Genomic DNA, 57671 nt, shown 5'->3' with positions numbered 1-57671 from the left:
ATAGCTCAGACCGGCTTTCTGATCTACCCAGATATTCTTCTCGGTAAGCCGCGACGAGGATGTAGAGGCAATGAGCGATCGTGTTACGTCGCTGACATCAACGCCCAGCTGTGCTGCCCGCATACGGTCGATGTTAACATTAAGTGCAGGGTATTTGGTAGATTGCCCCAGCTGCACATCGCGCAGATAAGGTATCTGCTTCAGCTTCTCAACGATCATCATGGCGTATTTCTCATTCAGTTTTTTATCCCTTCCGGCAAAACGGACTTCTATCGGTGTAGGGGAGCCCTGGCTGAGGATTTTATCAGTAAGCTCGATGGGCTCAAAAGACAATTGCAAGCGACTGTCCAACTGCTTGGCCCTGGCCCTGATCTTATCTTTAAGCTCATCGAGATTCGTCTTATAGTCTTCTTTCAAAGCCACCTGCAGCACGGCCTCATGCGGTCCGGCCATCCAAAGGAAGATAGGGGCGGTAGAAAACAGCTGGGGATGCATCCCTACAAAAGCTGAAGTGATCGATACGTGTTCTTTACCAACAATATCATTGATCGCATTGGTCAGCTTTACTGTTTTCAGCTCCGTCTCTTCGATACGGGTACCCTCCGGCGCCCGCAGACGCACCTGGAACTGACCGCCGTTTACCTTAGGCAGTACATCACGGCCGATGCTATTGATCATGAATGCCACCAGGCCGCACACCACCAGGAGATAAGCGCTCACAATCACCTTCCGGTAAGGCATCATCCGGTCGATAAAACGGAGGTAACGGTTACGCAGCCGTTCAAACCGGCTGATCTTACCATCCCGGTTGCTATCGGCGCGTTCTACCAGCGCTGCTTTCTGTTCCCAGGTATCCTTTTCACTACCTGCCGAAAGTCCTGCTGCTGCAAATTCTTCAGCATCGCTCATCTCTGTACCGTCGGCCTTTTTATGGTGCTTGATCTTCATGATCCAGTTGGCCATTACCGGTACGAAAGTCTGTGCCAGGAAATAAGATACGACCATGCTGAAGCCGATTGCCAATGCCAGCGGCAGGAACAGAGAACCCGGAATACCGCCCATAGTAAAGGCAGGAGCAAACACCGCCAGGATACAGAACAGGATAAGCAGCTTTGGAAAGGCGATCTCCTTACAGGCATCCCATATGGCCAGGGCTTTGGGCTTACCCATATCCAGGTGCTGGTGAATATTCTCGATCGTGACCGTACTTTCATCAACCAGGATCCCGATCGCCAATGCCAGGCCGCTCAGGGTCATGATATTGATAGTCTGGCCAAAGAGATTCAGGAACAGCACCGCCGAGATAATGGAGGTGGGAATGGTAAGGATCACGATGAGCGCTCCCCTGGGATCGCCCAGGAACAGCAGCACCATAAGACCCGTCAATACCGCACCTATCGCGCCTTCACTCAACAGGCTTTTTACCGAATTGATCACATAGGTGGACTGGTCAAATTCATAGCTCAGCTTGACATCTTCGGGCAGCTGCGCCTGCATTTTGGGCATTGCTTTTTTCAGGTTCTGCACCACCTCCCAGGTAGAGGCATCGGCGCTTTTAGCAATGCTGATGTATACGGAACGCTTGCCATTAATAAGCGCATAGCTGGTCGTCACATCGGCGCCATCTTCAACCGTCGCCACATCGCGCAGGTAGAGGTTCTGCACACCATTCTTGAATAAAGGAATGTTCTCAAAATCCTTGATCTTGTCAATCGTCGTATTGGTAGGGGTAATGTAATTCTTATCGCCGATCCTCACATTGCCCGAAGGCGCTACCTGGTTGTTTAGCCGCATCGCCTCCACCAATTGATCCGGCGTCATGTTGTGTGCCCGCAATAGTTCGGGATCAGCTTTGATCACTACCGTACGGATGTTACCACCGAAAGGGGTTGAACCTACCAGGCCCGGCACCGAAGTAAAGGCCGAACGTACATAAACGTTCGCCATATCCAGCAGCTCATTGTTGCTGCGTGTCTTACTGCTGAGCACCAGCTGGCCAACAGGAAGTGTTGACGCATCGAAGCGGATAATAAAAGGCGGGTTTGATCCCGGTGGAAAAATAGCCTGCGCACGGTTGGAGAAGGCGCTTACCTCGGCCGCGGCCTGCGCCATATTGGTACCGGGATAGAAATTGATCTTGATCAGTGTAAGACCCGAGATATTCTTGGTCTCCACACTCTTTACACCATTGACAAAAAGAAGAATATTGATGTATTGTTTACCAAAGAAAGCCTCCATCTGTGAGGAAGTATATCCGCCAAATGGATGCGACAGGTAGATCACCGGCATATCCAGCTTGGGAAAGATATCGATCTTGATGCTGGTTACCGCCTTAACCCCAAAAAAGAACAGGCCGGCTACCAATACCAGTATTGTAATAGGCTTACGTAAGGCGAAGCGGATTAAATTCATAAAGGTTGGCTTAAGATACTTTGCTTAAAGAATTAGGAATGGCCATCGTTACAGCTGGCTTTCGAACAGATTAAAATCACCGGCCGCGGCAGCTTTGAGCAACAAGGCCTGCCATACGTTATTATTAGCGATATCCCGGTCGGTTTCGGCCCTGATGAGCACATAAAGCGCCTGCGTTACATCGATAAGGTTGGTGAGCCCATTCTTATACAGCACCGATTTCTGCAGATAGGCATTTGATGCTGCCCGCACCTGCACCGGTACTTCCCTGTAACTGGCGAGTGCATTGGCGATCTTGGTATCGGAGAGCTGCAGCTGGGCATTGACCTGCTGTACCGCCAGATCATATTCGTCTTCCAGGCCTTTGCTGATAAAGCGTTGCGCTTTGACCTGCTTGGCGATCCGTAAAGGTTGTGTGATGTTCCAGGTAACGCCAACACCCAAAAGATAATTGGTACGCGTGGGATGAATACCATCCCAATAGCCCTGACTATAATCATTCTGATTGGTGGTATAACCAGAATTGAATCCAGATCCGCGGGTTTGCAGCACGCCCACCAGGCTGAATGCCGGGTAATAAAGCGTCTTATAATACCGGACTTGTTCATCGCTGAGTGTCATACGGCTTTTATACCATTGCAGTACCGGGTGGTTCTCCGCCGCCTGGCTATCTGCCGGCATCATAGGTACACGGGAAACAAAAAAAGTATCCAGCAGGAACTCCCTGGGTGGCACACCCATCAGCTGCGCCAACTGGTTACTTTGCTCCTGCTCTACATCCCGTGCCTTGATCAGTGTAATGCGTGCATTGGAAAGCTCAGCATTGGCCTGGGCCGAGTCAACACCGGCGATAAGGCCGTTCAGCGCCCTTACGGTAACAATGCGCTTGAACGTATCGGCACGCTCCAGGTTCTTTTCATAAGAGCGGCGCAGTTGCTGTGCCGCCAGCAGGTTGAGATAAGTGCCGGCCACCTTTACCTGGTGCCTGAAGAGTTCTTGCTGCCAGTCCTTATTGTCCCTGGCTGCGGTGGCTTCTGCCGTACGTATCTTTTCTTTCGCACGGCCAAAAGCAAAGAAATCCCAGTTGACATTGGTAAGGTAGAGGGCGCCGAATGCCGCCGTCCAGTTCTGGTGATCGAGCGGAATGCCAGAGGAGGAGGCACTCAGGCCGCCAAAACCATATAAAGGGCCATTCTGACCATTGATGGTACCATAATCCTGCTGGGCAGACAAGTTGAGATTGGGAAGATATTCCCGTTTAGCCTGACTGATCTGTTCCCGGGAAGCCGCTGCATAATTGGCCTTGGCCTTCACTGTTCCATAATTTTCGATAGCGAGGCGTACAGCCTCCTTCAGCGACAGGGTATCCTGTGCCCGAAGGGGTGTCATCTCACTGGAAAAAAGGAGTAATGCAATAAGATAATTCCTGATCTGCATGAGGTGTGTCTGTTTTACAATGAAACCCGGAGCTGGTTTCGAATGCAAAGAGACTGCAGCATTTTGAAGCAATTTTGAAGATGGGCTTCAGGAAAACAAAGCAATTGTTAAGCAGGTACCGATATCTGCTGTAAACGGGCAAACCGCTGGGCGGCGCTCGCCATTTTGCTATTCCTGTCAAAGCATACGCCGATCATATGCCAGCCATCGTTGTACTCGTAATTAATGGCAAAACGGTTTACTTCACATATCTGCTTCACGATGGCCAGGCCCAGGCCTATGCTATCGGCACTTTGATTGCTTTTCTTAAACCGCTGGAACAGCTCCTCCGTGGGGATTTCGGGAGGAAGGCCGGTATTACTGATCACCAGTCCTTTGGCGCTCAGCTCTACTTCAATACGGCCTCCGGGGATATTATGCCTTATAGCATTGCTGAGCAAATTGGTCATCAGCATTTCGGCGAGCGCCGGGTGGATCGTCAGCGGCACATCTTTATCAAGACTACGCGTAAGCGTCAGCTGCTTCATCTGAATCCAGTCTTCCAGGGAGGCGATCACCTGTTTGGTTACCGTGCAGAACTTAATGTCGTGAGAGGCCTCAAATTCCTGGTTCTCTAGCTTGGTGAGCAGTGTAAGAGAGCGGTTGATGCTTGACAGCTTCTCGATCGCATTCTGCATATCTTCGATCAACGCCGCCTGGGTGGCATCAATATTGGTTTCGGCCATCAGCTCGATCTTGCTGCGGATAACAGCCAGCGGTGTTTGCAGCTCATGAGAAGCATTTTCACTGAACTCTTTTACCGAGGCATAATCTTCGATGGCCTTATCTGTCATCTTTTGCAGGAACTTGTTCAGCTCATTAAACTCTTTAGTACTGGTTTCCGGTAGTACTATTTTTTCCTTTTGCTTCACACGAAAACCATTGATTGTCGCCATAGTCTGACGGAACGGGGACAATACAAAGCGCGAGATCACACGGGCCGTGACAATGGTACCAGCCACCAGCAGGATGACCTTCCAGATCACCGCGGTCATCATTCCTCTGAATATCTGTTCCGACTTGGTGACAAAATTATAGGAGGAAACTTTATAGTTTTCGCCATTGATCTCATAGAAAGAATTTACTGTAAGTAGGCATTCTTTCCGGTTCAATGCATTGTTGAATTCCTGCGTTTCGATGATCTGCACCGTTTGCCCGGGCAGTGTAGGAACCTTGGTTATGGCAATCGGATGACTTTGTGTATACTCCTGGCTGGCATGACCGGCCCGTAGCTTGGCAGCAACGTTATTGTTCATCTCGGCCAGCCGTTCTCCTTCCGCCTTATCCAGCTGCTTCTTGATGCTGCGGTAGGAAATGGACATGGTGACCGGAGTAAGGATCAACACGATCGCGACAAAAGACCAGGTAAACTTGTTGACCAGCTTCATACTTTCGATGAATTAAACTTATACCCCAGCCCGTATACAGTTTCAATATAGTCGGCGCCGTTGGCGGCATTGATCTTTTTGCGGAGGTTCTTTACGTGCTGGTATACGAAATCAAAGTTAGCCAAATTGTCGGTATAATCGCCCCAGAGATGCGCTGCTATGGACTGGCGCGACAGCACGCGGTTTTTATTGACCAGGAAATACAACAGCAGGTCAAATTCCTTCCGGGTAATATCCAGCAATATATTGTTGATATGGGCTTCCAGCGTGTCGGTATTCAGGTTGATCTCGTTAAAGCTGACCAGGTTGCTCCCTTCCAGCTTTTTCCTGCGGTAAATAGCCCTCAATCGGGCATGCAATTCCGGCAGGTGAAAGGGCTTTGTAACATAATCGTCTGCCCCACCTTCGAGGCCGTTAACTTTATCGTCCAGGGCATTTTTTGCCGAAATAATAAGGATACCACTGCTGATGTGCTCTTGCTGTATCCAGCGCAGCAATTCGAGCCCGTTGCCATCGGGCAGCATGATATCGAGCAGGAGGCAGTCGTAGCTGAACAGGCTTAGCTTTTCTTTCGCATCTTCAAATCCATAGGCAACCTCACAAATATACCCCTCCCCGGCCAGGTAGTCGTGTATACTGCTGGCCAGCTCCTTATTGTCTTCTACGGCTAATACTTTCATACGGGTGCAAACTACCGGCGAATTCTGTATCAATTTTGAAGTTCTCTATCCTACTTTATACATACGGGAGGCCGAGTTAATATAATCCAGGGGATCAAACGCTTTATCAAAGGTCTCCTTTAAGGTATTCAAACGGCTCTCCAGGTTGGTGATCCTTGCACCAATCTGGTCGTCGTTCCGGTACTTATCGAAAAGATCGGCATAGCGTACAATATGCTCGCTGATACGGAAAGTGAGCTGACCAAACCGGACCTTCAGCGATTGCACATCCATCATGCGATAATAAATATCGGCTTTCCAGTCCTTGGGATTGGCTGCCTTTGCCGCGGCAACATATTCACCGGCGCGTCGCCGCAACTCGGTCAGGTACTGGTAACGCTTCTCTGCATCGCTTTCCCTGGCAAACTGCTGGTCAAAATCACCTGCGCCGACCTTGACCACGGAAAGATCTCCGTTCAAGGCCTTTTGGTAGACCTGCTGCAGGCTTTGCAGCTCGGCCGTGATCAGCTTCCATTCCTGTTCTACAGCACCCTTGTCGTAAGCAAACTGGCTTACTTTCATGGTAAGGGTCATCATTTTTTCGCTTTGTTCCCGAAGGGCCTTGTTCTTTTTGCCAATAGAAGTGACATAGGTAGACATGCCTGCAAACAGCACCGAAGAAATAGGACCTACTACAGGTACGTATTGTGTGGTCGCGCCGGAAAACAGCAACAGATTGCTACTCATAGCCAGCGTCGACTCCTGGTTCTTATTCTTTTTGACATAATCGTGAAACCCTGCAAACCAGTCACGGAAACCCGGGTAATTCATGGGGTTGGCCGCTTCGTTGAGCTGGTTGTAGAATTCGCGGGTGGTATTGAACAATACCAGGGGTTTGATCTCCCGTTCCATCGAAGCCAGGTTTACCAATGCCGACTGAAAATTGGCCTGGTAAATATTCAGCTCATTCTCTTCGATCGCCTTTTGTTTGTCTTCCAGTGCCTGCACCCGCAGGAACAACTTATCGGCCTTCTCTCTGGCATCTTTGGTCTCATTAATGGAAAGGTCCAGAGCGCTTACGCGGGCATCAAGCTTGTGAATATTGGCATCCAGCACCTGGCTTCTCTGATCCAGGTTGCTGCGTATCTCTTCCAGTACCCGTTCTTTTAATTCTTTGTCATTGCCTGCTTCCTGGCTTTGCGCCCTTGCGGCTGTAGCCCCGGAGACGGCCAGGAGACTTATCAGGATAATTTTTTTCATAAACATATCATTCAAGGAACGGGCACTGTATAATAGCTGTCTGCAAGTTCCGGTCAAGATACGAAGGTAAAATCTGCATTTTTAACCAAGTAGGAATGAGTGTATAAATAGATTGAATTTAATGTTAATGATCCTGTAAAGCGACATCGTATTGCCCACCGCTAATGGGACGGCCTTTCCAAGGTCTATACGAAAAAGAGCTGCCGGAAATCCGGACAGCCCCTGCAAAAAACAACAACGATGTTCAGAATTATTTCAAACAGTTCTTATTTCTCCCTGCACCTTTTCCTGGCTGATCTCGATCATTCGTTGGCTTCGCCGCATTGATCAAAATCTGTAAGGTATATTATTACAGTACAAAAGTAAAGACATTATTATCATCAGAACCAATTTCAGACAGGCATTTAAATGCAATAGGTGCATCAGCCAAACTGATATACCGCAAAAACACTAACGCTTCAGCTTGTTCAGTCGCCGGGCCAGGAGCGTTGTGCCCAGGCCCAGCAAGGCAATAAATGCAAAAGCGACGCGAAGATCAGTAGCCTGTGACAAGAATCCAATTAGCGGCGGCCCCAGCAAAAAACCCAGGAAACCGATGGAAGAAACAAGCGCCAGTGCCAGTCCTGCCGGTATATTTTTAGACCGGCCAGCCACGCTATAGACGAGAGGTACTACGGAAGAAGTGCCGATACCAACCAGCAAAAACCCAATGGTAGCAGGTACCAGCTGCGGCCAGAGAACGGCCAGCAACATTCCTGCTACAATGGTGATCCCGCTGGCCTGCAGAATACGCTTAACACCATAGCGGGCAACCAGCGCGTCGGAGATAAACCTTCCGCCCGCCATCGTGAAGGTAAAAGCGATATAGCCTACCCTGCTCAGCGCTTTCGGCGTACGTACTATTTTTTCAAAATAAATACCGGTCCAGTCAAACATAGTGCCCTCACAGATCATGCAGGCAAAGGCGATAAGTCCCAGGGTAAGGATAAAAGCATCGGGGCGTACCAACCGCTTCTTAGCCGCTATAGCGCCTTCGGGGCCTGCATCGCGCGGCACCAGGTAGCGGCGGAATACCAGGGCCAACAGCCAGGCCAGCAGGCAGATCATGCTAAAATGCGGCCAGGGCTTTATATTAGCCGCGACCATTGCGGTGGCGGTAAGCCCACCCACAAAGCCCGCGAGACTCCACAAGCCATGAAACGAAGCCATAATGCTGCGCCGGTACAGGCGTTCGACCTGGACGCCTTGCGTATTAACCGAAATATTGCAAAGGTTACCGGTAATACCAAACAGGAACAGCGCTCCCGATAGCTGCCATACCTGGGCTGCCCAACCCAGCAGCACAAGCGCCAGGGGATACAGCAGCACACCAATGGTGAGCATGGCTTTGCTGCCGTTGCGGCTGACCAGGTAACCCGAGAGCATCATGGCCAACAGCTGCCCTGCCGGCATGGCAAACAGCACGCCACCCAGCGCAGCGTCGTTCAGCTGCAGGCGGGCCTGTATATCCGGTATCCGGCTGGCCCACGACGCGAACACAATACCTTGTATGAAATAAAAAACGCTGACAGCAATACGGTAATAGCGTTGGGTAGGTAAGGAGGCAGACTGGTTCATTTCGGCGACAAAATTACGGTTTGGAATGGTTCGCGGAACTGCGGCAACACCATACCCGTCATACCTGTAGAGACGTTGCATGCACCATACCCGTAGAGACGTTGCATGCAACGTCTCTACAAATACCGGGGGATTCACAAACGGCAACGGCCCGCCGGGGTGGCGGGCCGTTGCAAATGTTCAAAATATCATTATCGTTTCAGCAAGGCCTTTTCCAGCACCTCGCCCATTTCACTGACATAGGCAAATTTCATGCCTTTGATAAACTCCGGATTGATCTCTTCAACATCTCTGCGGTTTTGCTCGCACATCAATATCTCCTTAAGCCCGGCGCGTTTGGCCGCCAGCACTTTTTCCTTGATGCCGCCTACGGGCAACACCTGTCCCCTGAGCGTGATCTCGCCCGTCATAGCCAGGAAAGGCTTGACCTTACGGCCGGTGAAAGCCGAGGTCAGGGCGCTCAGCATCGTAACACCCGCGCTGGGCCCGTCTTTAGGTACGGCGCCTTCCGGTACGTGAATATGAATATTGGTCTCGTCAAAGCGGGCCATATCGATCTTCAGCGGTTCTGCATGCGCTTTAAGATAGGAGAGCGCTGTAGATGCAGATTCCTTCATCACATTGCCGAGGTTGCCGGTGAGGGTCAACCCGCCTTTGCCTTTGCTGAGACTCACCTCAATAAAGAGTATCTCTCCGCCCACATAGGTCCAGGCCAGGCCCACAGCTACCCCCGGAGGGTTGGCTTTCTGGTAAAGCTCATTGCTGTACTTCGGCTTACCCAGCGCTTTTTCTATAAGGGCCGCGTCGATATTGACCGCTTTTCTATCTTCCATGGCCACCTGCCTGGCGATTGAGCGCATAATCGCGGCCAGCTGGCGATCCAGCTCACGTACACCCGACTCCCGGCTATAATTCTTGATCACCTGCTGTATGATCGTAGGGGTATACTTAACATTGATCTGGTCCAGGCCATGTGCTTTCTTTTGCTTGGGCAGCAAGTGACGTTTGGCGATCTCCACTTTTTCTTCCACGCTATAACCGGAGAGCTGGATGATCTCCAGGCGGTCGCGCAGGGCCGGCTGAATATCGTTGAGGCTGTTGGCTGTGGCAATGAAGAGTACCTTGGACAGGTCATACTCCATTTCGAGGTAATTGTCGTAGAAGGTATGGTTCTGCTCCGGATCCAGTATCTCCAGCAAGGCCGAGCTCGGGTCTCCCCTGAAATCCTTTCCGATCTTATCGATCTCGTCGAGAATAAACACCGGGTTGGACGTCTTCACTTTGCGCAGCGACTGGATAATACGGCCGGGCATAGCGCCGATATAAGTTTTGCGATGTCCGCGCAGCTCGCTTTCATCATGCAGGCCGCCCAGGCTTAACCGCACATATTTCCGGTTCACAGCATTGGCTATGCTTTGTCCCAGCGAAGTTTTACCAATACCGGGAGGACCGACAAAACAGAGGATCGGCGATTTCATATCACCTTTCAGCTTCAGCACGGCCAGGTATTCCAGGATACGATCCTTGATCTTCTCCATGCTATAATGATCGGCATCCAGCACCTTCAGCGCTTTTTTCAGATCGTACTTATCTTCGGTATATTCGCCCCAGGGCAGGTCCAGCATCAGGTCGAGGTGATTGTACACCACCGAATAATCCGGGGAATTGGGATGCATGCGCTCCAGCTTACCCAGACCCTTTTTGAAGGTTTCTTTAGCCGCCTCGTTCCATTTCTTGCTTTCGGCGCGCTTTTGGAGGTCTTTGATCTCTCTTTCGTTGCCTTCACCACCCAGCTCTTCGTTAATGCTCTTCAGCTGCTGCTGCAGGAAGTATTCGCGCTGTTGCTTATCGATCTCGCCACGTGTTTTGGTCGTGATCTCGTTCTTCAGTTCCGCCATTTGAAGGTCGGCCTGCAGCAGCTCGATCAACCGGTGCGTACGCGCCTTGATGTCGTTTTGCTCCAATAATGCCTGTTTTTCGATCAATTTGGTTTCCAGGTTGGAAGCAATGAAATGCACGAGGAAAGAATAATTTTCGATATTCCGCAGCATCATCCCCGTTTCTACGGGGATATTGGGTGAAAGCGCAATGATCCTTTCAGCCATATCTTTTACCGAGGAGATCATGGCATCGAATTCCTTATCATCCTTTGGAAATTTATCGTCGAGGTAATTGACCTTCGCCCGCAGAAAAGGCGCTTCCTGGGTATATTCTTCGATCTCGAAACGCATGCGCCCCATGATGAATATCGTGGTATTGCCATCGGGCATTTTGATCTGCTTTACGATCTTGGCTATGGTGCCTACCCGGTGGATATCCTGGGTTTCCGGATCTTCATTGCCCTGGTCCTTTTGTGCCAAAACGCCGATCATACCGCCATTTTTGCTACCTTCTGCTATTGCTTTTACCGATTTATCGCGGGAAACCGTGATCGGGAGCACTACATTGGGGAAAAGAACCGTATTGCGCAGGGCAATAACCGGAATATCTGCTGGCAACTCACTTTTTTCCTGCTCCTCCATTTCCACCTCCCCTAATGGAACGATAGGCATAAATTCCATATCGTTCTCATTCATATTATTAAAAACAATTTCTCTAAAATTCATGTTGGTATAAGACATTTTGGCAACCGTTTTCCCTAAGGGGATCGGTTGATTGTGCATTATCATTATTCAATTAACATGCCAAAGATGTATTTCGGAAATATTAGCAGTCCTTCCAGCGGCCGTTCAAGACCTCCGGCATACAGGATTGATTTCCGGAAATCGCGGCCGTACCTTACTTTTGACGGTAAAACCAACCCTATGATTTGGAAATCTACCTATAAAATAACTTTATTATTCCTCCTCGCGCTTCCGCTGACCATGAGCGCGCAATCCAAAATGGGACGCCCTTCAAAAAAATATTATCTGAGCACCGGTATGGAGGGTTATATCCTGAGCACAACACTGACGCAACGGCAAAATGACGCTATCGGCCTGTCTACACCGCGTTTTACCGGCTTTGTCAACATCGGGGTCAATATCAATTACGATTTCAGCCCGCGTATGGGTTTATATACGGGCCTGAGCTTAAAAAATATCGGCTTTATTGAAAAATTCAACAATCCCGATTCAACGGTAAAGCGTCGTGTATATACCCTGGGCGTGCCATTGGGACTAAAGCTGGGCGATGTGAAATATGGCAGCTACCTGCTCCTGGGCGGAGGCGTAGATTTCCCATTCAATTACCGGGAAAAAGGGTTTGTGCGTCGTGGCGACAAAACCAAGTTCAACGAGTGGTTTAGCGACCGTACGCCTAAAGTCATGCCTTATATTTTTGTGGGAATGCACCTGAGGCCCCTGTTCAGCCTCAAACTGCAATACTACCCGCTCAACTTTATGAACAACAGCTATACGACATCCGTACAGGGACACGCCAGCCAGCCATACGAAATGTACGATGTAAAGCTGATCATGCTTACTGCCGGCATCGATATCCCTTTCCGGCCGAAAAGCTGAAGGGGATAAAACAGGATTAAGCGGAATTCCTGGAGAATTGATAAAAAAGTTAGTGACTGTCTGGACAAAGGAAAGAAAGTTTTGTAGGTCTATAAGTACTGATTAGCACGCTTTACTTTACCCATCTTTTTATTGGGTGTCGTTATCCTCCTCTTTTTTGCTCCGCCAAAAAAGAGGCAAAAAAGGCGGCAAAAAAACAATGCTCCGCTGTTTTTTTGTGGCCGGCGCACCCGGGCTTAAAAACAGGTATCAACTTTAATGCAGCATTGCCGGGCATAGGATCATAGATCAACGTTTAATCATTAACCAAATGGATTTTTTTCATCGCTCCTATTTTTGGTTGGTTTCCTGTATAGGGCTATCATAATTGAAGCGCTTGTCGAAGCATCGTTTTATAGTTGTCCTTTAAAGTAATGGAAAGCGCCGTCCCGGAATACCGGGACGGCGCTTTCCATTACCATTCATTATTGCGGCACTGCGCGGTTCAGGAAGTCGATAAAAGGCTGCATCGTTTTGAAGGCCTGCACGGTTTGCTTCACCAGGTTCTTATCCGATAGCTCTTTATCGCTTACGGGACGGCCTACGGTAAAGCTTTTGTGGCGCAGGTACTCAATAGCCGGGTTTGCCGGATCGTAACCCTGCGGGGCTTTTTTTAACTGCTCGCCATCTATTTTTGGATATAGCTTTTTGAAATCCTTCTGGTGAATGATCTGTTCAAAGGCAGCCAGGTCATAGTCAATCTCCTGCCGTATATTTTTCAGCATATCGGCGGGCGGCATCCAGGCGCCGCCGCCAATGAAGGCTGCACCGGGCTCCAGGTGAAAATAAAAGCCCGCATGCGGCGATTTTTTCCCGCCGACGGTGAAGTGTGCGCCAAAATTGGTCTTGTAAGGTGATTTATCTTCCGAAAACCGGATATCACGGTTAATGCGGAACATGCATTGCTTGGCCGGGATATCCCGGAAAAGCGGCTCAAAGGCACTGATCCCTTCCAGTATTGCCGTAACAAAAAGCTCAAAATCGCCTTTGGCGGTCTCATATTCCTTACGATGGCCATCCATCCATTCTTTATTGTTATGCTGTTTCAGCTGCTTCAGAAATTGAAACGTGGGTTGTGTGATCATGTCCGGTTTTGTACAAATGATTGTGCCCAAAAGTAATATTTTTGTTCCGGCGCAAAAAGCCGGGCGTGATATTTACTATATCTTTCCTTTCCAAAACGACAGACATTTGAAAAAACTATTTTACCACAGCTATTCACCATCGGCCTTCAATTTGGGCACGCTGGTGTTGCGCCTTGTTGCCGGCAGCCTCATGATCACACACGGCTGGGACAAACTTTCTCATTTTGCCAGCTATAAGCAGCAATTCATTTCTTTTATGGGATTGAGCCCTTCCGTTTCGCTGGGCTTAGCTACCTTTGCAGAGTTCTTTTGCTCTGCTTTGCTTATCCTGGGCCTTTTTACCCGGCTGGCAACCATTCCCCTGCTGGTAACCATTTTTATGATCCTCAAGGTCAACAGCTGGGATGTAATGAAGCATGAGGTGGTACCTGCGCTAGGCGCCATTTACTTGGCGCTGCTGCTCTTTGGCCCGGGAAAATACAGCCTGGATGCACGCATCAGCAAGAAATAAACATAAACTCGTATCACAAACAGATGATTATATATAATGTGACCGCAAAGGTCGACCCGGGTATTGCCGACAAATGGATGCACTGGCTCAAGGAAGAGCACTTGGGCGAAATGATGCGTACCGGGCTATTCAGCGATTACCGCCTGTGCCGCCTGATGGAGCAGGACGAAAGCGAAGGCGTTACCTTTGTGATCCAGTACCACTGCGACAGTATAGAGCATTACCAGACTTATGTGCACGAGCATGCGCCTCATATGCGCAAAAAGACCCAGGAAAAATTCGGCAATCATTTTGCTGCTTTCCGCACAGTAATGGAAGTGATCAATTAGATTTCAGGGAAGATATGCCTCAATACAAACATTTATTTTTTGACCTCGACCATACCCTTTGGGATTTTGAACGCAATTCGGGGGCCACATTGGCACAACTGTACACAGAGTTCAAGCTGGAACAACGCGGGATCACTGCATTCGAGGATTTCAGGGTCACTTATGAACGGCACAATGAAAAATTCTGGGAACGGTTCCGTAAAGGACATATTCATCGCGACGAGCTACGCTGGAAAAGGATGTGGCATACCCTGCTCGATTTTAAGATCGCCGACAACAACCTCGCCCATCGTCTGAGCGCGGTGTACCTGGAACGGCTGCCCTCCCAGGGCAAGCTCATGCCTTTTGCCCTTGAAATACTCGATTATTGCGTGGCCGGGAATTATCAGCTGCACATGATCACAAACGGGTTTGAAGTGACCCAATGGGAGAAGATGCGTACCTCCGGCATTGATCATTATTTCAACAAGGTGATCACCTCCGAAAGCAGCAACAGCATGAAACCCATGCCCACCATATTTGCCTATGCGGTTGAAGCCGCCGGCGCCTCTGTTGCCGAAAGCCTGATGATCGGCGACGCCCTTGAGGCCGATATCCTGGGAGCGCAGGGATATGGCATGGACCAGGTTTACTACAACCCCGGCAAGCACGCACATGAGGAAAAGCCGACTTACGAGATCGATTGCCTGAGCCGGCTGAAAGATATCCTATAACGTATTCGACCTACACGATGGTTCATAGGGGGGCTGATACATAACTGATAGCCTCCCCGAATACAGTATCAATCTGTTCAAACAGATCGCCCTCGCTTCTGTAGGCTTCAATATGCCGGGCAAAAGGAATGCCGTCTTTTTGATCAAGGTATTGCTGAATGCTGTCTTCGATACTGCCTACATCGGCTGCAGTGGCTACAAAGCCGGTCTTCCCGGGATTGACCAGGGCGCCCAGTTCTCCTACCGGCGTTACGACCACCGGCTTGCCAAAACCATAAGCCATACTGAGGATACCGCTTTGTGTTGCCGAGCGATAAGGCAGCACCACGCAATCTGAAGCAGTAAAATACCGGTCCACTTCTTCATTGGGTACGTAGCGGTTTTCCATATGTACCTGCGCCCCGATACCCAACTGCTGCACCTGGTCGAAGTAAGGCTTATCGTCCTCATAGAATTCTCCCACGACAAGCAGCTTCAGGTTGGGATTACGCTTCAGCAGGCTGGCAAAGGCTTCCAGCAGCAGGTCTAATCCTTTATATTTTCGTACCAATCCGAAGAAAAGCAACACTGTATCGTTGTCGCTAAAGCCGAATTGCGCCCGGAGCGAGGGATCCGGCAGGGTTTCCTCTGCCTTGTAGAAATCGTAAATGGGCAGCGCCGACCGGAAGACCTTTTTGCCAAACATCTCCGTCAGGAACGTTTCGACGGACCGGGAGAGCGCCAGAAAACAACGGGCATACTTAAGGCCATAACGCGTCAACATTTTATCGACTTTGTTTGCTTCATGGGAGATTACATTCTCGGTAATGAACATTACCCGCTGCCGTAAGCGCCGATCCAGGCCTGCAGTAATACCACGCATACAGGGCCCGAAAAAAGGATGCCACCAGTCGATCGCGATCAGGTCGGGCTGCTGGCGGTTGAGATAACGGGCCACTTTTACCCAGTTGAACGGGTTGAGGCTGTGTACCATTCTTTTATTGGGAAAAGAAAGTTTTTTGTCGCTGCTGGTATCGTATTGCGTCTTGCCGGGAAAGAGAAAGCCCGGGTAAAGCATCTTAAAATTGACCAGCTCCACTTCAAAGTTCTGCGTCAGCTTGTTACATAAATGCGCCAGGAAAATGGATTGCCCGTTCCGATAGGGGTTTCCTGGCCCTATTATGATTATTTTTGCTTTCTTTGCCATCTATTTTAAGAAACTGCAAAACTATGAATAATCTGGAAGACGCTCCTATACTAATTACCGGGGGCTGTGGCATGGTAGGTTCGCATCTCGCAGATTATTATGCGGGCCGTGGACAACGTGCGGTTGCTACCTATTATACACATCCTACCATACGGTTAGAAGAGGTGCTGGACAAGGCCAATTACATTCCCTGCGATATACGCGACAGTAAGAAAGTTGCGGAGATCATCGCGCAGTATAAACCCCGGATCATTTATCACCTGGCGGCGCAAAGCTACCCTACTGTATCGTGGGAAAAGCCGGCTGAAACAATGGATATCAATGCCAATGGGACGATTAACGTGTTTGAGGCGGTCAAAACGCTCAGAAAAGAAGATCCCGGTTATGATCCCGTGGTGCTGATCGCCTGCTCCAGCGCCGAATACGGCGCCAGCCTGAAACCCGGAAATGTTCCGGTAACGGAAGATACAGCGCTGCTACCCCTGCACCCTTATGGCGTGAGCAAGGTGACCCAGGACCTGCTGGGCTTCCAGTATTTTGCCAATAACAATATACGGAGCATCAGGGTAAGAATCTTCAACACCACCGGGCCGCGCAAGACCAACGACGTCGCCTCGGATTTTACAAAAAGGGCCGTATTGTTTGAAAAAGGAGAGATAGACGTTCTAACTACCGGCACACTGACTACAGAACGGGCCATTACCGATGTGCGGGACCTCGTGGAAGCCCTGGTATTATTGTCAGAAAAAGGGCGGGCGGGTGAAGTGTATAATGTGTGTGGCAACAAAAGCTACCGGATATCGGAACTGCTATCTATGGTCGAAACCATTATCGGTCGCAGCCTGCCCCACAGGGAAGACCCTTCCCTGGTGCGTAGCAGCGACGAACCGGTGATCTACGGTTCTTCACACAGGCTGATACAGGCAACGGGATGGCAGCAGCGCATTCCGCTGGAGCAGACCCTGTCGGACATGATCGCTTACTGGCGCGGCATTTTGTAAGGTTCCGGCGGTTGGAACAGCCCCTTGCGGTGCCGAAACATCCGTTTACCGAAATTTTGCCCCCGTTTATCGAAACAGTGTTTCATACACGTAGAAGTGCATATACTTTTGTGGTATATTAATTGATTTAAAAATGGAAAACGAAGCGACAAAGCCTTACACCCGTAAGCGCCCTGAGCCTAATCATAAACTGGGGGGATTGGTCTTGATTGTGATTGGTGTACTATTTCTGCTTAACCGCATCCCGCAAACAGCAGGCCTCTTTCCTCACTGGTTCTTTACCTGGCCTATGATCCTGATTGCTATAGGCATCTTTACAGGTGTCAAAAACGGCTTCCGCCACATGTCATGGCTTATTCTCGTGCTTATAGGTTGCTATTTCATGCTTTACGAAAATAATTTAATTGCGCTCAACCTGCGTCCTTATGTTTTGCCGGCCGGCCTCATCTTATTGGGTATACTGGTGCTGATAAAGCGGAACCGCTTTCACAAGCATTACGATCGCTGTCACGGCCGCCGTCACCCGCGCGGACGCTTCGGCGGCAGGCATTGGGAACCGGTAGCCGGCGATGACGACCAGACCAACGATATTTCAGACGATGTTATCAGTGTCAGCTCAACTTTTGGCAATATGGAGCGTAATGTTTTTTCCAAGAATTTCAGGGGTGGTAACATCTCCAGTGTATTTGGCGGCTGTCAGGTCAATTTTACCCAGGCCGATTTCCAGGGTACCGCAGTAGTAGATGTATCGGTGATGTTCGGTGGTGTGGATATCGTTATTCCCGCCAATTGGAACCTGAAAAATGAATTATCAGTAGTGTTTGGTGGGATCGAAGACCGCCGGATGATGTCGAGCACCGCTCATGAATCGGGCAAGACCCTGATCCTGAAAGGCAATGTCATGTTTGGCGGCGTGGAGATCAAGAGCTTTTAAGCTTCAGTAACCTACCCCGTACTGACCATATTTTCAAAATAAACAGGAATGCCTTCATACTTCAACACCTTAAACGTAAAGCTGAGCGCGGCCATTATTTTGCTCACCATCAGCACGGCCCAGTTCTATTGGCTTTGCGCTTTCAAGGGATTTCCTGTCGACATCGCCCTCGCCGATGCTTTGGGTAGCAACCTGCTGTTGTATGGCATCTTTCTCTTTCTTGAATACGGTTTCAGTCATTATGTGCCGCCCATCGCCCGCTATGGGATCATCGCGGCCCAAAGCTTTGGTTTCTGTATTGCCTGGCTTCTTCTTTGCCAATGGACGCTCAAAAACTCTTTTGACAATAAAGCCTATACGGTGTTCTGGAACGACACCTTCTATATCCGCGGTCTCATTGGCTGGATACTGCTATGCGATTATAACCTGATCAACTACTTTGTCCGGCATTTGTCCAACCAGGATTCGCTTAGCGAGCAGGAACAGCACAGCCTGCAGTTGCGCAAGGAAGCAGAGCTGTTCAAGCTGCGTCAGCAATTGCATCCGCATTTTCTCTTCAACAGCCTCAATTCTATTAATGCCCTGATAGGGAAAGAGCCCAAACATGCGCGGACCATGGTACAGCAGCTATCGGAATTCCTGAGGCATACCCTTAAAAAAGAAGACAATGATCTTATTACCATCCAGGAAGAGCTGGAGGACCTCAGGATCTACTTAAGTATAGAGCAGGTACGTTTTGGCCACCGGCTTACCATTGAGGAACATATACACACCGATTGCATGGAAGCCCGCATACCCCCTTTCCTGCTACAACCTCTTGTCGAAAATGCGATCAAATATGGTTTGTATGGGACTACGGGCCCCGTGACTATATATATAAAGGGTACGCTGACCCAGGACCAGTTCCTGTTCAGCATTGTCAACCCCTACGATCCCGATGCAGTGACGACCAAAGGGACGGGCTTCGGCCTGGAATCGGTGCGGCGCAGGCTGTACCTGCTCTTCGCCCGCAACGATCTGCTTGTGGTTCAGAGTCAGCCTCCGGAGCCGGACAGCGATCCGGAGCATGCGCATCATCACTTTACGGCAACCATCAGCATACCGGTGACCCTACCCGGGAACGAGCAACAACCTGTAACACCTACCAATAACTGAAACGCTTGATATGAAAACGATACTGATCGACGACGAGCCCCTGGCAAGGTCCCTGCTGGCCGAGCTCCTGGAAGACGAGAAAGATGTTGAGATCGTGGCCTCGTGCAACGATGGCTTCGAAGGTATGAAGGCAATCCAGGAATATCAGCCCGACCTCATTTTTCTGGATATCCAAATGCCGAAAATAACCGGCTTCGAGCTCCTGGAACTGCTCGAAAATCCGCCAAAGGTGATCTTTACCACCGCCTACGACGAGTATGCGCTGAAGGCTTTCGAGGTGAACGCGCTCGACTACCTGCTGAAGCCGGTAAGTATCGAACGGCTGCAGAAAGCGCTTGAAAAAGTGAGAACGCAGATCAGGACGCCGGAAGCAGAGCAGCCTAAAGACATGAGTGGTTTACAGCTGCCTGAGCAATCACAGCGTATCGTGGTAAAAGATGGCGGCCATATTAAGATCATTCCCTTACCCGAGGTGCTGTATATCGAAGCGGCCGACGATTACGTAAAGGTAACCACGGCCGATAAATACTACCTGAAACATCAGCGCATGGCGCATTTCGAGGCACAGTTGCCGGTACACCAGTTTGTGCGGGTGCACCGGTCTTATATCGTGAATGTGCAGCACATCCACAAAGTAGAGCTTTATGAAAAGGAAAATTATTGTGTGATCCTGCGCAACAATGCCAAGATACCGGTGAGCCGCAGCGGCTACGCCAAGCTAAAAACCGTGCTCGGCATCTGATCTGATTATTTCTACAAGAGAAGTCAAGTTTTTGAAACTTGACTTCTCTTGTGTTACAATAAGAGTTTGCGCGTGTAGGGGAACCAGTCGTTATCTTCCAGGTCAACGACCAGCATGCCCGCCTTATTGGCTTCGACCCTGCTGTAGATGAGTTGTGCCGCCTTCTTCGTATTGTCGTCGTCCAGGTGGCTGAAAGGTTCGTCCAGCAACAGCCAACGGAAAGGCTGCAACAAGCTTCTCACGATCGCCACGCGCTGGCGCTCCCCATACGAAAGCGTCTCGGCCTTTTGTTCCCATTTTCCCTCAAGCCCCAGCTGCTGCAACCATTGCCGCGCTTCTTCTTCATCAATAGTGTTGGTCAGGGCGCGCTTGATATTGATATTCTCGGCCAGGGTAAGGTCGCCAAAGAGCCGCAGGTCCTGGAACACGATGCTGATATCTTTGCTACGCAGTGCTGCCCATTGATCGTCATTGTGTCCACGCACGTCTTTCCCGTCCCAGGCAGCAGTTCCGGTATAATCATTCCTCAGCCCGTACAGAATATGCATGAAGGTAGATTTACCCTTGCCCGAAGGAGCGCGAAAAAACACTTTTTCACCGGGCTGTATGGCCTGAACCTGTCCCCAGATATCGGAATGCTGCTGTCCTAAACGGCTTTTCAAGGGTTCCGGTACCAGGTTACTGAGCTGTAGCTGCATGGATCATTATTGAAGATGAGTTAATACCGGCAACCATTCCCCCCATACCTTTTCCGTATCCATCCAGCCACCCAGCTGAACAGTCGTCACTTTATGATCACTACTGACATAATATTTCGTAGGGAAGCCCAGAAAAAGCTGGCGATCATAAAAATAGTCGTAGGGTCTGGAGATGATGTACAGATTGGGCCGGTCGATATGGTCGCCGAATTTATGTTTTACCGCGGTAGTATCGGGATCGGTAGTAAAATAAACGAAATCGAAATCTTTGTAACGGTCACAAGCCTCAAGATATAAGGGCAGTTCGAACTTGCAAGGCAGGCAGGACTCGGAGCTGATATAGACGAACGCCGGACGCTTATTCTCTTTGAAGTCGTAAACTTTCCTGTTGAGGGTAGCAAAGGACTCCTGCACGGGGAAAGGTTTGCCCGATTTATCGATGATAAACTGATCGTTCCACGATAGTTTCTTCTGCTGTGCATAAGCGCCATGTGTCGTCAGCAGGAGCAACGCTACAAGCGACTGTAGAAAAAAGGAAAATCTGTTCATAGGTCCTGTTAGTTCTTGCCCTTTCCACCCAGCATGGGTACAAAGCTGAAATGATCAAGCATCTCCTCTTTATAGCCCGATGCGGTTTTGGTAATGCGCTTCATTTGCTGCGAGCTGCCTTCGTCATCTACATCCACCGGGATGATCATGATGCCGCCCGTTTTCATCTGTTCGACCAGCTTCGGCGGTACAAAAGGTGCTGCAGCGGTAATGATCACCTTATCGAAAGGTGCAAAAGAGGGCAAGCCTTCGAAGCCATCACCGTAAAAGCGTTTCAGATGCGGGTAGTGCTTCAGGTAAAAGAAATCGTTATTGTGCTCAAACAATTGCCTTTGGCGCTCGATCGTATATACCCAGGCGCCCATTTCGGCCAGCACACAGGCCTGATAAGCGCTACCGGTACCAATCTCCAGTATTTTATCAAAACGTTTCACCTCGAGGAACTGGCTTTGATAAGCTACAGTATAGGGTTGGGAAATGGTCTGGCCTGCGAGGATGGGAAAAGCGCGGTCTTCGTAGGCGATCCGCTCGAAAGCCGGATCCAGGAAATAATGCCGGGGAATACGGCCCATAGCCTCCAGCACACGCTCGTCCTTGATACCCTTTTCACATAGCTCCTCTATCAACTGCTTACGCAGCCCTTTATGCATAAAGCTCTCCTCTTTCTCCAATCGGTGTAACATACCGCAAAGATACTTAAGGCAAACGACCGGAGCGGTGATGTGTAAAAGTTTTGTCAATGTCCCGATGCTCCGGGATGATACCGGAGTTATAAGTCCGGATATTATCTTATATTCATACGAGAACAGCCAAAAGCCTATGCGACCATTATTTACCCTCTTCTTTCTGATAGCCGTCATCACTGCTTCGGCCCAGGAGCAAACGTTACCGCTTTCATTGAGCCTCTTCAATAACGGCACCTCATTGCCGGGAAAGGGCTATGCCGGTGTCTTCAGTAAGTCCATTCACCCGGGTATCTGCCTGGGCACAGCGCATCGTTACCGCCAAGGGCAACGCTCCGAACTGTTCCAGACGCTGAAGCTCGGCTATTTTTATCACCGGTACAACCAGCACGGCCTGCAGCTTTACTCCGAGTTTGGCTACCGTTACCGTATTACCGGCGGCTTCTATGCCGAGGGCTTGCTGGGAGCAGGCTACCTGCATTCTTTCGCCGATGTGCAGCAATTCCGCCTGGAAGACGGGCGGTATGTGAAGAAAAAGAACTGGGGCCGGCCCCAATTGATGGCTACCGCCTCATTGGCATTGGGCTACGACCTTCAATCCTGTTCAACGCTCCCGTTAAAGCTGTTCCTGCAATACCAGTTCTGGCTGCAGACACCTTTCGTCAATAAGTATGTGCCGCTGCTTCCCAACACGGCTTTACATCTTGGTGCGATCTACTCTTTAAAACGGCCCCGGCACAACAACCATCCCGGATCATGAAACTTTTGACACGCTTATGCTTTCTGCTACTGGTCTCTGCCGGCGCCTCCTGCAGCAAAAAGACCATCGAAGCCACACAAGTCTGCACAACGCCTTCTTACCCTACCCATCCTAAAGCGGCAAGCTTCCAGGGCGTGCTGGATGCCTATACGCAAAAAGGGCTTCCCGGTATAGCGCTCCTCGTAAGGGACAGCCTGGGCACATGGGTGGGAGCATCGGGTATGGCCGATATCGAAAAAGGGATCATCATGCAGCCCTGCCATATCTCTAAAGTAGCCAGCATCACTAAGATATTCATGGCTACCCTGGCTTTTCGCCTCGCCGAACAGGGGAAGCTGGACATCGACGCCCCGGTAACAAGCTACCTGGACGAAGACCAGTTGAAAAACATTGCCAATGCCGGACAGGTTACGGTACGCCAGCTGCTGAATCACACGACCGGCATCTACGATGTGATCAAGGATAATGGCTTTTACCTGGATGTCTTGAACGATCCGCCGCGCCACCGCAACCAGGAAGACATCCTGCAATTTGTGAGAGGCAAAAAACCAGCCTTCCCCGCAGGCGAAGGTCCCGGGTATTCCAATACCAATACCCTGCTCCTGAGCATGATTATCGATAAGATCGGCGGCAAGCCGCACCAGCAGCTACTGCACGACGAGATCATTGACCGGCTGCAGCTCAAAAATACGTATTACTACTATCACGATCCTTTACCCGAGGGCAAAGTCGCACAGGGATACTACGACCTCTACAACAATGGCAATATCGAGAATCTTTCGAGCTACAATACCGGGAGTGGCAACGGGTATACGGGGCTTTATTCAAATGTATTCGACCTGCTTACCTTTATCGATGCTTTGCTCATCAGCAAAACGCTCGTCAGTCCGGGCTCTCTGGCCCAAATGCTGACCTTTAACCCCAAAGAGGAGGAAGACAGTGATCGCCTGCTGGGGCCGGGCGTGATGAAGGACTTTATTCACCGCAGCAATAATGAATATGCCTACGGGCACCGGGGACGGGACCTTGCCTACAGCGCCGACCTGTTCTATTTCCCGGAGAAAGGCCAGGTAATGGTATTGATCGTAAACTATGGCACCGATGGCGACAGCCGCCTGCGGCCTACGTTCTACGACTTGCGAACGGCCGTTATTGATGCCATGATGCAATAGCGAACCGACCGGATCGCGTAGCGGCCTGATGAGCTGACCTGACTTAAGACAGAAGCCGGCCAGGGCAGCTGCAATACCCCGGCCGGCTTCTGTTTTGATATCTATGTACCGCAGCGATCTCTCCTGCTATTCCTCAGCAGTTCCAAAGAAAGCAATCGCGCGGAAGACCCTGAAGAAAGCTTTCGTCCTATAGCCCGCCGGTACGGCCGCTTTTACTTTCCCAATGAACCCTGGCAGGAACTGGCTTACGGTTGCCGCTTCAGAGGCGTTCAATTCCTGCTTTGCGTATTTCAATTTCAAATAAGGCAAAATGAATGCTGTATAATTGGTGTGCAATTGCTCATCCACCCATTGCGCCTGCTGTAGTGCAGTTCGGCTGCCTTTGAAATAGCCCAGCTGGTGCAAATAGAAGCCAGTGGTACGATAAGCCCAATAAGCTTTCCGGCCCATACTTCCCGCAGAGCGGTAACGCATGCGGAAATAACCATAGATCAGTCGTGGCAGGAATAACAAAACTAACAGGATGAAACCCACGCTGATGCCTGCGCCTATCAGGATCGCCTTCCAGCTGGTTGGCTTTTCCCGTTCTTCCTTCAGCGCCTGCTGCTGCTGTTTGGCTTTGGTTGTCAGCTTCAGGTGCAGCTCATCGATCGGCTCGGGACTGGGGAAACGCTTCACCAGCGCCTCACCCGTTTCATTATCCTGCGGTTTCAGATTTTTGAAAGCCTCGGCATAAGAGACTGCAGTAGCACTGTCGCCCGGACGCACTTCACTAAGGGGCACATCGATACTGTCCCTGGTAACGACGGCAATCCCCATATCGAGAGCAACCTTTACCGGTACCGGCAACTTGTATTCCTTATCGTGGTACACCATGCGCACGAGATTCATGCGTATCAGTTTATTTGCCGTATCCACCTCTTCGACAATACCATCGCCCGCCAGGTAGGCCTTCGGTGGCTGCATGGGCGGCGTGCCGTCCGGCGCCGGACTTTGCTGGGCATCTTCGTTTCCTACAGTGGTATCGAAATCGAGCCAGCCGTACCCCGGGAAGTATAGCTGTACCCAGGCATGCGCCTGGTCGGCATAGTACCAGTACCAGCCTTTATTCTTGTTGCTGCGATCCACCGTCATAAAACCGACCGTTATGCGCGAGGGAATACCCAGCGCCCGCAACATGAATAAGGTAGCGCCGGCATAGTAGGCGCAATAGCCTTTCCGGTTCTCAAAAAGAAAATACTGCAGTTTGGATGCATCCGGGATATCGGGCACACCGGGATTGTCGGTATAGGAAAATAAAGGCTCGCCGTTCTCATCCTTGGACAGGAAATAATCCCTTATCGCCAGCATTTTGTCTACAGGCGTAGTCTTTCCTTTAGTCACCTCGGTGGCAAGCTGCCGTATACGGTCAAACTTCGCATCCGAAGGCATAAAGGTGTAGTACTTCATCAACTTGGGATCCACGCCCTCGTAGCCCTGTACCTTGCGCAGCACCTCGAAGCGCTGCTCCTGGAACCGCTGGATCTGTGGGTCGGGGGCATTGTAAACGAAATAAGCGCTGTTCAGCTCCGAAATATAGCTCTTGGCCCGGTAAGCCGATTTAAACTCGCTCTGAAAGTCCTTTTCAATCGTAATCGGCTGTACAAAGAAAGATGTGCTGGGGGCAATAAAAGTAGTAGGCGACAACTGCTTTTTATACACTTCGATATCCACCGTACGGCGCAGCTTTTCGGTGAGCGCATAGGCCAGTACCGAAGAATCATATTTGGGAAAGAACAGGGGCAGCTTTGAGGGGTCGGGCTCAAACAGGTCGCTGGCAGGCAGCAATGAGTCCTGCTCAAACGTTTCGGTAAGCGTATCGAAACGGGAATAATAAAATGCGGTCAGATAAAGCGGATTGGGAATTTCGGAATCGGGGAAAAAGTTGTCGATATGCGCTGCAAACAGCAGCTCGTTGCTTCTTCCAAGACTTCCCCTCAGCTGGGTATAGCGTTGGAGGTCAAAAGTATTGTCTTTATTCTTTTTGAGCATGCTGCTCTTTCCTTCTTCGCCACCGCCGCCGAATTCGGCTATGGTCTCCTTGATCTCTCCCCGGTTAAAATAGATGACACCCGACAACAGCAGTACGGCAAGCAGGGCAAACAAGACCAATCTCCGGCTAATGAACCACCAGAACTTCTGACCCTTATCCTTGTAATTACGGATCAGCTCGGCGGTAAAAATAATGTACAGCGAATAGATGATCACCGGTCCGATGATGAGGCCATACTGCAGTAAGACATCATATCCCCGGTCGTTAAAGAACAGCTCGCTCCGTTTGGCGATCAGCAGGATACAGGAGCTGAGAAACAATGCCGATATAAAAATCGAAAAAAACCGCAACCGGATAAAGCCCCAACCGACAAGCCAGCCGGCAAGAAAGGTGAAGGCAAAGACCAGGAAACGGATGGATAGGAAAAAGGTATCGAACTCGCCGACGGCGGTCGCATCGATCCCCTTATAGGCGGCATACAACAAAGCAGCCAGGATAAGAAAAGGCGGCAGGAAGCGGAAACGGAACGAATACAATAGCGCGGCACAACCCATACCGGCGGCAACATACAAAGTCTGTTGCCAGGTCTGGTTGTTCAGCACAACATAGTACTGGTTAGCATTCCATAGCAGGAAATAGCAGACCAGCAAAGTGGGCAACAGCAAAAAAATGGCCTTCGCCAGCAATTCATTGACCGGGGTCGCTCTCTGGATACGCATAATAGTCAAATGTAAGAAGTTCCCACCTTGCAAAAAAGTGAAACCTCATTCGACTACAGCCTCAGGTCAGCAACTCGTATACCGTGATCAGTCCGGCTGCCTGGTCGAGCAGATCGGTAAGCGCCTGCAATTCGGCCAGTGTGAGACAGAGGGTCAGAGTATGGTTCACGGGCAGGGAAACACATTTCTGATCGGGACCGGCAAACACTGCTGTACGGTATTCCTGTTCCATATCGGCGTACTCTTTCAGACGCTGGAACTGGTGTGGTTTGAGCGTTACGGCTGCGATGCCGAAAGCCAGCTGGATGCGGTTACACTCGGTGCAGCGGATGATGTAGCCATCGGCGGAGCGGGCAAGCGTTTGGGTATTACACATAGGGCAAAAATATTTAAAGCGGACCGCCACGCCTTTCAAAATCGGGAAAACCTTTGCCATCTGTTTATAAAATGACGGCCGGCTGACAATCGGCTTTATCGATACGCCTATTGCAAAGGCATTGCTAACGACAACCTTTATACTGGACAGCTGTTGTATCTTTACCGTACCAATTTAAAATTCAAGTTACTGATGAGCAACACCCTGGTTTCCATCAATCCTTTCACAGGAAAAGAGATTACCCATTACAATACGGATACGCCTACGATCATTAAGCACAAGCTGGAACAATCGCATAAAGCCTTTGAAAAATGGCGTAAGGTATCGATCAGGCAACGTGCCGCCTACCTTAAATCGCTGGCCGACTATCTGCAAAAGAACAAAAAGAGCATGGCCGAACTGGCTACCCTGGAAATGGGCAAGCCTTATGTGCAGAGCGTTACCGAAATTGAAAAAAGCGCTACGGCGCTCACTTATTATTCCGACAATGGACCTCGTTTCCTCGAACCCGAACCCGTAGAGACCGATGCGCAGCTGAGCTATGTGAGTTTTCAGCCCCTGGGCACCGTGCTGGCCATTATGCCATGGAACTTCCCTTATTGGCAGGTATTCCGCGCGATGGGCCCTATACTGATGGGCGGTAATGCTATGGTGCTGAAGCACGCTTCTAACGTAACCGGCTGTGCCTTGGCCATCGAAAAGGCCTTGCAGGAGGCCGGCCTGCCGGAGTACCTTTTCCAAACCCTCATTCTTTCTTCATCGGAAATGGAGCCGGTGATCGCCCATAAATACATCAACGCGGTAACCTTCACCGGCAGCAACGGTGGCGGCAGCAAGGTGGCCGAGATAGCCGGCCGGCATCTGAAGAAGCAGGTGCTGGAGCTGGGTGGCAGCGATGCCTATCTGATACTTGAAGATGCCGATCTGAAACGTGCTGTAGAGGTATGCGTTACATCACGGCTGAATAATACGGGTCAAAGCTGCATTTCGGCGAAGCGTTTCGTGGTGCACGAGAAAGTGCTAGCCACATTCCAGAGCCAGATGACGGCGCTGATGCAGGAAAAGAAATATGGCGATCCTATGAATACCTCCATGCAGCTGGGACCGCTGGCCCGTCACGACCTGCGCGATCAGTTGCATAAGCAGGTACTGGCAAGTGTGGAAAAAGGTGCGCAGGTCCTTTGCGGCGGCTTTATTCCCGATGAACCCGGCGCTTTTTATCCGCCAACCGTGCTTACCGGTGTAAAAAAAGGCATGCCGGCCTATGACGAAGAAATGTTTGGACCCGTAGCGGCCATCATAGCTGCCAAAGACGAGGAAGATGCGATCCGTATCGGCAATGATTCCATTTTCGGATTGGGCGGCGCTGTTTTTTCAAGGGATATTAAAAGAGCGGAAAAAATAGCGGAAGAAGAACTGCAGGCAGGTAGCGTATTTGTCAATGATTTTGTACGTTCCGATGCCCGCTTGCCTTTCGGAGGCGTCAAGCAAAGCGGCTATGGCCGCGAGCTCAGTTATTACGGCCTTCGCGAATTTGTTAATATTAAAACGATTTTTGTACGCTAACCCCGGTTTATAATGTAATTAGGCTGTAACTTAGCCCTTCGTCAAACAACATAAGCCATGTTTACCTACCTCGCGCTCGGAGATTCTTATACTATTGGTGAACAAGTGCCTGCTGTCGAAAATTTTCCGCACCAGACAGTTATGCTGCTCCGCAGGGAATATGTGACACAGGTGGCCGATCCCCACATCGTAGCGGTAACCGGATGGACCACCGACGAGCTGGCAGCGGCCATAAAAGAAGCGGGCATCCGGGATACATTCGACGTGGTAACTTTACTGATCGGCGTCAACAACCAATACCGGGGACGTGATCTTGAAAACTATAAACGGGAATTTGCCCAGTTATTGAACAAGGCTATTCTGTTTGCCAATGGCCGTACTGCCAGGGTATTTGTGCTGTCTATCCCGGATTGGGGTGCGACGCCATTTGCCGAAGGGCGCGACCGTACAACCATTGCAGCTGAGATCAATGCTTTCAATATGGCCAACCGTGCTATAGCCCTGGCTTATAAATGCCACTATGTCGACATTACGGCTTCTACCCGCCAGCACGGAACCGACGAACAATACCTTACACCAGACAAATTGCACTATTCCGGTAAAGAATACCATGAATGGGCATTGAAGCTGGCGCCGGGTATGGCGGCTGCACTCAAGAGCTAAGTAGTATATGTAATAAAAAGGGACATTCAAACCAAAGCCTGGATGTCCCTTTTTTTATTTCCTTGTTATCCCAACAATAACCGGAGCAGGATATTGAGGCTCCACAAAATAACCAGCGTGCCTACGGCAATAAACATAGTCTTTACCGGCAGCCGCCCGCTTAACTTTGCCGCAAGCGGCGCTGCCGCCACGCCACCGATGATGAGCCCGATGATCACCTGCAGGTGGCTGATCCCGATCATTGCAAAGAAAGTAAGCGCACTGGAAAAGGTAACAAAAAACTCGGTTATGCTTACCGTACCGATCACATAACGCGGTGTCTTCCCTTTGGCGATCAGTGTGCTGGTTACTAAAGGCCCCCACCCGCCGCCGCCAAAAGAATCGAGGAAACCACCGGCTGCTGCCAGCCAGCCCACACGTTTTAGCTTCTTTCTGTTCCGGGCCTTCCGGAAAGCGTTGACCAGGATCCGGACACCTAGCAACAATGTATAGCCCGCCAGCACTGGCTTGATGTAGGCAGCATAGCTATCACCCAGCCAGGATAGAAGCAGCGCGCCCGCAATAGCACCGGCTACCCCAGGCAGCAACAGCAGCAGGAAAAGCTTCTTATTGACATTCCCAAACTTATAGTGACTCAAGCCAGAGGCGCCGCTGGAGAACATTTCGGCGGCATGGATACTACCGCTGATTGCAGGCAGCGGCGTGCCTATGCTCAGCAGCACCGCAGTACAAGTAACGCCATAACCCATGCCCAGCGCCCCGTCCACGAGCTGTGCCAGGAAACCCGCCAGGATCATCAGGTAAAACGTAGTGTTCCAACCCTGGACCGTTTGCAGACCATAATGCCACATTTCCTTTATGGGAAAGAAAGGGATTACAACATAGCCGGCGACCATAAAGAAGAACGCAAAAATACACCGGTACGCAATCCACTTCCACTGCTGCTCTGCGGTAACCATCCTGATCCGGGAGGGCTCGCGTGCGAGTATGCTTGTAATGGCATTCAGCTTCTTCACCTTACCACTGAAATCGCCCGATAAATATTGCCGTATCGCCTGCATCTGCAGCAATACCTGGTCCAGCTCCTCGGGCAATGTCTCCTGTAAAGTGTTCTTCAGTCTTTTGGCGATCGTAGGCGATAAGCCGTTGGTGGAAATACCGATCTTTAGGTTTCCTTTCCGCACCACAGCCCCAAGATAGAAATCGCACAGTTCAGGCACATCTGCAACGTTCAGCAACAAGTTCCGTTCCCGGGCCGCTTCCCTGATCTGCCGGTCGGCCTCGGGATCACCCGTCGCGGCAATTACCCACCTGGCACCATCAAGAACTCCAGGCACAAACAGGCTTTCCTCCAGCTGTACATTGGGATGCAGGGCAGCCATTTGCTGTACCGCGGCTCCTATACTTCCGGCAACGACCCTGATGGCGGCATCCGGGGCGTTGGCCAGCACAGCGCACAGCTTTTCATAACCTATATTTCCCGCGCCGATGATCAGCAAAGGTAAAGCTTCGGCTTTGAGGAATATGGGAAACAACCGGTTTTCCGGCGGCGCAGCGTCTGCGCTGTCGCTAACCCCGGGCTTATGCGCTATCAAGCTTTGTTCTTTCATGACTTAGACAGATCAAAAATCACTGTGAAATAATACAAACCGCCTATAACAGGGCCTCCTTCGTACTGGTAATAACGTTTGTTGAACAGGTTGCTGGCGCCTAGCTTGAGCGTGGTAAACAGCCTGGGTAGCCGGTAAGTGATCTGCGCATCCACAACGCCGTAGGCGGGTATACGGCCATTGGCCAGCGGGCTTTCCCAGTCAAAGGTGCTCTGGTAGCGATAATTGATACTAAATCCCGTATTCCGCCATACTTCCCGGTTGCCAATGGCAATGTTCACCATCCATTCGGGCGTATTAAACGCGGGAATAAGACCATCGGTCGCCGACACCTTTAGCAAGCGCGCATAAGAGACATTGGCATTCAGGCTGAATTTCCTGTAGAAGTTATAGCTACCGCCCAGACCAGCGCCATGATTGCTCACCGTACCCGTGGAGTTGGTCCACATACGGTATATTTTCGACTGGGTTTTATCGTAGGCTGCATTGACCGTTCCGGCGTCCTGGCCGATGATGCCTTCGTTGGGCCTTGTCAGCTCTACTTGTCCTATAAAGTCGCGGTATACGTTGAAATAATAATCGATGTCGATAAAAATTTTCCCGTCGGCAAAAACACCCTTGTAGCCGGCCTCCAGCGAATTGATATATTCCGGCTTGATATAACCGTACTGGCTTTTTACCAATATACCACTATTCTTATCCTGTGCTTCGGTCAGACTCATTCCGCCGCTGTTCACATCCTTATTGACGGCAGCTATGAACTTATCCTGGGAAGAACGCAGGTAAGCGTTTTCAAAAACGCCGAAATGTTCCGACATTACCTGAAGCCCGCCAAGCCGTTTAACACCACCATTATCTACGTAAGAAAAACCTTCAAATAAAGTGGGGAAGCGATAGCCGTTCTGGTAGGATATCCGGAAATTATGATCCTTCGCCGGACTCAAAACAAGCGCGATACGCGGGTTCAGCTTAGGGCCAAAATACTGGACTTTATCGGCACGCAGCGAGGCCACGATCTTCAGCTTTTCCTCCAATATTTTCTTCGTGACCTGGACAAAGCCGCCTGCGCTGTAATAGTTGAATACCGCATTACTGAATGCCTCATCGGTAAAGGACTTCGGGTTCACGAAGCTATTGCCATCGGGCTTGATAAAGTAGTTCCGGTAATTAAAGCCCGCCAGCACCTGGAAGCCCGGCGTATAGTCTGAGAAATCATATTGTCCTTCGACGTGAGCCAATGAGGTCGTCATTTTAAGCGCCGCGCCGATATCCCAATTGTTGATCGCGATCAGCTTTGCTTTTTCCTGCTCAAAGGCTTCCGTACCCGGCTCAAAACGGCCGGCATCGGCTGTTGCCCTGGCCTGACGATGCGCACCGGCGTCGCCAAGGCCCTGGCTTATCGCAGCATTGTAGGCATTGGTATAATCGCCAAACCATGCCTTGTTGTCTTTGAAAGCCTGGTCCAGATTCTCCCCCAGTGGACGCAGATTATAAGAGCTACCGGTATTTTCCATGGTATAGTAAGCCTTCACGAAATAGCGGGGCGTCTTGTACTCCAGCACATGCTGCTGGATCTGAAGGCCATCCAGTTCGATACGGTTACCGCGCTGATAGAGATTCCGTACATTGCCGATACGGTAAACATAGGACAGCTCTTTACCGGGCTGAAAACGATAGTGCAGACTTACGTCGACTTTATAATTATTAAGATTGTAATCGGCCAGGTCGCTTTCCCTGTAACCCGTTCGGCTGACGACATACTTTTTACCATTCAAGGTGAGGGTTTGCCTGTCGCTACTTTCATCGCCGTAGACATTGACCAGATCCTTTCCGGGATTGTCTGCACCGGTCAACCCGGTAGAGCTGTTGGCGTCGGGATTCTGGTCGCGCAGATTATCGGCGATCCAGTCATTGCCGCGGGTGTATGCAGCATTTACTTTAAAAGCAAAGTGAGCTCCCAAGGCACATGCGTAGCGCAGGGCTGTTTCCGATAAAGGGCTCACTTTATGCTGTGCATCGTCCACATGGTTAATCCCTACTCGTTGGTAGACGCTTAGCCCCTGGTAGTCATAGGGAGACTTCGTCTTCAGGTTGGCGATACCGCTCACCGCGTTCAGTCCGTAAAGGGCCGAGGAAGCTCCCGGGATGATCTCCATACTCTCGATGTCCAGTTCGGTAGGTCCCACAGCATTGCCTACCGGAGCGCCAATGCCGGGCGAAGTATTGTCTACGCCATCGACCATCTGCAGGAAACGGGAATTGGTAGTCCCGCTGAATCCACGGGCATTGGGTACTTTATAGCCCAGGCTCAGGGTAGTCATCTGTATCCCCTTCACATTTTCAAGCATATCATAAAACGTGGGCGCGGCACCGGACCGGATAGCCCTTACATCAAGCTTTTCGATACTGACAGGCGCGCTCAATATGCGTTCGGGTATACGGGAGGCGCTTACCACAACCTGGTCCATAGCAACCTGGCTGGGATGCAGGGCCAACGACAAGGAAGTATTGATGTTCTCGCTGGTGATCAGGAAATGTTGTTGTTCGTAGCCCAGCGCCGATATCTCGAGGGTAAACGGAAGCTTGCTGTCGATCTGAAGCGTAAAAGCGCCAAGAGAATCGGTAAGGGTACCAAAACTCGACCCCAAAACGGCTACAGTAGCGGCATCTATGGGCTGGTGCGACCGTTCGTCCGTGATCATGCCGCTGGCGACAAACATTTGTTGGGCAGAGACGCCCGTAGATAAAAGTAAAATTGAGAAAAGCGAGACAACAGTTTTGAAGTTCATGGATAAAAAATATGATTGTGATCGTTTGGAATTTATACCGGGTACGGCTGCAGCGCATGCCGCATAAGTTGATATAGTCCCCGGCAGGGACAACGATCTACGATATCATGATAACGCCTACGGCTAACGGGAATGTGGAAATACCGAAACATAAGAATGGACATTATACCCAGGCCGCTCTCAGGCTGAAGTCGCCGAAAGCCTCACCCGGAAGGCGTTGTTCGCTGTATTGTTTAAAAAGATTATCGAGCAGGGCCAATATCGCCGCTTCATCCTGGCTTTCCCGGTACAGCTTATTTAGCCGTGTACCGGCTCTATCGGCGCCCAGGTAAACATTGTAACGCCCATAAGCTGTTCCTACGAAGCCGATCTCGGCAGCATAAGGACGTGCACAGCCGTTGGGACAGCCCGTCATACGCATGATGATCTCCTCATCATCCAGCGCATACTGATGCAACAATTGCTCTATCGATGAGATCAGCGCCGGCATATAGCGCTGTGCCTCTGCAAGTGCCAGGGGGCAGGTATTGAAAGCGACACAGGCCATAGCTTGCTTTCGTACAACCGAAGCCTGCTCCGTATGCGCGATCGCACCGTATTGTTTGAGCAAAGCCTCTATGACCGGCTTATCGGGAAGTGCAATATCGCAAAGGCTCAGGTTCTGGTGGCAGGTAAAGCGAATATTGGCCTTACCGGTCTGCGCCACTTCGTAGATGGCTGTTTTTAGCTGCACATCACCTTCATCCAGCAGCCTTCCGTTCTCGGTAAACAAGGTGTAGGTCCAGGTACCGTTTTCTGTTTGCTGCCAGCCATATTCATCTGCCCTTGTGGTAAAGATCACTTCTTTTGTGGTTTCCAGGGCAAAGCCCATACGGCGTTCCAGCTCATCACAAAAAAAATCGAGACCATACTGATCAACGGTATATTTCAGGCGGGACAGCTTCCGATCGCTCCGGTTGCCGTAGTCGCGCTGAATAGTAGCGATTTCGTATACAGCTTTCAGGGCTTTTTCCTCGTTATCGACAAATCCGATAGGGGTGGCCAGCCGCGGGTAGGTGGCGCTATTGCCATGTGTACTGCCCATGCCGCCGCCGATGGCGATATTATAGCCTTTTATTTCTCCCGCTTCAACAATAGCGATCAGCCCGACATCATTGGTATACACATCGACATCGTTATTGGGCGGCACCGCTATGGCTACCTTGAACTTTCGGGGCAGGTAACGGTCTTCGTACAGCTCATCTGTTTCTTCCTTCTCTATGATCTTTTCTTCATCAAGCCATATTTCATAATAAGCGCTTGTCTTTGGCTTCAGGTAAGCGCTGATCTTATCGGCCAATTGATGCACGGTGCGATGTACCGCCGATTGCGAAGGATAAGCGGCCGCGACCACATTCCTGTTGACGTCGCCGCAGGCTGCAATGGAATCCAGTATAGCTTCATTGAAAGCCTTTATCGTCGGCTTAATCTTCGCTTTCAGGATACCATGCAACTGAATGGTCTGCCGGGTGGTGATCTTGATCACACCGGTGGTATGCTGCCCGGCAATCTCGTGCACCGCAATCCATTGCTCCGGTGTAAGAAAACCTCCAGGCAGCCTTAGCCGGATCATATAGGAATACAAGCGGTCGAGCTTTTTGGCCGCCCGCTCCTCTCTCCGGTCACGATTGTCCTGCTGGTACATGCCGTGGAACTTGATCAGTACCTGGTCGTCTTCCCGCAGAGCGCCGGTATGCTCATCCAGCAGACTTTCTTTCAGTGTCCCCCGGAGACCCTTACTATCTGTTTTTATCCTTTCTGTCGAAGATAATTTTGTGCTCATATGCTATTGGCTTAATAAACATCTTTTAAATAACGGCCTTCTGTTTCCAGCTGTTCCAGAAACTGCTGTGCGGCTTCGGTGCTCTCCCCGCTTTCGCGGGCGATGATGCGGAGCAAGGTCGCCTCTACATCGGCTGCCATAGGAACCCGTGCGCCGCAGATATAGAGGTAAGCGCCCTCCCCGAGCCATTTGTATAGTTCAGCGCCATGTTCTTCCATACGATGCTGCACATAGATCTTTTCTTCCTGGTCGCGGGAAAAGGCGGCGTTGAAGCGGCTCAGCAGGCCTGTTTCCAACCAGCTCTGTATTTCTGTCTGGTACAGGAAGTCCGTAGTAAAGTTCCGGTCGCCGAAGAAGAGCCAGTTCCTTCCGATAGCACCGTCAGCGTCTCTTTCATTAAGGAAAGCCCTGAAGGGCGCGATACCGGTACCCGGACCTATCATGATCATGTCCTTATTCTCCGGCGGCAACCGGAACCTGTTGTTCGTGTGAATGCGAAAAGACAAGACGCTATCCTCCTGTAGTGACAGGTAATGTGAGCACAAGCCATGCCGTACTTCGCCCGCTACACTAAAGGTGTCCAATGCTACCGTAAGGTGTATCTCGCCTGGATGGGCCGCAGGAGAGGAGGCAATAGAATATTGGCGCGGGGCCATAGGTTCCAGCACTTGCAGCACTTCTTCAAATTGTGCCGGCGCCTTAAGCGGATAGATCTTCAGCAGATCCTTCAACCCGATCTTTGTTTCCGGTATTTCCTGCTGTACAATGGCTGCATAGGCTGCCACCACCCGCTCCGGCAGCCAGCTGATATTGAGCTCCTTTTGCAGGAGCGTATAGACGGGCCGCTGCTGCCCCCGGTAGCTTACTTCCTGAGTGGCATAGGTCCCAGTCAGCGCCAACAGATCCTCGACCAATGTTGCCGGGTTTTCGGGTACCAGGGCCAGGGCATCCCCAGGCTGGTAAGCAATCCCCGGTGCAGCGATCTCAATATGATAGGTAGCCTTATCCGATCCCCGGTCGTTGAGATTGATATGCCTTGTGATCCCTCCTGCGTACACCTTTTTCGCGGGTCCGGCGGGTGCATTAGCCAGCATCGGTGGTACGCTTTGCCCATCCGGATCACCCAAGCCCGTCAACAGCTGATCAAACCAGGCAATAGCAGCGCTTTCATAATCAGTATCGCATAACAGTGGCTTTTGCACACGGGTCGCTTTATTTTGCCTCAACAGTTGGTCCAGGTCAATACCGGCCTGGCAAAAGCGAGGGTAGCTGCTATCGCCCAGGGCTAACACTGCAAATTGCAGCCCTGCCAGGTCGGGTTGCTCCTGAATCAGATAGTCAAAAAAACGTTGCGCTGCTATCGGCGGATCGCCATCGCCCTGGGTGCTGACCACCGCAATGAATAATGCTTCCCCGGCCAGTTGCGTGGGTTTGTATTGGTCGAGCGCCACTACTTTCATTTTATGCTTCTGTCGCTTGCCCAGCGCTGCCAGCTTATGCGCTAAGGCTTTGCTGTTGCCTGTCTCTGTTCCATAAGCCAGTGTTATATTCAGCGAAGCACTATGCGGCAGCACAGCACGGTTTGGTTGCTGGCCCAGCAAGCCGGAAAGGTATCCGCTGATCCAGACCAGCTCATCGTGTGAAGCACCGGATACCAGTTGTTGCAATACAGTATTGCGTTCTGTTGTGATCATAATGCCTGTTTTATTTCGGTACGAAGACAGGTGACAATGATGCCGCTTGTGCGTTGCGTATCTCCCTGAAATAGACCTCAGACTGCTCAGCTGCTTCAGGCTTGAACCAGCCGAATTGTTCGTGAAGGGCCACTACCTTGCCAATGATGATCAGTGAAGGGGAAATGAAAGAAGAATGCTCCTGCTCTGCCAGTTTATCGATATCCCATAGCTGTATACTTTGTTGCGGTGTGGTCGCCTGGCTGATCAGCGCGAGCATTTTACCGGCTGCAATACCCCGGGCCGAAAGCTTCCGGGCAATTGTGCCCAACTGACCGCCACTCATATACAGCACAAGTGTATCGGCGGTGTGCGCCAGCTCCTGCCAGAACACATCGGTATATTGATCCGCATTGTACAGGGTAAGAAAGCGTACGCTTTGCGCATAATTCCTGGCTGTAAGCGGGATGCCGCTATAAGCCGATGCGCCCGATGCCGCGCTGATACCAGGCACGATCTCGTAGGAAATGCTATACCGGTTCAGGGCCAGCAGCTCGTCCAGCACATTAGCATAGAAGGCGACATCTCCCCCTTTCAAACGAACGACCAGTTTGCCTTCCAGGGCATATTGCACCAGCAACGCATTGATATCTTCCTGGCTTGTTGATTGGTCATTACCGCCTTCTTTACCTACAAAAATGATCTCCGCACGCGGTTGTACCCATTGGTACAAAATACCTTCGCTCACCAGGCGATCGGCCAGCACCACATCTGCCTGCTGCAGGTAGCGGGCCGCTTTCAACGTTAGCAGCTCGGGATCGCCGGGACCTGCACCGGCCAGTATCACTTTTCCTGTTTCCACGGTTTATCTTTTTTATCGTGATTAAAGAAGCAGCTTAGCCTGCAATCTTATCTGTAAATGCAGCGAAATCGGCCTCTGCGCCCTCTTCGGAGAAGAGATCGGGCACCGACCAGTATCGCTCTCCCGTATCATAATTGAAAGTGAGGATGCGCGCTCCCGGGGGAATACCGGCCAGCCGTGAAGCCACAGCAGCAAGGGAAGCACCTGTCGAAATGCCGGCCAGTATGCCTTCCTCCCTGGCCAGCCTCCGGGTATAGTCAAAGGCTTCTTCTTTGCCCACCCGGATAATGCCGTCCAGTATTTCGGTATTCAATATGGATGGCCTGAAACCCGCTCCGATACCTTGCAGCGGATGTGGACCGGGCGCCCCACCGCTTAATACCGGCGACTGCTCCGGTTCTACGGCAAATACCTTAAGCGCTGGGAAATGCTCTTTTAAGACTTCAGCTACTGCTGTGATGTGCCCACCTGTGCCTACTCCGGTGATCAGGTAATCGATCCCTTCAGGAAAGTCGTTCAGTATCTCCCCGGCAGTTGTACGCCGATGGATGTCCAGGTTGGCGGTATTGTCAAACTGCTGCGGCACCCAGGCGCCAGGGATAGCCGCGGCCAGCTCATTGGCTTTAGCCACTGCGCCTGCGGTCCCTTTTTCTCTTGGTGTCAGCACAAACCTGGCGCCATAAGCAGCCATTAGCTTACGCCGTTCTATGCTCATTGACTCTGGCATCACCAGCACCAGCCGATAGCCTTTGATAGCAGCGACCAGCGCCAGCCCCACACCAGTATTGCCCGAGGTGGGCTCTATGATCAGGGTATCTTTGGTCAGCCTGCCCTTTTGCTCTGCGTCTTCGATCATAGCCAGGGCAATACGGTCTTTGATACTGCCTCCCGGGTTGCTACGCTCGGTCTTGATCCAGACTTCATGTCCCGTGTCGAAAAGCCTATTGAGGCGTACATGCGGCGTATTGCCGATTGCGCCTAAGATGTTCTCTATTTTCATTGTTTATTTTTTGGTTCCTAAAAAAATCAGATGACGAAATTGACCGGCTCCGGCAATGGCTGCTTGCCCCTTACGATTACCTCGCTTTTATGATAGACCACAGATTGCGGCGGCACACTTTGGGTTAGCCATACATTCCCACCAATCACACTATCATGTCCTACCACCGTTTCTCCGCCGAGAATGGTTGCCCCGGAATAAATGATCACGCGGTCGCCGATAGTGGGATGCCTTTTGACACGGGCCTGCTCTTTGCTCACATGCAATGCACCGATGGTCACACCCTGGTATATTTTAACCTCGTCGCCGATGATCGTGGTTTCACCGATAACAATGCCGGTGCCGTGATCGATGAAAAAGGAAGTGCCGATACGCGCTCCCGGATGAATATCGATGCCGGTCTTGCTATGAGCATACTCGGCAAGAAAGCGGGGCAGCAGCGGTACTCCGTATACATGTAATTGATGCGCAAAACGATAAATACCGATCGCAAAAAAACCGGGGTAAGCCGTCAGCACTTCTTCGAGAGAGGCAGCAGCCGGATCGTTTTGCAGTATGGCCCGGGCATCGTCGAGCAGCAGGGCATATAAACCTGGCAAAGCATTAAAGAATGCCGTCTCTATACGCTCCACTGCCTCCTTCCCGGGAATAATATCGAAGAGTATGGAAGAAAAGCTGCCACGCAATCCTTCGTACTGGTGTACCAATTCCGCTTTGGAAGCATACTTCCGGCTTTCTCTCCGGAACAGCAATCGGAACAGGTTTTCAACAAATGCCTCTGCCGACCTTTTATCCACGATCAGGCCGAGGGTCGCCTGCCCTTGCTCATACAACAGCTCTATAAATGTTCTATCCATAAGGTATTGCTTTAAACCGCTTCTGTTTCCAGCATCAATGCGCCCACCGTAGCATTGCTGCTTTCATCGATCAGTATTGCTGCGCCATGGGCATGGTTACCGGTATAGCGATCAAAAGCAAGCGGCATAGCGGTTTTGATCCTTGCCCGAACCACTTCATTCAATTCTATACGGTCCGGTGTTGTTTCACGGTCCAGGCTATTGACATCGAGCCGGTATTCCAGCGCCTTAATCACCACAGGTGTACGAAAGGTATTGTACTGCAGCAGGTACCGGTTGCCTTTTAACAGCGGCTTAACATCCATCCAACAGATGAGCGACGATAGCTCCTGCTGCAGAGTGGGCAGAGCACCGGATGGAACAATGAGGTCGCCCCTGCTGATATCAAATTCTCCTTCGACATGGAGCACCACACTTTGCGGTGCGCAGGCAGTCTGCAGCTGTTGCGCTCCCGACTCGATACGCGCAATACGCGTGGTGGCGCCGGAAGGCAGTATCGTCACGTGATCCCCCACGGAGAAAGTACCACTGCTGATCTGGCCGGCATAACCTCTGTAATCATGCAGCGTCTCCGTTTGCGGCCGTATTACATACTGAACTGGAAAGCGCGCCGGCAGGGCTTCGCTTATGCCGGCAAGTGATACCTCTTCCAGCAACTCCAGCAGGGACGGTCCCTCGTACCAGGACATATGCGCCGAGCGTTTGACTATATTATCGCCCTGAAGCGCACTGATGGGCAGATAGGTAACCGGCGGCAGCTGCAATTCGCGGGCCAGGCCGCTATATGCTGTTACGATACCGTCAAATACATCCTGCGCATAGCCAACCAGGTCCATCTTATTGACGGCAACGATCACATGAGGCAATTTCAGCAAGGACGCGATGATGGAATGGCGGCGGGTTTGTTCCGCCACACCATGACGGGCATCGATCAGGATCACGATCAGATCGGCGTTGGAGGCCCCCGTAACCATGTTGCGGGTATATTGGATATGCCCGGGTGCGTCTGCAATAATAAATTTCCGGCGTACCGTATTAAAATAACGGTAAGCAACATCAATGGTAATGCCCTGCTCCCTTTCGGCTCTTAGGCCATCGGTCAGCAAAGCCAGGTCGGGAACACCATTGTCTCTGCGCTTGCTCTGCCGTTCTATAGCTTCAAGCTGATCTTCCCATATGCTTTTGCTATCGTAAAGCAAACGCCCTATCAGCGTGCTTTTGCCGTCGTCGACGCTACCGGCGGTAATGAAACGTAGTAGATCCATGAATATTTTTTTGAGAAATGAGGTTAGAAATAGCCATTCTTTTTACGGTCTTCCATAGCCGCCTCCGATACCCTGTCATCAATACGGGTCTCGCCACGTTCGCTGATACGGGTACAGGCAATCTCTCCGATGATGTCGGCAATAGTAGCGGCCTCAGAGGCTACGGCTGCGGTACAGGTCATATCACCTACCGTCCTGTATCGCACACGGCGCCTGGTGATCTGGTCCGACGGATCCAGACGGATAAAGGGCGATACGGCGATCAGCTGGCTTTCGTATTCGATCACATCCCGTTCATGAGCGAAGTAAATGGATGGCAACGCGATCTGTTCCCGCTCGAGGTAGCGCCATACATCAAGCTCGGTCCAATTGCTGATGGGGAACACCCGTACATTTTCACCTTTATGGATCCTGCCGTTGTAGAGCTGCCATAGTTCGGGCCGCTGCAACTTCGGATTCCATTGCCCGAATTCATCGCGTACAGAAAATATACGCTCCTTGGCTCTTGCTTTTTCTTCATCACGCCGGGCTCCGCCGATGCAGGCATCAAACGCAAACTCACTTACGGTATCCAGCAAGGTATGCGTCTGCAGGGCATTGCGGCTAGCAAATTTTCCAGTGCCATCCTGCAGGTTCTTCGACTGTATGGTGTCTTCAACGTAACGTACGATCAGCTGCTCACCCAATGCCACAGCAAGCCGGTCACGGAAAGCCAGGGCCTCCGGAAAATTATGACCGGTGTCGATATGGACCAGGGGAAAGGGCAGACGTCCCGGGCGAAAGGCTTTCAGCGCCAGATGCACCAGGGTAATCGAATCTTTACCGCCACTGAACAATAATGCCGGACGTTCAAACTGTGCAGCGGTTTCTCTCAATATGTATATCGCTTCCGATTCAAGCGTGTCCAGGTAATCTCTTGGCATAAAGCTTTAGTTTAATTGTTGCTGAAATCTTATGTCGCATGCAGGCCACATTCCTTTTTGCCGGCTTCTTCCCACCACCAGCGACCGGCCCTTAAGGGTTCGCCTGGTCGCAGGGCACGCGTACAGGGTGCGCAACCGATGCTGGCAAAGCCCCGGTCGTGCAGTACATTATAGGGCAGGCGTCGCTCGCGGATATAGCTATTCACACTTGCCGTAGTCCAATGCAACAGCGGATGATACTTGATGAGCTGATGCGCTTCGTCCCACTCAAGCTGTTCAAGGTTCTGCCGTTCAGGCGAGTGCTCAGCCCTCAGACCCGTGATCCATACTTTGTTGCCCCGCAATGCCCGTTTCAGCGGGCTTACTTTGCGTATGTGACAACAGGTCTTTCTTTCTTCGGGCGACCGGTAAAAACTATTCGGTCCCTGTTCGTGCAGGTAAGGTTCCAATTCGGATGCTTCAGGAAAGTAGGCTTCTATCGTAATGTTATACCAGGCTACGGTTTCGGCCCAGGTCTGGTAGGTTTCGGGAAACAGCCGGCCGGTGTCCAGCGTAAATACTTTAATCCTGTCGCTGATGCGGCCCACATGATCGATGATCACCTGGTCCTCATTGCTGAAGCTGGTAGAAAAAGTAATTGCTCCGGTAAAGCGTTCACACAGCACGTCGAACATACCGGATATCGATAAAGAGGGCAGGAGGTCACGCAGCGCATGCCATTCCTGCTGCAATACAGCACTCATCTGATCTTTAAATTTAATAAGGGATTGCCCGCAGGGCAGGCTTTAACGCAGGAAGGAAAAAGAAAAACTTAACAACAACAGCATATAGCCAGGTGGCTACAAACGATACGGCAGCATGTTACCGGAGCTACAGGATGCACATAAGCGGAAAAGGCAGAAACGTTGTAAAAGCTCATTTGTATAAGTTTATAAATTCTATCGTATTAGTAGTATTTTTTAGCAAAAAAAAATTGACACTCCCTTAAACTACGAAAGCAGCTTGAAAAAGAAACAGCCATAAATTCCGGGCTTATTTACAGAAACCTTTTATTGTAAACGGTTATAGCCCGGTTATGCTCCTGCTTCTGAGTTATTGCAAAACGGGTTTGCTATACCTCAAGAATAAAGGACCGGGACAAAAATAGTAAACTATATTAATTCCATCAACTTTATAGTGTTTTTTTTCAAAAAAAAATTCTCCAACCTTAATTCCAGTCTTGCACAGGACGGCAAGACATACCGAAAGCTATGGGAAAGCGTACTAAAACCGCTGATCAAGGCAGTAACCGGGATTTATTATCAACAAAGGATTGCAAGGTAGTTTCGCTCATAATGCTTCTCGTCTTTTCCCGGATGGAAATAAATTCTTTGCGTAGGTAACAGGTAGCTTCATCTTTACAGTCGTCGCATTTTTCGTAGAAGTAGAGCGAGGCGCAGGGAGTAAGGGCTATAGGTCCGTCGAACAACCGGTATACATCGGCGACAGATATTTCGGATGGCGCCTTCACCAGGTAGTACCCGCCTCCGATGCCCTGGCGGCTGTTTACTATCTTGGCGCGTTTCAGGTCCAGCAATATCTGGTCCAGGAATTTTTTAGGTATACCATCGGCCTCCGCCATTACACCTGCCTGCAGCAATCCTTTGTTGTAATGCTGCGCCAGACTGGTGAGGGCTTTCAGGGCATACTTGCATTTCTTAGACATCATAGCGCTGCAAATGTAAGCCCATTTGACCTGTTTTTACAAATACGCTCCATCATTGGAGGGCCAGGCCCCGCACCAAAATATTACCAGGATATACCCGTTATAGCGGCGGCAACCTCATTCCTTCAGATCGTACAAAAAGCAAACGGGCTGCCGTTGAAGGGCAGCCCGTTTGCTCTGTAGGCACATTGCTCAAGGTATGTCGATTACGTTGTCTGCTGCGCAATTGATCCATGTCTGATAACCACATACATAATAGTAGGACAGGCATTTCATTTGTGTAATGGGGCCGGTCGTATCTTCGGGTCGTGTACGGCTTGTCATACACGGTGTCATATACGACTCCCCTCCATTCACCTCATCTTTGCTATCCTTGTCCAGGGCGATGATCACATTTTTTTTCAATGTCAGCTTCGGTTGTATTTTACTTTTCTTCATTGAAAGGGTATTTAACTGGAAAAAAGAATAAAGGTAGTTAAAATTACAGCCCAGACTTACAGTTCAATATTAATCTTTGATATCTACCAGCTCCACATCAAAAATGAGGATGGCATTTGCCGGTATCTTTGGCCCTCTGGCCTGCGGTCCATAGGCCAGGCCGGATGGAATATACAACGTTGCTTTTGCGCCTTTGTTCATCAGCGCGATGCCTTCGTCCCAGCCGGCGATCACATTGTGCTGACCAAGCGGGAATTCGATAGGCGCCACGTGGTTAAAAGCCGAATCCACACTGGAGTCAAAGGCCTCGCCATCCATATTCACACCGGTATAGTTAACCGAAACATTTTTGCCTGCTGCAGCCAGCGGGCCAGCGCCTTCTTTATGGATCACATAATACAAGCCGGATGTCGTTTTTTTCGCATTGGCAATGCCTTTCTTTGCCAGGTATTCCTGGATCAGCTTGTCGTCGGTCGCCGCCTGCACTTTCGTTTGCGCTGCAGCTGCCTCCTGTGCTTTAGCCATTTCTGCCTGCACTTCTGCTTTGCCTTTGATCTTTACCAGCTTCACTTCCCAGATGACATAAGCATTTTTGGCAGTCCATTCGGGCTTGGGCTGATGTGCCCTGGCCGCTATGGTGTCGAGGCGTACCCTGAAAATAGTGCTGTCGCCCTCACGCATCAGCGGAATGCCGGACATAAGATCGCCCCTGATCGCCGAACGCTGAACGGGTATCTGTACCGGCTTGCCCATATTGGCTACCTGGCTGTTCATCATCAGGCTGTCGTCGATCTTCTGCTTGATGATTAGCTCTACCACATCGCCCTCTTTGGGGTTCAGCAGGCCCTTTCCGTGGGTAATTACTTTATATTCCAGGTTATCGGGTCCCTTAGTGAAACCACCGATAACGGGTACGGCTTTAAACGATTTCCTCGCCCCGGTAGTGGCCGGCTTTTTGGCTACGGGCTTTTTCTTTACCTGGGCATTCCCGGTCGTCGCGCAGAATAAGGCGCCGGCGGCCAGCAGCAATGAAGCGTATTTCATGTTTTGCTTTCGTTTTTATGTTTTTGGTATCTAGTTTGTTGTTTCTTTTCAGACGGCTTTCCTAAATAAAGCGTTTGGTGGTTATTTAAAGCTCAGCAGCTCAATATCAAAGATCAGCACAGTATTGGCCGGTATTTTATCGCCCGCACCGTGATCGCCATAAGCCAGGTTGGAAGGCAGATAAAAGGTAGCTTTCATTCCTTTCTTCATCAAGGCTACACCTTGGTCCCAGCCTTTAATGACACCATTTTTGCCCAGCTGAAAGTTAAAAGGCTCTACATGGTGAAATGCCGGATCGACATTGGAATCAAATTTCTCTCCTTTAAGATTCTGACCGGTATAGTTTACGTTTACGGTTTGGCCGGCTTTGGGGCTGAGGCCAGTACCCGGGGTATGAATGACATAATAGAAGCCTGAAGGACTTTTTTTAGCGTTCCGGATACCTTTGGTTTTCAGGTATTCCTGGATCAGCTTATCATCAATCCCTTTTTGCTTCCCTTCCCTGGCTGCCGTTTCCCCTTCCACCTGTTCTTTTGTCTTAATGCTCACCATTTTGATCTCCCACACGGCATAGTCCCCCGACCTTACCCAGGCCGGCTTGGGTTGGTGCGCCCGGGTTGCCAGTGTATCCATCAGCATACGGAATACTACGCTATCACCGGCTTTCATCTTCAACAATCCGGCCATCAGGTCTCCCTTCATCGTTGGCGCCTGGAATGGTTGAGGTACGGGTTGTCCGTTGTTCATTTCCATCGTATTGATCATAACGGTATCCCCGATCCGGAATCGTACATGCATTTCGCCGATATCGCCGGGTTTGGGCGTAACGGTGCCGGTACCCCGGGTAACGATCTTATAATCCAGACCATCAGGATCTGTTACAAAGTCTTTGTCGTCTGCGATGGCAGGTCGGATGTCTTTAGCGTCTTGTGCTGCTACGGCCTGCGTTCCGGCTTTTGTTGCTGCATCCGTTTTTTTGGCGCTGCAGCTGTTGGTGGATATCACCAGTGCGCAACCGGCAATGATAAGCGGTGAATACTTCATTTTCTTTAAGCGGTTAAAATAATTTTTCGGGTTACCTGTTTGCCGGCACTTCTTTGCTTTCGGCCGGCAGTATTTTCAATAGTGTTTTTAATTTCTTCACTGTTTCTTCCAGGGAAAGCTGCGAACGTCCTCCGGCGGCATTAAAATGCCCGCCGCCGTTGAAATGCTGTGCCGCAAACGTGCTGACATCTATATTGCCTTTGCTCCGGAAAGACATCCTGATCTCGTCCTTTTTTTCCGTAAGCATCACAGCCATGGTTACCGCTTCTATGCTTAGCGGGTAGTTGACCATACCTTCTGTATCGCCTGTAGCGATACGAAACCGCTGCTGATCTTCCTGGGAAAGCGTTACAATGCCTACATGCTGCTGCGGATAGATCTCCATTCTCTGGTACAGGACAAATCCGAGGAAGCGCATTCTTTCGGCACTCCAGCTATCGTAAATATGCTGGTGTATCACCGCATGATCCAGTCCCCTACGCTTCAGATCGGCCAGCATTTCGTGCACCGCCGCCGTGGTAATAGGGAAGCGGAAAGAGCCGGTATCTGTCATCACCCCCGTATAAAGGCATTGGGACACCTCGTTGCTGATGAGCGCTTCATCACCGGCAAGGCGTATAAAATCGTATACCATTTCACAGGTCGAGCTCTTTTCCGGCTCGCTCATCCCGTACTGAAAAGCTTCGTAGTCGGGGTTCAGGTGATGATCGATCAGGACCCTGGGCTGGGTGGCCTGCCGCAATGGCTGTTCCATGGCTTTGATCCGGTCGAGCCTGCTGAAATCCAGGCAAAAGATCAGATCGGCTTCCTGCAGGCGCTTCAGACAAAGTTTGGGTTCCGATTCGAAGTTAAGCACCGTATCGATACCAGGCAGCCACACCAGAAAGTCGGGCACTTCCGAAGGCGATACCACGACCGGATCGTGCCCTTTTTGCTTCAAATAATGATACAGGCCGAGCGTAGAGCCCAGCGCATCACCGTCTGGCTTATGATGAGTGGTGATCCATATCTTCTTTGGTTCCGCCAGCAGGGGTAATACGTCTGTAATATTATTCATATTGGTCCGGGGTCTTATCACCTATCCATTACAGACAGGGAGCTACCCTCAAATGGTACAAAAAATTAAAAAGAAAACATCGTTCCCGGCGCAGCCGGTGTTGCTTCACAAAACAGGACTACGGGTAAGGTACGCGCAAATGTAATACAAAAACCCGCATTTGTGCAGGTCTGCGCCACTGTTGATCCTATTAAATCGTTATTTCAAAACCGAGAGGGTTATTTGGATTGCAGCAGCCGCTCCATCACATGAAAGACGGCAGGGCAGGATTCGGCGTTCTTCAGTGTGAGATTGGGTTGCCGGAGCAGCACGTCCTCGTCGGTATAGGGATACCGTACACAGTCTCTCGGACGGTCCTCATAAATGCTGCAATAGTTATCGGCGCCCAGGAAAGGACAAGGGGCACTGGTAACCACATAATCGCCATCTTCGTCCATACGGAGGTAGGCTGCGATAAACGCCGATTCTTTCATGCGCAACCGTTTTGCGATACGCTTGATATCCGGCATTTTGAAACGGGGCGAGTAGTTCCGGCAACAATTGGCGCAGCTGAGGCAATCGATCCTGCTGAAGGCCTCTTCATGCAGCGCCGGTAATTGCGCCAGCGTCCCGGTCCTGGGCGCCCGCTTCAGAAAGTCTTTGTAAGCCTTGGCGTGTTCCCTGGCCGTTTTACTGTACTGGTCCAGGTTAATGGTTCCCCTATCGTTCTTCATGCTGTTCTGTCATTTCATCCGGGAAAGAATTCTGGCTAGGAGGCAAGCGAGCCGGTTATCTCTTCGAAATAGCCCGTCTTTTTATTTTTCCGCACGTTATCCCAATTATAATAGCGGCCGTTCATGGCCACATACACCCCATGCGGCAAGGTCTGCAGGAACGCCAGCGCCGCGCCCAGGTTAAAGAAACCATCGGAGCTGCCAAACTTGTAGGGTATCATGGCCCCCGTGATCACAATGGTTTTCGCCATTTTCGCCTTCGCCAGGTATTCAGCAGTCACCTGCATCGTATCGGTGCCATGCGTGATCAAAATCCGTTCCTCCGGCGCCGACTTGCAGTTGTGCAGGATCAATTCCCGGTCGTTATCGGTCATTTCCAGGCTGTCCACCATCATCAGCGTACGGATCTCGGCATCGACGGTACAACGCCCAAGCTTCAGCATCTCGGGCACATGCGTTTCTTCAAAGTCGAGCTTGCCGTTGATCATATCGTACTCTTTATCGAAAGTACCACCCGTAATCAATATGCGTAGGGACATGTTTTGGCGTTAGGTATTAGACGTTAGATATTAGACCTTAGACGTTAGATATTAGACCTTAGATGTTAGACATTAAGATTGAGTGCAACCAGAAATTGGAATTGGGGAATTGGGGATTTTTTGAAATGGAGATTTGATCATCAGAAACCGGAAATAAGCCTAATGCCCATTTCCGGCTTTCTTTATCCTATATATGACATCGCAATTTCAAATAACAGATTCTCATTACAATTTCTCCAGCACTGCTGTAATGCCTTGCTGCAGCTCCTCTTCGGTAATAGGTTGTTTCACAAATTCTTTACCGGTAATGTAATTGTACAATTCGGCGTAACGATCGGAAACGCTGTTCACGAACTCGTCGGTCATTTCAGGTATCTGTTGTCCTTCCTTACCCTGGAAGCCATTGGCCATCAACCATTCGCGCACAAATTCCTTGGAGAGCTGGCGTTGGTCTTCGCCTTTAGCCTGGCGGTCTTCAAATCCTTCTTTGTAGAAATAGCGGGAAGAATCGGGCGTATGGATCTCGTCGATGAGGTAAATGGTATCGCCGATTTTACCGAATTCGTATTTGGTATCTACCAGGATCAGGCCGCGTTCGCTGGCCATCTGGCGGCCGCGTTCAAACAGGGCGCGGGTATATTTCTCCAGCTGCTCGTAATCTTTCTCCGATACCAGGCCCTGCTTAATGATCTCTTCGCGGGAAATATCTTCGTCATGACCTTCATGCGCTTTGGTTGTAGGTGTAAGGATCGGTTCGGGGAAAAAATCGTTCTCCTTCAGACCTTCAGGCAGGGCAACGCCACACAATTCGCGGGCGCCTGTCTTATAGGTACGCCAGGCATGACCGGTAAGGTTGCCACGGATCACCATTTCCACAGGAAAAGTCTCGCATTTAAGACCAATGGTCGCATTGGGGAGGCTCGTACCATCCAATACCCAATTGGGTACAATGTCTTTGGTCGCGTCGAGGAAATAAGCAGCGATCTGGTTCAGCACCTGTCCTTTTAAAGGAATTGGCCGGGGCAATACCACGTCAAAAGCAGAAATACGGTCGCTGACCACCATGGCCAGATGTTTGTCGCCGATGGTATACACATCGCGTACTTTTCCTTTGTAAAATGCGGTCTGATTAGGCAGTTGTAACATAATTATGAGAAAGTGATTGTTTAATTTAAGCGGCAAAATTACAGAATGAGCGGTAAATAGCCGGCCGGAATTATAAAAATAGCGCCAACACCTACCGGAAGCTGCCTACCGGGCGCCCATCAAGGCTATGCCCATCAGCACCAGGCCTGTCAGCAGCCCCGTCAGGGCGCCCAGCAGCTGGAATCGTCGCTTTTCACGTCCGAGATGTTGGTTCAGCAAAGCTTCGATCTTTCCTTCGGGCAACGCTTCCAGTTTCTTCACCAGCGCCTTTTCAATATCCAACTGTTCGCCAAGACTACCCATATATCGTCCCAGGAGGTTGGGCAACAACAGATCGATCTCATCCATCAGGCTCTTTTTCATCATTTCGATCGTTTTGTCGCCAATGAACATAGCGATCGCAGGCATCTTCTCCTTCAGCTTTTCCTTAAGAAAGATATCGATATGGCTTTCGATAAGCGGCGTGAGCGCCCGGAGCCGCTCCGGATCTGTAAGCCTTGCGGCGAGCTTATCGGCGTTTAGCAGTTCGGACGAAGCGTAGCGTCCGGCGGCGGCAGCCAGGACCTGTGCTTGAGCCGGGATAAGCTTGCGGAAAAGATAACGGACAAAAAGCAGGTTGGCCAGCCAGCCCATCAGGGCAGCGACAACCGGGAAAAGATACAGATACATCCGGCAAAAATAATACGGGTTTGCGGATTATCCATAACTGTAAGGAAAGGCCCCCAAAAAGATTGGGCGCCCCTGACAAATGCATTGCACCATCATTGCCAGCCAAGGGCAATAACATAGAATTAAGAGCCTATCTGTACATTATTGATACCTATCTATACATTCTCGTTAGGTTCAGCGCTGGCTTCAATGCTTCTTTGTTACCGGTGGCGCTTACTGAACTTGCTGGTGCCGGGCCAACCTTATGCACATTTTCAACGTACAATCAAATCCTTAAATGCTATGAGTCTTTTTAAACACCTGATAACAGCAGGAGCCCTCTTTTTGAGCGCCCTGTCCCCAACACTTTATGCCCAAGGCAACAATATAAGCAGAACAGCATGGTTGAAGCAGATGGAACAGGAAGAGCAAAAGATCGCAGATTTTGTCGACAGGCAAATGAATAATGCTGCGCAGAACGACTCCCTTTCACACGCCTTTATGGCTGCCCTGCCACAGGATGAAGTTCCTGAAGCCAGCTTAGACCAATTTGCCCAAAAACGCCTGGAAGGCTATTACAGGCAACAGTATTTCGACCTTCACCCCGACGCGGTCAAACGCTATAACCCGGGAAATGTTCCCTTTGAAACTGGTACAGCCAACAAGCCTACCGGGGCGACGCCCAATTTGCTCTGCACCAATGGCGATTTTGAATCGGCAACCTCTTCTTCGCTGGTATCTATGGGATATAATGGCTATGGAAATCCTCCGCTTTACCTGGGCGGCTTATGCAGCTCAGTACCGACAACCAATGTTACCTATACCAATGTCGGCTTTTCCAATCCGGATAATTTCCTGGTGACCAACAATATTCCCGATCCGAATATCCCCGCCATTAACCAAACGCACAATGGCTCCTTACATGCTTTAAGGATCAATGGGTACCTGCATTGCGATAATTTCGGAAGGAATATGCTGCAAAAGTCCTTTTCTTCATCGATATCGGGTAAAGCCAGGATAAACTTCTCCTATGCGGTAGTGATACAGGCGCCGCACTCCGGCGCCGATGCCAATGGTAATGCATTTTTCGTAGCGCGGATATTAAACAGCGCCGGAACAGAAGTAGGCTCGAGAATATGCATTAACAGCAGCTCCTCTGGGTTTCAGACCACCGCTCTCCCGGATTGCAGAAATGTCACCACCACGAAGACGATATGGAAAGACTGGAGTTGTGATTTTATCGAGTTCGACGCCCAGGCAGGCCAAACATACACGATCGAGTTCTTTGTGTCGAGCTGCCAATGGAATGTTCACTATGCTTATGCTTATTTAGATGACATCTGCGCCGATATTATCTGCTGTAAAACACCTCCGGCTCCGGGCAATCCAAAATGTACGCCACGAGCCAATGGTTGCGCGATAAGCTGGGACCCGGTACCGGGCGCCGTTTATTACAAAGTGATCTTTAATAAAAATGATCCCGCATGTTGCCATGTGTCCAATCCGCATCCCACCTCTGTAATGTGGAATACCAACAATACCTCGCTTGCAATAGCGAATACCTTAGCCTATTGCTTCTCCTGGCAGGTGTTTGCCGTAATGCCGGATAGCTGCCAGACCCCGTTTACGGATAAGCAATGCTCTTGTACACCCCCGCCGCCTGGCCCCATAGGCCTGGATTGCGACTCTTTGCCCGATGGCAGCAGGCTTTCCTGGACCGCCGTGCCCGGAGCGGCTTATTATCAGGTAACCATTAACCAGTACGACCCGGCATGCTGTCCCAGCCCGCATCCCCCCAACCCTGTATCCCTGCTTCGCAATGTCGGCGGTACCAGCACCGATGTTTCCAACCTGGTTGCCGGCTGCTTCTCCTGGTGGATAACCGCAATAATGACTGACAGTACCCGCTCACTACCCTCCGATACGAAATGCTCCTGCGGTCCTTCCGTACCGGCGCCGGTGGGTCTGGATTGTGCGGCCATGCCCGACGGCAGCAATCAGCTTTCCTGGACCGCTGTGCCCGGTGCGGCTTACTACAAGGTCATCATTTCCACTTATGATCCCCGGTGCTGCGGCGTGCCGCCATATGGCTTCTCGACAACAATGAATGCCGCGACCAATACATTCAATGTTCCCAACACTTATCCCTGCTTCTCCTGGAGACTGGTGACCGTAATGCCCGACAGCACAATGTCTGACATCTCTGAATTCAAATGTTCCTGCGGCCGGCAGGGCCAGAAGCCCGGGAGCCCCGAAACGATCGGTGAAAGCCTCTCGGTTACCGCTACGCCCAACCCGGCATCCGAATACATCGATTTCACAGCCCGGCAGAAGGGCTTTACAAGCGATCCCGGCGGATTGACCCTTTACTTGTATGACGTTAATGGCAAAGAAGTGATCCGGCAGACGATGAATGCGCAAGGCCGGTTACACCTTAATGTCCGTACTTACCCAGCGGGTATGTATATTTATGAGATCAGGAGAGAGTATAAGGTTGTATTCAGAAGTAAGGTCCTGATCAAAAAGGACTAAGATCAGCCCGTCTTATACTTCGGAGTAATGCTCATTCAAGATCATGAATGGGCATTACTTTTTTTGCTTTGTCCGGTATAGGATACGCAGAAGCACACATCAATAAATATGCTAACTTTGCGCTTCCTAAAAAAAGTAATTTTTTAACCCAATGATACACATTACCCTACCCGATGGCTCCGTACGCGATTACGAAGCCGGCGTATCCGCGCTGGATGTAGCAAAATCCATCAGCGAAGGATTGGCACGAAAGGTGCTCGCCGCCGAGATCAACGGCGAAGTGGTGGATGCCTTCCGCCCCATTAACCAGGACGCTTCCCTTAGGCTGCTGACCTGGGACGACAAAGGTGGCAAATCGACATTTTGGCATAGCTCGGCGCACCTGATGGCCGAAGCGATCGAAGATATTTTTCCCGGCACCAAATTCGGTATCGGTCCGGCTATTGAAACGGGTTTTTATTACGACATCGACCTGGGCGACCGCAAAATTGAAGAAGAGGATCTGACAAAGATCGAAAAGAAGTTTAAGGAGCTGGCTTCAAAAAAAGAACAATACAAACGCAGCGAGGTGTCTAAAGCCGATGCGGTAAAATATTTTACCGAAAAAGGCGATCAATATAAGCTGGAGCTGATCGACGGCCTGGAAGATGGCAAGATCAGCTTTTACCAGCAAGGTAATTTTACCGATCTCTGCCGTGGACCACATATTCCCAATACAGGATTTATCAAGGCGGTGAAGCTGACCAATATTGCCGGCGCCTACTGGCGGGGCAATGAAAAAAACAAGATGCTGACCCGCATCTATGGCGTTACGTTCCCGGCCCAAAAGGAACTGGACGAATACCTGACCTTGCTGGAAGAAGCCAAGAAGCGCGACCACCGTAAACTGGGGAAAGAGCTGGAGCTGTTTACCTTCTCCGAAAAAGTAGGCAGCGGCCTTCCTTTGTGGCTGCCGAAAGGCGCTATGTTGCGCCAGCGTTTGCAGGATTTCCTACAAGCTGCCCAGTTGGAAAGCGGTTACCTGCCGGTAATTACGCCGCATATCGGTGCCAAGCAGTTGTACGTTACCTCGGGCCACTGGGAAAAGTATGGTAAGGATTCGTTCCGTCCCATCACCACGCCCCAGGAAGGTGAGGAGTTCATGCTGAAGCCGATGAACTGTCCGCATCACTGCGAGATCTACAAATCTTCGCCCCGTTCTTACCGCGACCTGCCGTTGCGCCTGGCCGAGTTTGGCACCGTATACCGCTACGAGCAGAGCGGCGAGCTGCACGGCCTTACCCGTGTAAGGGGCTTTACCCAGGACGATGCGCACCTGTTTTGCCGCCCCGACCAGGTAAAGGAGGAGTTTAAGAAAGTGATCGACCTGGTCATGTATGTCTTTACCTCGCTCGACTTCCACAACTTCACAGCCCAGGTATCGCTGCGCGACAAGGAAGACCGCAGCAAATACATCGGCTCCGACGAAAATTGGGAGATTGCAGAGAACGCCATTCGCGAAGCAGCGGCCGAGAAAGGCCTTTCTACCATCGAAGAATATGGCGAAGCGGCCTTCTACGGCCCCAAGCTGGACTTTATGGTGAAGGATGCCCTGGGCCGTAGCTGGCAGTTGGGTACCATACAGGTAGACTATAACCTGCCCGAACGCTTCGAGCTGGAATATGTAGATAGCGACAATACCCGCAAGCGCCCGGTAATGATCCACCGCGCGCCATTCGGCTCAATGGAGCGTTTTATCGCCGTGCTGCTCGAGCATTGCGGTGGCAACCTGCCCTTGTGGCTGGCGCCTACCCAGGTAAAAGTGCTGCCCATCTCCGAAAAATTCCTGCCTTATGCGCAGGAAGTGGCTCGCGAGCTGAAAGCCCAGCAGATCCGCGCCGAGGTGGACGAGCGTAACGAAAAGATCGGCAAGCTGATCCGTGATACCGAGCTGGAGAAAGTGCCCTACATGCTCGTCATCGGCGAAAAGGAAATGAACGACCGCGCAGTAGCGGTACGCCGCCATGGCAAGGGCGACCTGGGTGTGCAATCCATCGCCGACTTCGCCCGTACGGTGCAGGAAGAAGTAGCGAACAGGACCAATCATTAGACCTTAGGCCTTGCTTTGCGATCTTGTTTGATCAGAATAGTCATACAAAAGAAGTCTTAGCATAGTCCATCTTCATAGATTTCCCATTTACTTGTTTTGAGTAACAAGATAAAAGTCCGGCAAAAAATACTTGCCGGGCTTTTTTCTTAAATTTGTAAAAGGAATATCAGAAATGAAAAAGCCACCTCACATACCACAACATTTATTATGGGAATACGATCTTGCCACTTTCAATTTCGACAAGTCATATAAAATTGTCATTGAAAGGGTCCTCGAGCGAGGCAACCTGGCAGAATGGAGAGCAGTATTTCATTATTATGGTGCGGAGAAAATAACAGAAACGATAGAATGGAGCAGACAACTTGATGAACGGGACAAGGCTTTTTCACGGTTCTTCCTAAAATCAGATTTTCTTGATGCTGCATAAAGATCCTTTCGTTATTTCTCCTGTAACGTTTACACTTATTCAAGACCTCCAACAGCTTCCGGAATTACAAGACTTTTACCTTGTGGGAGGAACTGCTTTGGCATTGCAGCTAGGACACCGTAATTCCATTGACATTGACCTTTTTACTTCCAACGAATTCAACCCCGAAGAACTGGCATCTTGCATTTCGGATCGCTTTACAATATCGATACGGACGAGCAAAAAAAACGCAATGCTCTCAATCGTTAACGATATAAAAACGGATTTCATAAGGCATAATTACCCATTGATCAGAAAACCGGTTACCGAAGAACACATCACCTTTCTTTCTCTTGAAGATATCGCTGCCATGAAGCTTCATGCAATTACCAATTCAGGGAAAAGAGTCAAAGATTTTATCGACGTTTATTTTTTGCTGGAGCATTTTTCGCTCTCCGAGATGCTGAAATTTTACGAAATAAAATATCCCAACTTCAATCCTGTAATTGCCTTAAAGGCTATCCATTATTTTGAAGATATCGATTTATCAATCGATCTACCTAAACTACGGCATTACCTACCTTTGAACACTATTATTCAAAGGATCAATAATGCCGTTCTTCATTCCAACAAGAAATTCTGATCCCACTGTCATTTGGTCTCTCTCTTCCTCATAACACTTTTTCTTTCCGTTGCAGTAATCCAGCTGTGTTTTCTTTTTACACTCCGTTGGCACGAAGTTGTCCCACCATATAAAGACAATTTGCAACCTGTTTCCGTGATCATTTGCGCCCGCAACGAGGCCGCCAACCTGGAGCGCTTTCTCCCGCAGGTGCTACGGCAGGATTATCCGGCTGGTCTGTTTGAAGTGATCGTGGTCGACGACGGCTCTACGGATACCAGCGCCGCGGTGCTGGCAGCTTTACAGCAGCAATACGGGCACCTCAGGATAATTACTATTCCCGCAGATACCCAAAAGGACCTGCCGGGCAAGAAATATGCGCTACGCGCGGGCATTGCAGCGGCACAGTATGAACGACTGCTGTTGACCGATGCCGACTGCCAGCCTGCCTCCGCCACATGGCTACGCGACATGACCGCCCCGGAAGCTGCAATCGTGCTGGGCTATGGCGCCTACCAGACGGCTCCCGGCCTGCTTAACCGTTTTATACGCTGGGAAACGGTGCATACCTGCATGCAGTATGCCGGCTATGGCCGCCGGGGAAAGGCTTATATGGGCGTGGGCCGCAACCTTTGCTATAATAAATCTTTACTGGCGCCGCTGCAACAGGATGCTGCCTTCCAGGAAACCTACCGGCATACGCCATCGGGCGACGACGACCTGCTGATCGCCGCAATAGCGACGCACAGCCGGCCAGCCCTGAGTCTGCAGCCCGCTGCACATACCATTTCCCTGCCACAACCCGGTTGGCGGTCCTGGTGGCATCAGAAAACACGCCATGTGAGCACCGGTAAGTTTTATCCTGCAGGTGTAAAGCGATTGCTGGGTGTATATGGTCTTAGCCATGGCTTGTTCTGGCTCATAGGGCTGTTGCTGCTGGTATTGAGCTTGTGCATGCCGCCCGGCGCACCATTTTCTTTCTGGCGGCTCGATGGCTGCCTTGCCACACCGGACCCGTTTATAATTGCCGTTTGGATTGCCTTCTTGCTGCGGATTGTACTCTATTGGATCAATGCCGCGGTCTGGTACCGTGGTCTGGCCGAAAAAAAATTATTCCTGTTTTATCCCATAGGCGACTTGGGATGGGCGCTGTATAATGTAATTTTGTCGCCTTATATTTTATGGAAAAGCAAACAGGCCTGGAAGTAATCCTGAAGTACTTCGACGACTTTACCGAACAGCAGATCGCACAGCTGCAGCAGTTGCCTGAGCTGTATGGACATTGGAACGAACAGATCAATGTGATCTCCCGTAAGGATATCGATGAGCTATATGTGCGTCACGTGCTGCATTCGCTCAGCATTGTGGCCGTATGCCCTTTTAATCCGGGTATGCGCATCGTAGACATCGGTACCGGTGGCGGCTTCCCCGGCATTCCGCTGGCGATCTTCTATCCCGGGGTCGATTTCCTGCTGGTCGATTCCATTGGCAAAAAGCTGAAGGTTGTGCAAGGCATTGCCGAAGGTATAGGCCTTAAAAACGTGAAGGTGCTGCATTCCCGTATGGAAGACATACCGCAGCAGGAGTTCGACTTTGCCGTATCGCGTGCTGTAGCACCGCTGAAAGACCTGTGGCGGTGGTGCCGGCCTTATATCAAAAAAC

51 protein-coding genes (2 of these 51 running past the window's edge) are annotated in these 57671 nt (G+C 50.6%); 18 read left to right on the top strand and 33 right to left on the bottom strand.

The features are described 5' to 3' along the window. From DZK30_RS02245 to lon, 7 genes are all read right to left on the bottom strand, one after another. Positions 1-2412, bottom strand: the 5' portion of a protein-coding gene (locus DZK30_RS02245; RefSeq protein WP_118972452.1) for an efflux RND transporter permease subunit. 858 nt of this gene lie to the left of the window's left edge; the window shows 2412 of its 3270 coding nt (coding positions 1-2412); its start codon is at positions 2410-2412; the stop codon falls past the left edge of the window. A gap of 48 nt (positions 2413-2460) precedes the next feature. Further along, positions 2461-3849 carry a TolC family protein gene (locus DZK30_RS02240; protein WP_118972451.1) on the bottom strand — a complete coding sequence of 463 codons (1389 nt, stop codon included), beginning with the start codon at positions 3847-3849 and terminating at the stop codon, positions 2461-2463. A 107-nt stretch (positions 3850-3956) separates the two neighbouring features. After that, positions 3957-5276 (bottom strand): sensor histidine kinase, encoded by a 1320-nt coding sequence (locus DZK30_RS02235; RefSeq protein WP_118972450.1) that lies wholly within the window; start codon positions 5274-5276, stop codon positions 3957-3959. Next, complete coding sequence (locus DZK30_RS02230) at positions 5273-5956, bottom strand: response regulator transcription factor (RefSeq protein ID WP_118972449.1); 684 nt, start codon at positions 5954-5956, stop codon at positions 5273-5275. The genes DZK30_RS02235 and DZK30_RS02230 overlap by 4 nt, the downstream gene beginning before the upstream one ends. A 45-nt stretch (positions 5957-6001) precedes the next feature. Beyond that, positions 6002-7195, bottom strand: coding sequence for a hypothetical protein (locus DZK30_RS02225; protein WP_162902765.1), 1194 nt, complete (start codon positions 7193-7195; stop codon positions 6002-6004). Between the two features lie 450 nt (positions 7196-7645). Beyond that, on the bottom strand, positions 7646-8812 hold the full coding sequence (locus tag DZK30_RS02220; protein ID WP_118972447.1) for an MFS transporter: 1167 nt from the start codon (positions 8810-8812) through the stop codon (positions 7646-7648). A gap of 191 nt (positions 8813-9003) precedes the next feature. Continuing rightward, on the bottom strand, positions 9004-11418 hold the full coding sequence (lon, locus tag DZK30_RS02215; protein WP_118973372.1) for an endopeptidase La: 2415 nt from the start codon (positions 11416-11418) through the stop codon (positions 9004-9006). Between the two features lie 198 nt (positions 11419-11616). On the opposite strand from lon, the gene DZK30_RS02210 reads away from it, so the two are divergent. After that, the gene (locus tag DZK30_RS02210) at positions 11617-12312 is read left to right on the top strand and encodes an outer membrane beta-barrel protein (RefSeq protein WP_162902764.1); all 696 of its coding nucleotides are present in this window, start codon (positions 11617-11619) and stop codon (positions 12310-12312) included. A 464-nt stretch (positions 12313-12776) separates the two neighbouring features. Here the strand turns inward: DZK30_RS02210 and DZK30_RS02205 are convergent, their stop codons facing one another. Next, a complete protein-coding gene (locus DZK30_RS02205; protein ID WP_118972445.1) occupies positions 12777-13436 on the bottom strand; it encodes a DUF2461 domain-containing protein in 660 nt (219 codons plus the stop codon). A gap of 106 nt (positions 13437-13542) precedes the next feature. Between DZK30_RS02205 and DZK30_RS02200 the strand changes: the two genes are divergently transcribed. From DZK30_RS02200 to DZK30_RS02190, 3 genes are read left to right on the top strand one after another with little or no spacing between them, the layout of a single operon-like run. Continuing rightward, the gene (locus DZK30_RS02200) at positions 13543-13947 is read left to right on the top strand and encodes a DoxX family protein (protein ID WP_162902763.1); all 405 of its coding nucleotides are present in this window, start codon (positions 13543-13545) and stop codon (positions 13945-13947) included. Positions 13948-13970: 23 nt separating this feature from the next. After that, complete coding sequence (locus DZK30_RS02195) at positions 13971-14276, top strand: DUF4286 family protein (protein WP_118972443.1); 306 nt, start codon at positions 13971-13973, stop codon at positions 14274-14276. 14 nt (positions 14277-14290) lie between these two features. Further along, positions 14291-14989, top strand: a complete 699-nt coding sequence (locus tag DZK30_RS02190) for a YjjG family noncanonical pyrimidine nucleotidase (RefSeq protein WP_118972442.1) — start codon at positions 14291-14293, stop codon at positions 14987-14989. 22 nt (positions 14990-15011) lie between these two features. On the opposite strand, the gene DZK30_RS02185 is transcribed toward DZK30_RS02190, so the two are convergent. Further along, entirely contained in the window at positions 15012-16175 is a 1164-nt protein-coding gene (locus tag DZK30_RS02185; RefSeq protein ID WP_118972441.1) for a glycosyltransferase, read from the bottom strand. Positions 16176-16198: 23 nt separating this feature from the next. Here DZK30_RS02185 and DZK30_RS02180 point away from each other — a divergent pair, with 23 nt between their 5' ends. From DZK30_RS02180 to DZK30_RS02165, 4 genes are all read left to right on the top strand, one after another. Further along, entirely contained in the window at positions 16199-17176 is a 978-nt protein-coding gene (locus DZK30_RS02180; protein ID WP_118972440.1) for a GDP-mannose 4,6-dehydratase, read from the top strand. Positions 17177-17309: 133 nt separating this feature from the next. Then, positions 17310-18110, top strand: coding sequence for a LiaF transmembrane domain-containing protein (locus DZK30_RS02175; protein ID WP_118972439.1), 801 nt, complete (start codon positions 17310-17312; stop codon positions 18108-18110). A gap of 48 nt (positions 18111-18158) precedes the next feature. Continuing rightward, complete coding sequence (locus DZK30_RS02170) at positions 18159-19265, top strand: sensor histidine kinase (protein ID WP_118972438.1); 1107 nt, start codon at positions 18159-18161, stop codon at positions 19263-19265. 10 nt (positions 19266-19275) lie between these two features. Then, positions 19276-20007, top strand: a complete 732-nt coding sequence (locus DZK30_RS02165; RefSeq protein WP_118972437.1) for a LytR/AlgR family response regulator transcription factor — start codon at positions 19276-19278, stop codon at positions 20005-20007. A gap of 53 nt (positions 20008-20060) precedes the next feature. Here DZK30_RS02165 and DZK30_RS02160 read toward each other — a convergent pair whose 3' ends face one another. The 3 genes from DZK30_RS02160 to DZK30_RS02150 are packed head-to-tail and all read right to left on the bottom strand — an operon-like array spanning position 20061 to position 21937. Then, entirely contained in the window at positions 20061-20705 is a 645-nt protein-coding gene (locus DZK30_RS02160) for an ATP-binding cassette domain-containing protein (protein WP_118972436.1), read from the bottom strand. A gap of 6 nt (positions 20706-20711) precedes the next feature. Then, positions 20712-21254: a TlpA family protein disulfide reductase gene (locus DZK30_RS02155; protein ID WP_162902762.1), complete on the bottom strand. Its 543-nt coding sequence runs from the start codon at positions 21252-21254 to the stop codon at positions 20712-20714. Between the two features lie 8 nt (positions 21255-21262). Beyond that, positions 21263-21937: a protein-L-isoaspartate(D-aspartate) O-methyltransferase gene (locus DZK30_RS02150; protein WP_118972434.1), complete on the bottom strand. Its 675-nt coding sequence runs from the start codon at positions 21935-21937 to the stop codon at positions 21263-21265. Positions 21938-22073: 136 nt separating this feature from the next. Here DZK30_RS02150 and DZK30_RS02145 point away from each other — a divergent pair, with 136 nt between their 5' ends. Continuing rightward, complete coding sequence (locus tag DZK30_RS02145) at positions 22074-22697, top strand: hypothetical protein (RefSeq protein WP_162902761.1); 624 nt, start codon at positions 22074-22076, stop codon at positions 22695-22697. Beyond that, a complete protein-coding gene (locus tag DZK30_RS02140) occupies positions 22694-23869 on the top strand; it encodes a serine hydrolase domain-containing protein (RefSeq protein ID WP_118972432.1) in 1176 nt (391 codons plus the stop codon). Before DZK30_RS02145 ends, DZK30_RS02140 begins: the two co-directional genes overlap by 4 nt. 126 nt (positions 23870-23995) lie before the next feature. Here the strand turns inward: DZK30_RS02140 and DZK30_RS02135 are convergent, their stop codons facing one another. After that, entirely contained in the window at positions 23996-26620 is a 2625-nt protein-coding gene (locus DZK30_RS02135; protein ID WP_118972431.1) for a transglutaminase-like domain-containing protein, read from the bottom strand. Positions 26621-26681: 61 nt separating this feature from the next. Beyond that, complete coding sequence (locus tag DZK30_RS02130) at positions 26682-26996, bottom strand: DUF6686 family protein (protein WP_118972430.1); 315 nt, start codon at positions 26994-26996, stop codon at positions 26682-26684. 192 nt (positions 26997-27188) lie between these two features. Between DZK30_RS02130 and DZK30_RS02125 the strand changes: the two genes are divergently transcribed. Continuing rightward, positions 27189-28562, top strand: coding sequence for an NAD-dependent succinate-semialdehyde dehydrogenase (locus DZK30_RS02125; protein WP_118973371.1), 1374 nt, complete (start codon positions 27189-27191; stop codon positions 28560-28562). Positions 28563-28619: 57 nt separating this feature from the next. Next, complete coding sequence (locus tag DZK30_RS02120) at positions 28620-29225, top strand: SGNH/GDSL hydrolase family protein (protein WP_118972429.1); 606 nt, start codon at positions 28620-28622, stop codon at positions 29223-29225. Between the two features lie 65 nt (positions 29226-29290). On the opposite strand, the gene DZK30_RS02115 is transcribed toward DZK30_RS02120, so the two are convergent. From DZK30_RS02115 to DZK30_RS02025, 19 genes are all read right to left on the bottom strand, one after another. After that, positions 29291-30835, bottom strand: coding sequence for a TSUP family transporter (locus DZK30_RS02115; RefSeq protein ID WP_118972428.1), 1545 nt, complete (start codon positions 30833-30835; stop codon positions 29291-29293). Continuing rightward, positions 30832-33624 carry a TonB-dependent receptor gene (locus DZK30_RS02110; RefSeq protein ID WP_118972427.1) on the bottom strand — a complete coding sequence of 931 codons (2793 nt, stop codon included), beginning with the start codon at positions 33622-33624 and terminating at the stop codon, positions 30832-30834. The genes DZK30_RS02115 and DZK30_RS02110 overlap by 4 nt, the downstream gene beginning before the upstream one ends. A 163-nt stretch (positions 33625-33787) precedes the next feature. Continuing rightward, positions 33788-35446, bottom strand: a complete 1659-nt coding sequence (locus DZK30_RS02105) for an NADPH-dependent assimilatory sulfite reductase hemoprotein subunit (protein ID WP_118972426.1) — start codon at positions 35444-35446, stop codon at positions 33788-33790. Between the two features lie 11 nt (positions 35447-35457). Beyond that, positions 35458-37140, bottom strand: coding sequence for a diflavin oxidoreductase (locus DZK30_RS02100; protein ID WP_118972425.1), 1683 nt, complete (start codon positions 37138-37140; stop codon positions 35458-35460). A 10-nt stretch (positions 37141-37150) separates the two neighbouring features. Next, positions 37151-37981 carry a uroporphyrinogen-III C-methyltransferase gene (gene cobA, locus DZK30_RS02095; protein WP_118972424.1) on the bottom strand — a complete coding sequence of 277 codons (831 nt, stop codon included), beginning with the start codon at positions 37979-37981 and terminating at the stop codon, positions 37151-37153. A gap of 34 nt (positions 37982-38015) precedes the next feature. Beyond that, on the bottom strand, positions 38016-38981 hold the full coding sequence (gene cysK / locus DZK30_RS02090; RefSeq protein WP_118972423.1) for a cysteine synthase A: 966 nt from the start codon (positions 38979-38981) through the stop codon (positions 38016-38018). 26 nt (positions 38982-39007) lie between these two features. Next, positions 39008-39838: a serine O-acetyltransferase gene (locus DZK30_RS02085; RefSeq protein ID WP_118972422.1), complete on the bottom strand. Its 831-nt coding sequence runs from the start codon at positions 39836-39838 to the stop codon at positions 39008-39010. 11 nt (positions 39839-39849) lie between these two features. Then, entirely contained in the window at positions 39850-41103 is a 1254-nt protein-coding gene (locus DZK30_RS02080; RefSeq protein ID WP_118972421.1) for a sulfate adenylyltransferase subunit 1, read from the bottom strand. Between the two features lie 23 nt (positions 41104-41126). Then, positions 41127-42026, bottom strand: a complete 900-nt coding sequence (gene cysD / locus DZK30_RS02075; protein ID WP_118972420.1) for a sulfate adenylyltransferase subunit CysD — start codon at positions 42024-42026, stop codon at positions 41127-41129. Positions 42027-42055: 29 nt separating this feature from the next. Continuing rightward, on the bottom strand, positions 42056-42769 hold the full coding sequence (locus tag DZK30_RS02070; protein ID WP_118972419.1) for a phosphoadenylyl-sulfate reductase: 714 nt from the start codon (positions 42767-42769) through the stop codon (positions 42056-42058). A gap of 533 nt (positions 42770-43302) precedes the next feature. After that, positions 43303-43734, bottom strand: coding sequence for an RrF2 family transcriptional regulator (locus tag DZK30_RS02065; RefSeq protein ID WP_118972418.1), 432 nt, complete (start codon positions 43732-43734; stop codon positions 43303-43305). A gap of 189 nt (positions 43735-43923) precedes the next feature. Next, positions 43924-44169: a class I lanthipeptide gene (locus DZK30_RS02060; RefSeq protein ID WP_118972417.1), complete on the bottom strand. Its 246-nt coding sequence runs from the start codon at positions 44167-44169 to the stop codon at positions 43924-43926. A 69-nt stretch (positions 44170-44238) separates the two neighbouring features. After that, positions 44239-45213 carry an FKBP-type peptidyl-prolyl cis-trans isomerase gene (locus DZK30_RS02055; protein ID WP_118972416.1) on the bottom strand — a complete coding sequence of 325 codons (975 nt, stop codon included), beginning with the start codon at positions 45211-45213 and terminating at the stop codon, positions 44239-44241. An 81-nt stretch (positions 45214-45294) separates the two neighbouring features. Continuing rightward, positions 45295-46257, bottom strand: coding sequence for an FKBP-type peptidyl-prolyl cis-trans isomerase (locus tag DZK30_RS02050; protein WP_118972415.1), 963 nt, complete (start codon positions 46255-46257; stop codon positions 45295-45297). A 31-nt stretch (positions 46258-46288) separates the two neighbouring features. After that, positions 46289-47314, bottom strand: coding sequence for a DHH family phosphoesterase (locus DZK30_RS02045; RefSeq protein ID WP_118973370.1), 1026 nt, complete (start codon positions 47312-47314; stop codon positions 46289-46291). A 218-nt stretch (positions 47315-47532) separates the two neighbouring features. Continuing rightward, positions 47533-48027, bottom strand: a complete 495-nt coding sequence (locus DZK30_RS02040; RefSeq protein ID WP_118972414.1) for a YkgJ family cysteine cluster protein — start codon at positions 48025-48027, stop codon at positions 47533-47535. A 35-nt stretch (positions 48028-48062) separates the two neighbouring features. After that, on the bottom strand, positions 48063-48566 hold the full coding sequence (locus DZK30_RS02035; protein ID WP_118972413.1) for an asparaginase domain-containing protein: 504 nt from the start codon (positions 48564-48566) through the stop codon (positions 48063-48065). A 225-nt stretch (positions 48567-48791) separates the two neighbouring features. Continuing rightward, on the bottom strand, positions 48792-49712 hold the full coding sequence (locus DZK30_RS02030; RefSeq protein WP_118972412.1) for a phosphoribosylaminoimidazolesuccinocarboxamide synthase: 921 nt from the start codon (positions 49710-49712) through the stop codon (positions 48792-48794). Positions 49713-49817: 105 nt separating this feature from the next. Continuing rightward, the gene (locus DZK30_RS02025) at positions 49818-50381 is read right to left on the bottom strand and encodes a hypothetical protein (protein WP_118972411.1); all 564 of its coding nucleotides are present in this window, start codon (positions 50379-50381) and stop codon (positions 49818-49820) included. A gap of 282 nt (positions 50382-50663) precedes the next feature. Here DZK30_RS02025 and DZK30_RS02020 point away from each other — a divergent pair, with 282 nt between their 5' ends. From DZK30_RS02020 to rsmG, 6 genes are all read left to right on the top strand, one after another. Beyond that, a complete protein-coding gene (locus DZK30_RS02020) occupies positions 50664-52892 on the top strand; it encodes a T9SS type A sorting domain-containing protein (RefSeq protein ID WP_162902760.1) in 2229 nt (742 codons plus the stop codon). Positions 52893-53043: 151 nt separating this feature from the next. Continuing rightward, entirely contained in the window at positions 53044-54981 is a 1938-nt protein-coding gene (gene thrS, locus DZK30_RS02015; protein ID WP_118972409.1) for a threonine--tRNA ligase, read from the top strand. Positions 54982-55153: 172 nt separating this feature from the next. Next, positions 55154-55408, top strand: a complete 255-nt coding sequence (locus DZK30_RS02010; protein ID WP_118972408.1) for a DUF6922 domain-containing protein — start codon at positions 55154-55156, stop codon at positions 55406-55408. Further along, positions 55398-56030: a nucleotidyl transferase AbiEii/AbiGii toxin family protein gene (locus DZK30_RS02005; protein WP_118972407.1), complete on the top strand. Its 633-nt coding sequence runs from the start codon at positions 55398-55400 to the stop codon at positions 56028-56030. Before DZK30_RS02010 ends, DZK30_RS02005 begins: the two co-directional genes overlap by 11 nt. A gap of 120 nt (positions 56031-56150) precedes the next feature. Then, positions 56151-57218, top strand: coding sequence for a glycosyltransferase (locus DZK30_RS02000; RefSeq protein ID WP_162902758.1), 1068 nt, complete (start codon positions 56151-56153; stop codon positions 57216-57218). Continuing rightward, a protein-coding gene (gene rsmG, locus DZK30_RS01995) for a 16S rRNA (guanine(527)-N(7))-methyltransferase RsmG (RefSeq protein ID WP_162902757.1) crosses the window boundary here: on the top strand, positions 57191-57671 show its 5' portion. 161 nt of this gene lie beyond the right edge of the window; the window shows 481 of its 642 coding nt (coding positions 1-481); its start codon is at positions 57191-57193; its stop codon lies off the right edge, out of view. Before DZK30_RS02000 ends, rsmG begins: the two co-directional genes overlap by 28 nt.

This window comes from Taibaiella koreensis (assembly GCF_003545715.1).
Taxonomy (GTDB): Bacteria; Bacteroidota; Bacteroidia; order Chitinophagales; family Chitinophagaceae; genus Taibaiella; species Taibaiella koreensis.
Note: the sequence above shows the minus strand (reverse complement) of the source record. Positions and strands in the feature narration are given on the sequence as shown.

Bases quoted from the DNA above. Each gene is read 5' to 3' on its own strand.
- DZK30_RS02240 (WP_118972451.1), bottom strand. From the start codon at position 3,849: ATGCAGATCAGGAATTATCTTATTGCATTACTCCTTTTTTCCAGTGAG.
- DZK30_RS02235 (WP_118972450.1), bottom strand. From the start codon at position 5,276: ATGAAGCTGGTCAACAAGTTTACCTGGTCTTTTGTCGCGATCGTGTTG.
- DZK30_RS02230 (WP_118972449.1), bottom strand. From the start codon at position 5,956: ATGAAAGTATTAGCCGTAGAAGACAATAAGGAGCTGGCCAGCAGTATA.
- DZK30_RS02225 (WP_162902765.1), bottom strand. From the start codon at position 7,195: ATGAAAAAAATTATCCTGATAAGTCTCCTGGCCGTCTCCGGGGCTACA.
- DZK30_RS02220 (WP_118972447.1), bottom strand. From the start codon at position 8,812: ATGAACCAGTCTGCCTCCTTACCTACCCAACGCTATTACCGTATTGCT.
- lon (WP_118973372.1), bottom strand. From the start codon at position 11,418: ATGAATTTTAGAGAAATTGTTTTTAATAATATGAATGAGAACGATATG.
- DZK30_RS02210 (WP_162902764.1), top strand. From the start codon at position 11,617: ATGATTTGGAAATCTACCTATAAAATAACTTTATTATTCCTCCTCGCG.
- DZK30_RS02205 (WP_118972445.1), bottom strand. From the start codon at position 13,436: ATGATCACACAACCCACGTTTCAATTTCTGAAGCAGCTGAAACAGCAT.
- DZK30_RS02195 (WP_118972443.1), top strand. From the start codon at position 13,971: ATGATTATATATAATGTGACCGCAAAGGTCGACCCGGGTATTGCCGAC.
- DZK30_RS02190 (WP_118972442.1), top strand. From the start codon at position 14,291: ATGCCTCAATACAAACATTTATTTTTTGACCTCGACCATACCCTTTGG.
- DZK30_RS02185 (WP_118972441.1), bottom strand. From the start codon at position 16,175: ATGGCAAAGAAAGCAAAAATAATCATAATAGGGCCAGGAAACCCCTAT.
- DZK30_RS02180 (WP_118972440.1), top strand. From the start codon at position 16,199: ATGAATAATCTGGAAGACGCTCCTATACTAATTACCGGGGGCTGTGGC.
- DZK30_RS02175 (WP_118972439.1), top strand. From the start codon at position 17,310: ATGGAAAACGAAGCGACAAAGCCTTACACCCGTAAGCGCCCTGAGCCT.
- DZK30_RS02170 (WP_118972438.1), top strand. From the start codon at position 18,159: ATGCCTTCATACTTCAACACCTTAAACGTAAAGCTGAGCGCGGCCATT.
- DZK30_RS02165 (WP_118972437.1), top strand. From the start codon at position 19,276: ATGAAAACGATACTGATCGACGACGAGCCCCTGGCAAGGTCCCTGCTG.
- DZK30_RS02160 (WP_118972436.1), bottom strand. From the start codon at position 20,705: ATGCAGCTACAGCTCAGTAACCTGGTACCGGAACCCTTGAAAAGCCGT.
- DZK30_RS02155 (WP_162902762.1), bottom strand. From the start codon at position 21,254: ATGAACAGATTTTCCTTTTTTCTACAGTCGCTTGTAGCGTTGCTCCTG.
- DZK30_RS02150 (WP_118972434.1), bottom strand. From the start codon at position 21,937: ATGTTACACCGATTGGAGAAAGAGGAGAGCTTTATGCATAAAGGGCTG.
- DZK30_RS02145 (WP_162902761.1), top strand. From the start codon at position 22,074: ATGCGACCATTATTTACCCTCTTCTTTCTGATAGCCGTCATCACTGCT.
- DZK30_RS02140 (WP_118972432.1), top strand. From the start codon at position 22,694: ATGAAACTTTTGACACGCTTATGCTTTCTGCTACTGGTCTCTGCCGGC.
- DZK30_RS02135 (WP_118972431.1), bottom strand. From the start codon at position 26,620: ATGCGTATCCAGAGAGCGACCCCGGTCAATGAATTGCTGGCGAAGGCC.
- DZK30_RS02130 (WP_118972430.1), bottom strand. From the start codon at position 26,996: ATGTGTAATACCCAAACGCTTGCCCGCTCCGCCGATGGCTACATCATC.
- DZK30_RS02125 (WP_118973371.1), top strand. From the start codon at position 27,189: ATGAGCAACACCCTGGTTTCCATCAATCCTTTCACAGGAAAAGAGATT.
- DZK30_RS02120 (WP_118972429.1), top strand. From the start codon at position 28,620: ATGTTTACCTACCTCGCGCTCGGAGATTCTTATACTATTGGTGAACAA.
- DZK30_RS02115 (WP_118972428.1), bottom strand. From the start codon at position 30,835: ATGAAAGAACAAAGCTTGATAGCGCATAAGCCCGGGGTTAGCGACAGC.
- DZK30_RS02110 (WP_118972427.1), bottom strand. From the start codon at position 33,624: ATGAACTTCAAAACTGTTGTCTCGCTTTTCTCAATTTTACTTTTATCT.
- DZK30_RS02105 (WP_118972426.1), bottom strand. From the start codon at position 35,446: ATGAGCACAAAATTATCTTCGACAGAAAGGATAAAAACAGATAGTAAG.
- DZK30_RS02100 (WP_118972425.1), bottom strand. From the start codon at position 37,140: ATGATCACAACAGAACGCAATACTGTATTGCAACAACTGGTATCCGGT.
- cysK (WP_118972423.1), bottom strand. From the start codon at position 38,981: ATGAAAATAGAGAACATCTTAGGCGCAATCGGCAATACGCCGCATGTA.
- DZK30_RS02085 (WP_118972422.1), bottom strand. From the start codon at position 39,838: ATGGATAGAACATTTATAGAGCTGTTGTATGAGCAAGGGCAGGCGACC.
- DZK30_RS02080 (WP_118972421.1), bottom strand. From the start codon at position 41,103: ATGGATCTACTACGTTTCATTACCGCCGGTAGCGTCGACGACGGCAAA.
- cysD (WP_118972420.1), bottom strand. From the start codon at position 42,026: ATGCCAAGAGATTACCTGGACACGCTTGAATCGGAAGCGATATACATA.
- DZK30_RS02070 (WP_118972419.1), bottom strand. From the start codon at position 42,769: ATGAGTGCTGTATTGCAGCAGGAATGGCATGCGCTGCGTGACCTCCTG.
- DZK30_RS02065 (WP_118972418.1), bottom strand. From the start codon at position 43,734: ATGATGTCTAAGAAATGCAAGTATGCCCTGAAAGCCCTCACCAGTCTG.
- DZK30_RS02060 (WP_118972417.1), bottom strand. From the start codon at position 44,169: ATGAAGAAAAGTAAAATACAACCGAAGCTGACATTGAAAAAAAATGTG.
- DZK30_RS02055 (WP_118972416.1), bottom strand. From the start codon at position 45,213: ATGAAATACGCTTCATTGCTGCTGGCCGCCGGCGCCTTATTCTGCGCG.
- DZK30_RS02050 (WP_118972415.1), bottom strand. From the start codon at position 46,257: ATGAAGTATTCACCGCTTATCATTGCCGGTTGCGCACTGGTGATATCC.
- DZK30_RS02045 (WP_118973370.1), bottom strand. From the start codon at position 47,314: ATGAATAATATTACAGACGTATTACCCCTGCTGGCGGAACCAAAGAAG.
- DZK30_RS02040 (WP_118972414.1), bottom strand. From the start codon at position 48,027: ATGAAGAACGATAGGGGAACCATTAACCTGGACCAGTACAGTAAAACG.
- DZK30_RS02035 (WP_118972413.1), bottom strand. From the start codon at position 48,566: ATGTCCCTACGCATATTGATTACGGGTGGTACTTTCGATAAAGAGTAC.
- DZK30_RS02030 (WP_118972412.1), bottom strand. From the start codon at position 49,712: ATGTTACAACTGCCTAATCAGACCGCATTTTACAAAGGAAAAGTACGC.
- DZK30_RS02025 (WP_118972411.1), bottom strand. From the start codon at position 50,381: ATGTATCTGTATCTTTTCCCGGTTGTCGCTGCCCTGATGGGCTGGCTG.
- DZK30_RS02020 (WP_162902760.1), top strand. From the start codon at position 50,664: ATGAGTCTTTTTAAACACCTGATAACAGCAGGAGCCCTCTTTTTGAGC.
- thrS (WP_118972409.1), top strand. From the start codon at position 53,044: ATGATACACATTACCCTACCCGATGGCTCCGTACGCGATTACGAAGCC.
- DZK30_RS02010 (WP_118972408.1), top strand. From the start codon at position 55,154: ATGAAAAAGCCACCTCACATACCACAACATTTATTATGGGAATACGAT.
- DZK30_RS02005 (WP_118972407.1), top strand. From the start codon at position 55,398: ATGCTGCATAAAGATCCTTTCGTTATTTCTCCTGTAACGTTTACACTT.